At 65.6% G+C, this 50897-nt stretch carries 54 protein-coding genes, 3 pseudogenes and 1 riboswitch (1 of these 58 running past the window's edge); of the genes and pseudogenes, 26 read left to right on the top strand and 31 right to left on the bottom strand.

Features of this window, described 5'->3' with window-relative positions; all coding sequences use genetic code 11:
- Window positions 1-164, top strand: a pseudogene (locus QM806_RS33560) (alanine dehydrogenase); the annotation flags it as partial.
- A gap of 57 nt (window positions 165-221) precedes the next feature.
- Entirely contained in the window at window positions 222-1103 is an 882-nt protein-coding gene (locus QM806_RS33555; protein ID WP_133986008.1) for a 5-oxoprolinase subunit C family protein, read from the top strand.
- Window positions 1104-1107: 4 nt separating this feature from the next.
- Here QM806_RS33555 and QM806_RS33550 read toward each other — a convergent pair whose 3' ends face one another.
- The 6 genes from QM806_RS33550 to carD form a co-directional block, all read right to left on the bottom strand.
- Complete coding sequence (locus QM806_RS33550) at window positions 1108-2304, bottom strand: fatty acid desaturase family protein (protein WP_005262238.1); 1197 nt, start codon at window positions 2302-2304, stop codon at window positions 1108-1110.
- Between the two features lie 172 nt (window positions 2305-2476).
- Complete coding sequence (gene rlmB / locus QM806_RS33545; RefSeq protein WP_005262235.1) at window positions 2477-3445, bottom strand: 23S rRNA (guanosine(2251)-2'-O)-methyltransferase RlmB; 969 nt, start codon at window positions 3443-3445, stop codon at window positions 2477-2479.
- 2 nt (window positions 3446-3447) lie between these two features.
- The gene (cysS, locus tag QM806_RS33540; protein ID WP_005262233.1) at window positions 3448-4842 is read right to left on the bottom strand and encodes a cysteine--tRNA ligase; all 1395 of its coding nucleotides are present in this window, start codon (window positions 4840-4842) and stop codon (window positions 3448-3450) included.
- 11 nt (window positions 4843-4853) lie between these two features.
- The gene (gene ispF / locus QM806_RS33535) at window positions 4854-5330 is read right to left on the bottom strand and encodes a 2-C-methyl-D-erythritol 2,4-cyclodiphosphate synthase (RefSeq protein ID WP_005244898.1); all 477 of its coding nucleotides are present in this window, start codon (window positions 5328-5330) and stop codon (window positions 4854-4856) included.
- Complete coding sequence (gene ispD, locus QM806_RS33530) at window positions 5330-6010, bottom strand: 2-C-methyl-D-erythritol 4-phosphate cytidylyltransferase (protein WP_037206070.1); 681 nt, start codon at window positions 6008-6010, stop codon at window positions 5330-5332. Before ispD ends, ispF begins: the two co-directional genes overlap by 1 nt.
- Window positions 6011-6028: 18 nt before the next feature.
- On the bottom strand, window positions 6029-6517 hold the full coding sequence (gene carD / locus QM806_RS33525; protein ID WP_005262216.1) for an RNA polymerase-binding transcription factor CarD: 489 nt from the start codon (window positions 6515-6517) through the stop codon (window positions 6029-6031).
- Window positions 6518-6780: 263 nt separating this feature from the next.
- Between carD and QM806_RS33520 the strand changes: the two genes are divergently transcribed.
- Together QM806_RS33520 and radA are read left to right on the top strand one after the other, a co-directional pair.
- Window positions 6781-7413, top strand: a complete 633-nt coding sequence (locus QM806_RS33520) for a copper chaperone PCu(A)C domain-containing protein (protein ID WP_043794101.1) — start codon at window positions 6781-6783, stop codon at window positions 7411-7413.
- Window positions 7414-7459: 46 nt separating this feature from the next.
- Entirely contained in the window at window positions 7460-8842 is a 1383-nt protein-coding gene (radA, locus tag QM806_RS33515) for a DNA repair protein RadA (RefSeq protein ID WP_182623551.1), read from the top strand.
- 20 nt (window positions 8843-8862) lie between these two features.
- Here radA and QM806_RS33510 read toward each other — a convergent pair whose 3' ends face one another.
- Window positions 8863-9426, bottom strand: a complete 564-nt coding sequence (locus tag QM806_RS33510; RefSeq protein WP_037179973.1) for a PaaI family thioesterase — start codon at window positions 9424-9426, stop codon at window positions 8863-8865.
- Between the two features lie 85 nt (window positions 9427-9511).
- On the opposite strand from QM806_RS33510, the gene disA reads away from it, so the two are divergent.
- Window positions 9512-10597 carry a DNA integrity scanning diadenylate cyclase DisA gene (gene disA / locus QM806_RS33505; RefSeq protein ID WP_005572507.1) on the top strand — a complete coding sequence of 362 codons (1086 nt, stop codon included), beginning with the start codon at window positions 9512-9514 and terminating at the stop codon, window positions 10595-10597.
- 17 nt (window positions 10598-10614) lie between these two features.
- Here disA and QM806_RS33500 read toward each other — a convergent pair whose 3' ends face one another.
- Together QM806_RS33500 and QM806_RS33495 are read right to left on the bottom strand one after the other, a co-directional pair.
- Window positions 10615-11400, bottom strand: coding sequence for an HpcH/HpaI aldolase/citrate lyase family protein (locus tag QM806_RS33500; RefSeq protein WP_005572509.1), 786 nt, complete (start codon window positions 11398-11400; stop codon window positions 10615-10617).
- A gap of 56 nt (window positions 11401-11456) precedes the next feature.
- Window positions 11457-12176 (bottom strand): FadR/GntR family transcriptional regulator, encoded by a 720-nt coding sequence (locus QM806_RS33495; RefSeq protein ID WP_005262204.1) that lies wholly within the window; start codon window positions 12174-12176, stop codon window positions 11457-11459.
- Window positions 12177-12397: 221 nt separating this feature from the next.
- On the opposite strand from QM806_RS33495, the gene QM806_RS33490 reads away from it, so the two are divergent.
- From QM806_RS33490 to QM806_RS33480, 3 genes are read left to right on the top strand one after another with little or no spacing between them, the layout of a single operon-like run.
- Window positions 12398-13846 (top strand): aspartate ammonia-lyase, encoded by a 1449-nt coding sequence (locus tag QM806_RS33490; protein WP_283294157.1) that lies wholly within the window; start codon window positions 12398-12400, stop codon window positions 13844-13846.
- Window positions 13843-15288 carry an amino acid permease gene (locus QM806_RS33485; protein WP_005262200.1) on the top strand — a complete coding sequence of 482 codons (1446 nt, stop codon included), beginning with the start codon at window positions 13843-13845 and terminating at the stop codon, window positions 15286-15288. The genes QM806_RS33490 and QM806_RS33485 overlap by 4 nt, the downstream gene beginning before the upstream one ends.
- Before the next feature lie 15 nt (window positions 15289-15303).
- Entirely contained in the window at window positions 15304-16266 is a 963-nt protein-coding gene (locus QM806_RS33480; protein WP_054248269.1) for an asparaginase, read from the top strand.
- Here the strand turns inward: QM806_RS33480 and QM806_RS33475 are convergent.
- Both QM806_RS33475 and QM806_RS33470 read right to left on the bottom strand, forming a co-directional pair.
- Complete coding sequence (locus tag QM806_RS33475; protein WP_043793243.1) at window positions 16259-17023, bottom strand: hypothetical protein; 765 nt, start codon at window positions 17021-17023, stop codon at window positions 16259-16261. The two genes, QM806_RS33480 and QM806_RS33475, sit on opposite strands and share 8 nt — an antisense overlap.
- Before the next feature lie 59 nt (window positions 17024-17082).
- A complete protein-coding gene (locus QM806_RS33470) occupies window positions 17083-17709 on the bottom strand; it encodes a carbonic anhydrase (RefSeq protein WP_005262194.1) in 627 nt (208 codons plus the stop codon).
- A 100-nt stretch (window positions 17710-17809) separates the two neighbouring features.
- On the opposite strand from QM806_RS33470, the gene QM806_RS33465 reads away from it, so the two are divergent.
- Window positions 17810-18688 carry an HhH-GPD family protein gene (locus tag QM806_RS33465; protein WP_005262192.1) on the top strand — a complete coding sequence of 293 codons (879 nt, stop codon included), beginning with the start codon at window positions 17810-17812 and terminating at the stop codon, window positions 18686-18688.
- A 1-nt stretch (window position 18689) separates the two neighbouring features.
- On the opposite strand, the gene QM806_RS33460 is transcribed toward QM806_RS33465, so the two are convergent.
- The 3 genes and pseudogenes from QM806_RS33460 to QM806_RS33450 all read right to left on the bottom strand — a co-directional run bounded on the left by QM806_RS33460 (window position 18690) and on the right by QM806_RS33450 (window position 20944).
- Entirely contained in the window at window positions 18690-19391 is a 702-nt protein-coding gene (locus QM806_RS33460) for a methyltransferase (protein WP_240960454.1), read from the bottom strand.
- 102 nt (window positions 19392-19493) lie between these two features.
- Window positions 19494-19649: pseudogene (locus QM806_RS41900) on the bottom strand (methyltransferase family protein); the annotation flags it as partial.
- 38 nt (window positions 19650-19687) lie between these two features.
- Window positions 19688-20944 carry a tryptophan 2,3-dioxygenase gene (locus tag QM806_RS33450; RefSeq protein ID WP_054246588.1) on the bottom strand — a complete coding sequence of 419 codons (1257 nt, stop codon included), beginning with the start codon at window positions 20942-20944 and terminating at the stop codon, window positions 19688-19690.
- Window positions 20945-21161: 217 nt separating this feature from the next.
- Here QM806_RS33450 and QM806_RS33445 point away from each other — a divergent pair, with 217 nt between their 5' ends.
- The 6 genes and pseudogenes from QM806_RS33445 to QM806_RS33420 form a co-directional block, all read left to right on the top strand.
- Window positions 21162-22214, top strand: a complete 1053-nt coding sequence (locus QM806_RS33445; protein WP_054246589.1) for a cupin domain-containing protein — start codon at window positions 21162-21164, stop codon at window positions 22212-22214.
- Window positions 22208-25651, top strand: coding sequence for an ATP-binding cassette domain-containing protein (locus QM806_RS33440; RefSeq protein ID WP_283294153.1), 3444 nt, complete (start codon window positions 22208-22210; stop codon window positions 25649-25651). The genes QM806_RS33445 and QM806_RS33440 overlap by 7 nt, the downstream gene beginning before the upstream one ends.
- Complete coding sequence (locus QM806_RS33435; RefSeq protein ID WP_005572528.1) at window positions 25617-26543, top strand: hypothetical protein; 927 nt, start codon at window positions 25617-25619, stop codon at window positions 26541-26543. The genes QM806_RS33440 and QM806_RS33435 overlap by 35 nt, the downstream gene beginning before the upstream one ends.
- Before the next feature lie 37 nt (window positions 26544-26580).
- Window positions 26581-27399, top strand: a complete 819-nt coding sequence (locus tag QM806_RS33430; protein WP_005262186.1) for an aminotransferase class IV — start codon at window positions 26581-26583, stop codon at window positions 27397-27399.
- Window positions 27400-27524: 125 nt separating this feature from the next.
- The gene (locus QM806_RS33425; RefSeq protein WP_005572530.1) at window positions 27525-28784 is read left to right on the top strand and encodes an ATP-grasp domain-containing protein; all 1260 of its coding nucleotides are present in this window, start codon (window positions 27525-27527) and stop codon (window positions 28782-28784) included.
- A 97-nt stretch (window positions 28785-28881) separates the two neighbouring features.
- Window positions 28882-30059: pseudogene (locus QM806_RS33420) on the top strand (zinc ribbon domain-containing protein); the annotation flags it as partial.
- Here the strand turns inward: QM806_RS33420 and QM806_RS33415 are convergent.
- The 3 genes from QM806_RS33415 to QM806_RS33405 all read right to left on the bottom strand — a co-directional run bounded on the left by QM806_RS33415 (window position 30014) and on the right by QM806_RS33405 (window position 32680).
- Window positions 30014-31240 (bottom strand): ATP-grasp domain-containing protein, encoded by a 1227-nt coding sequence (locus QM806_RS33415; protein ID WP_005573483.1) that lies wholly within the window; start codon window positions 31238-31240, stop codon window positions 30014-30016. The pseudogene QM806_RS33420 and the gene QM806_RS33415 sit on opposite strands and share 46 nt — an antisense overlap.
- Window positions 31241-31298: 58 nt before the next feature.
- Window positions 31299-32318: a methyltransferase gene (locus QM806_RS33410; protein WP_005262179.1), complete on the bottom strand. Its 1020-nt coding sequence runs from the start codon at window positions 32316-32318 to the stop codon at window positions 31299-31301.
- A 143-nt stretch (window positions 32319-32461) separates the two neighbouring features.
- The gene (locus QM806_RS33405; protein WP_133986001.1) at window positions 32462-32680 is read right to left on the bottom strand and encodes a hypothetical protein; all 219 of its coding nucleotides are present in this window, start codon (window positions 32678-32680) and stop codon (window positions 32462-32464) included.
- 252 nt (window positions 32681-32932) lie between these two features.
- On the opposite strand from QM806_RS33405, the gene QM806_RS33400 reads away from it, so the two are divergent.
- A complete protein-coding gene (locus QM806_RS33400) occupies window positions 32933-33100 on the top strand; it encodes a hypothetical protein (RefSeq protein ID WP_155755962.1) in 168 nt (55 codons plus the stop codon).
- A gap of 1 nt (window position 33101) precedes the next feature.
- Here QM806_RS33400 and QM806_RS33395 read toward each other — a convergent pair whose 3' ends face one another.
- Together QM806_RS33395 and QM806_RS33390 are read right to left on the bottom strand one after the other, a co-directional pair.
- Window positions 33102-33560, bottom strand: coding sequence for a helix-turn-helix domain-containing protein (locus QM806_RS33395; RefSeq protein WP_054246591.1), 459 nt, complete (start codon window positions 33558-33560; stop codon window positions 33102-33104).
- A 60-nt stretch (window positions 33561-33620) separates the two neighbouring features.
- Entirely contained in the window at window positions 33621-34376 is a 756-nt protein-coding gene (locus QM806_RS33390) for an alpha/beta fold hydrolase (RefSeq protein WP_005573486.1), read from the bottom strand.
- 32 nt (window positions 34377-34408) lie between these two features.
- Here QM806_RS33390 and QM806_RS33385 point away from each other — a divergent pair, with 32 nt between their 5' ends.
- The 3 genes from QM806_RS33385 to QM806_RS33375 all read left to right on the top strand — a co-directional run bounded on the left by QM806_RS33385 (window position 34409) and on the right by QM806_RS33375 (window position 35910).
- Window positions 34409-34723, top strand: a complete 315-nt coding sequence (locus QM806_RS33385; protein ID WP_005262175.1) for an antibiotic biosynthesis monooxygenase family protein — start codon at window positions 34409-34411, stop codon at window positions 34721-34723.
- Window positions 34724-34774: 51 nt separating this feature from the next.
- Window positions 34775-34907, top strand: a riboswitch (cobalamin riboswitch).
- A gap of 23 nt (window positions 34908-34930) precedes the next feature.
- Entirely contained in the window at window positions 34931-35125 is a 195-nt protein-coding gene (locus QM806_RS33380; RefSeq protein WP_005244930.1) for a CbtB domain-containing protein, read from the top strand.
- On the top strand, window positions 35116-35910 hold the full coding sequence (locus tag QM806_RS33375; RefSeq protein WP_005262174.1) for a CbtA family protein: 795 nt from the start codon (window positions 35116-35118) through the stop codon (window positions 35908-35910). The genes QM806_RS33380 and QM806_RS33375 overlap by 10 nt, the downstream gene beginning before the upstream one ends.
- A gap of 16 nt (window positions 35911-35926) precedes the next feature.
- On the opposite strand, the gene QM806_RS33370 is transcribed toward QM806_RS33375, so the two are convergent.
- Entirely contained in the window at window positions 35927-36868 is a 942-nt protein-coding gene (locus tag QM806_RS33370; RefSeq protein ID WP_043793480.1) for a DUF5996 family protein, read from the bottom strand.
- A gap of 142 nt (window positions 36869-37010) precedes the next feature.
- Between QM806_RS33370 and QM806_RS33365 the strand changes: the two genes are divergently transcribed.
- Window positions 37011-37466 carry a hypothetical protein gene (locus QM806_RS33365; RefSeq protein ID WP_283294148.1) on the top strand — a complete coding sequence of 152 codons (456 nt, stop codon included), beginning with the start codon at window positions 37011-37013 and terminating at the stop codon, window positions 37464-37466.
- Here QM806_RS33365 and QM806_RS33360 read toward each other — a convergent pair.
- A complete protein-coding gene (locus QM806_RS33360) occupies window positions 37463-38128 on the bottom strand; it encodes a DsbA family oxidoreductase (protein WP_133985997.1) in 666 nt (221 codons plus the stop codon). The genes QM806_RS33365 and QM806_RS33360 overlap by 4 nt on opposite strands.
- 236 nt (window positions 38129-38364) lie before the next feature.
- Here QM806_RS33360 and QM806_RS33355 point away from each other — a divergent pair, with 236 nt between their 5' ends.
- Genes QM806_RS33355 through QM806_RS33335 form a run of 5 tightly spaced genes read left to right on the top strand, consistent with a single transcriptional unit; the run spans window position 38365 to window position 40343 of the window.
- On the top strand, window positions 38365-38559 hold the full coding sequence (locus QM806_RS33355; protein ID WP_005244942.1) for a CbtB domain-containing protein: 195 nt from the start codon (window positions 38365-38367) through the stop codon (window positions 38557-38559).
- Window positions 38560-38585: 26 nt separating this feature from the next.
- Window positions 38586-39029 carry an SH3-like domain-containing protein gene (locus QM806_RS33350; protein ID WP_133985996.1) on the top strand — a complete coding sequence of 148 codons (444 nt, stop codon included), beginning with the start codon at window positions 38586-38588 and terminating at the stop codon, window positions 39027-39029.
- Window positions 39026-39325 carry an SH3-like domain-containing protein gene (locus QM806_RS33345; RefSeq protein WP_005262167.1) on the top strand — a complete coding sequence of 100 codons (300 nt, stop codon included), beginning with the start codon at window positions 39026-39028 and terminating at the stop codon, window positions 39323-39325. The genes QM806_RS33350 and QM806_RS33345 overlap by 4 nt, the downstream gene beginning before the upstream one ends.
- Window positions 39322-40011, top strand: a complete 690-nt coding sequence (scnC, locus tag QM806_RS33340) for a thiocyanate hydrolase subunit gamma (RefSeq protein ID WP_133985995.1) — start codon at window positions 39322-39324, stop codon at window positions 40009-40011. The genes QM806_RS33345 and scnC overlap by 4 nt, the downstream gene beginning before the upstream one ends.
- The gene (locus tag QM806_RS33335; protein WP_005262166.1) at window positions 40008-40343 is read left to right on the top strand and encodes an SH3-like domain-containing protein; all 336 of its coding nucleotides are present in this window, start codon (window positions 40008-40010) and stop codon (window positions 40341-40343) included. The genes scnC and QM806_RS33335 overlap by 4 nt, the downstream gene beginning before the upstream one ends.
- Window positions 40344-40353: 10 nt before the next feature.
- On the opposite strand, the gene QM806_RS33330 is transcribed toward QM806_RS33335, so the two are convergent.
- Both QM806_RS33330 and QM806_RS33325 read right to left on the bottom strand, forming a co-directional pair.
- Complete coding sequence (locus QM806_RS33330) at window positions 40354-40791, bottom strand: OsmC family protein (protein ID WP_005244949.1); 438 nt, start codon at window positions 40789-40791, stop codon at window positions 40354-40356.
- A 39-nt stretch (window positions 40792-40830) separates the two neighbouring features.
- On the bottom strand, window positions 40831-41781 hold the full coding sequence (locus QM806_RS33325) for a helix-turn-helix transcriptional regulator (RefSeq protein WP_182623546.1): 951 nt from the start codon (window positions 41779-41781) through the stop codon (window positions 40831-40833).
- Window positions 41782-41842: 61 nt separating this feature from the next.
- Here QM806_RS33325 and QM806_RS33320 point away from each other — a divergent pair, with 61 nt between their 5' ends.
- Window positions 41843-42424, top strand: a complete 582-nt coding sequence (locus QM806_RS33320; RefSeq protein ID WP_182623545.1) for a TIGR03086 family metal-binding protein — start codon at window positions 41843-41845, stop codon at window positions 42422-42424.
- Between the two features lie 69 nt (window positions 42425-42493).
- Here QM806_RS33320 and QM806_RS33315 read toward each other — a convergent pair whose 3' ends face one another.
- The 8 genes from QM806_RS33315 to panD all read right to left on the bottom strand — a co-directional run.
- A complete protein-coding gene (locus QM806_RS33315; RefSeq protein ID WP_005244954.1) occupies window positions 42494-45031 on the bottom strand; it encodes an ATP-dependent Clp protease ATP-binding subunit in 2538 nt (845 codons plus the stop codon).
- Window positions 45032-45635: 604 nt separating this feature from the next.
- Window positions 45636-46571, bottom strand: coding sequence for an esterase/lipase family protein (locus QM806_RS33310; protein ID WP_043794042.1), 936 nt, complete (start codon window positions 46569-46571; stop codon window positions 45636-45638).
- Window positions 46572-46671: 100 nt separating this feature from the next.
- Window positions 46672-47022 carry a histone-like nucleoid-structuring protein Lsr2 gene (locus QM806_RS33305; protein WP_005262159.1) on the bottom strand — a complete coding sequence of 117 codons (351 nt, stop codon included), beginning with the start codon at window positions 47020-47022 and terminating at the stop codon, window positions 46672-46674.
- 138 nt (window positions 47023-47160) lie between these two features.
- The gene (lysS, locus tag QM806_RS33300; RefSeq protein WP_005262157.1) at window positions 47161-48672 is read right to left on the bottom strand and encodes a lysine--tRNA ligase; all 1512 of its coding nucleotides are present in this window, start codon (window positions 48670-48672) and stop codon (window positions 47161-47163) included.
- 61 nt (window positions 48673-48733) lie between these two features.
- Window positions 48734-49156, bottom strand: coding sequence for a rhodanese-like domain-containing protein (locus QM806_RS33295; protein ID WP_005244960.1), 423 nt, complete (start codon window positions 49154-49156; stop codon window positions 48734-48736).
- Entirely contained in the window at window positions 49153-49686 is a 534-nt protein-coding gene (locus QM806_RS33290; RefSeq protein WP_005574778.1) for a cupin domain-containing protein, read from the bottom strand. The genes QM806_RS33295 and QM806_RS33290 overlap by 4 nt, the downstream gene beginning before the upstream one ends.
- A 122-nt stretch (window positions 49687-49808) precedes the next feature.
- Window positions 49809-50624, bottom strand: a complete 816-nt coding sequence (locus tag QM806_RS33285; RefSeq protein WP_005244962.1) for a type III pantothenate kinase — start codon at window positions 50622-50624, stop codon at window positions 49809-49811.
- Window positions 50625-50627: 3 nt separating this feature from the next.
- On the bottom strand, window positions 50628-50897 hold the 3' portion of the coding sequence (gene panD, locus QM806_RS33280; protein WP_005262154.1) for an aspartate 1-decarboxylase. Its footprint extends 177 nt past the window's final position; the window shows 270 of its 447 coding nt (coding positions 178-447); its start codon lies beyond the right edge, outside the window — the gene reads right to left on this strand; the stop codon is at window positions 50628-50630.

Here is a 50897-nt window from a genome sequence, read left to right as displayed (position 1 = left end):
CCCTCACCAACGCCACCCTCCCCTACGTCGCCGCCCTCGCCGACAAGGGCTGGAAGGAGGCCACCGCGACCGTCCCCGGACTCGCCGAGGGCCTGTCCACCCACGACGGACAACTGCTGTCCGCCGAAGTCGCTGCCGCGCACAGCTACACCGCAGTCTCCTGAGCGATTGATCCGTCGAGAGCGTATCCAGCAGACCTGCGGTTGCGGGACAATCGAACGATGGCTTGGCTCGAGGTCGTGCGCACCGGACCCTTCACCACCGTGCAGGATCGGGGCCGACCCGGTTACGCGTCGATCGGGGTCGGCGAGTCGGGTGCCGCCGACCGCGACGCGCACGACAGCGCAAACCGGTTGGTGGGCAACCATTCCGGCGCAGCCACGTTGGAGGTCACGCTCGGTGGGCTCGCAGTACGTGCGGCCGGGACCGTCTCTGTCGCCGTCACGGGCGCCCGGAACCCCGTCACCGTCAATTCCGAACCCCGGCCCGCCTACACGATGCTGCACCTGAACACCGGCGACCTGCTGGAGATCGCGTTCGCATCGGAAGGACTCCGCAGCTATGTCGCGGTGCGCGGAGGTTTCGACGTGCCCGCGGTGATGGGGAGCAGGTCCACCGACACTCTGTCGGGGATCGGCCCCGATCCCGTCGCCGAGGGTGATCGGCTGCTGGTCGGTGCGGATGCCGGCGACTGGCCTGCGGACGAGATCATCCCCCCACCGGCCGCCCCCGAGGATCCGCTGATGATGCGCGTCCGGCTCGGACCGCGGGACGACTGGTTCACCCCCGCGTCCGTCGAAGCCCTTCTCCGCGAGACGTGGACGGTCAGCTCCGACACCAATCGTGTGGGGGCGCGACTCGCGGGTCCGGGACCGTTGCACCGCGCGGTGACGGAGGAGATGCCGAGCGAGGCCATGGTGGCGGGGGCGCTGCAGGTGCCGCCCAACGGTCAGCCCATCCTGTTCCTGGCCGATCATCCGGTGACCGGCGGCTATCCGGTGATCGCCGTGGTCGCCGAGGCCGATTTGCCGGTGGCTGCGCAGTTGCGGCCCGGGCACCGAGTCCGCTTCCACCGGATGGTGGCGCCGACCATTCCGCGGTGACGCCCTACCTCGCTGCCAGCGCTGTTCGGAGCCCGCGAAGCCGTCCGGTCACGGGATCGGCCCCGACCGCCGCCCGCCCACGGAACTTCACTTCCGAGGCCGTCTCCGGCGCGTCGTCCGACGTCGCCCGGAGGAATCGGTTGGGCAGCGCCAGTTTGTGAATGGTGCGCAGCGTCAGAAGGTATTGCCGCGCAAGCGAACCGGTGGTGTACGGCAGGTCGTACTTCTCGCACAGGCCGCGCACCGCGGTCGAGATCTCGGCGTACCGATTGCTGGGAATGTCAGGGAAGAGATGGTGCTCGATCTGATAGCACAGGTTGCCGCTCATGAAGGCCATGACGGCGCCGGCCCGGAAGTTCGCGGTGCCGAGCATCTGGCGGAGATACCACTCGGCCCGGCTTTCGTCCTCGAGTTCCGCAAGCGTGAACTTTTCGGCTCCGTCGGGGAAGTGCCCGCAGAAGATCACGACGTACGACCACACGTTCCGCAGCAGGTTGGCAACGAGATTCGCCTTCAACGTTCGTCGCCACCGCCGCCCGCTGAGAACGGGGAACAACACGTAGTCCTTGCCCATCTGCCGCGCGATCTTGCCGAGCAGATCTCGCACCGGTGGACGCAGACGCCGGCTCGCTTTGTCTTCGGCACTCGGCGGAAGCAGATCGTGGAGCGCGATGCCCCATTCGAACGACGCCGCGAGCAGAAGATTCTGAATCGGCTGTAGCAGGTGGATCGGACGCCATTCCTGATCACGAGTGACGCGCATGACGCCGAACCCGACGTCATCGTCCATCCCGAGCACGTTGGTGTACTTGTGGTGACGGAAGTTGTGCGCATACTTCCACTGCGACGACGGACCCACCTGATCCCACTCCCAGGTGCTCGAGTGGATCTCGGGATCGTTCATCCAGTCCCACTGCCCGTGCGAGACGTTGTGGCCGATCTCCATGTTCTCGACGCTCTTGGCCACACCCAGTGCCGTCGTCCCGAGGACCACGCCCGTGGACGACCGGCTGCCGTGGATCATCAGTCGGGCGAGTCCGTCGAGCACGCGCTGGAACGCGATGGTGCGGCGGATGTACGTCGCGTCCTTCGCCCCGAGGGACTCCGCGACGTCGCGGCGTAGTGCGTCGAGTTCGAATCCGAGCGCCTCGACGTCCTGCTGGGTGAGGTGCGCGTATTCCTTGATATCGGTGATTGCCATGACCGGCCTCCAACCTCGCGGTCACTGATGACCTCAGTGAACGCCGCTGGTAGCAGCCTGTCAACACTGTAGGTCTACGGTAGGTGCCGACAGTGTTGAAGCGGCACCCTCAGCCCGCTACCGACCGTGCGGGCTTGCCCGACGACGACCTGCTGTTCGCGGGTCGGGGAGCCTAGCCGCGGCGACGACGGGCGATGTCGGCGAGCACGACACCCGCGGCGACGGACGCGTTGAGCGATTCGACGGGGCCCGCCATCGGAATGCTGAGGATGGCGTCGCAGTTCTCGCGGACCAGGCGCGACAGTCCCTTGCCCTCCGAGCCGACCACGACCACCACGGGGCCGCTGCCGTCGAACTCGTCGAGGGTGGTATCGCCGCCCGCATCGAGACCAACCACCTGGACGCCCTTGGACGCCCAATCCTTCAGTGTGCGAGTGAGGTTGGTGGCGCGGGCGATCGGCAGGCGGGCTGCCGCGCCGGCGCTCGTCCGCCACGCGACCGCGGTGACCGACGCACTGCGGCGCTCCGGGATCACCACACCGTGACCACCGAACGCGGCCACCGAACGCACGACGGCACCGAGGTTGCGGGGATCGGTGATGTTGTCGAGGGCCACGAGCAGCGGCGCCTCCTGATGCTTGCGGGCTTCCGCGATCAGGTCGTCGGGGTGCGCGTAACGGTACGGGGGCACCTGCAACGCGATGCCCTGGTGCATGCCGTTGGCGCTGAGCCGGTCGAGATCGGTCCGGGGAACCTCGAGGATGGAGATGCCCGCGTCGGCAGCCCGCTGAACGGATTCCTTCAGGCGATCGTCGCTCTCGGTCCCGACCGCGACGTACAGCGCGGTCGCGGGGACGCCGGCGCGCAGGCACTCGACGACGGGGTTGCGGCCCAGCACGTTCTCGGGGCCGTCGAGCACCTTGCGTCCGGCGGTCTGACGACCGCGGCCGGGCTGCTTGTCGGCTTCCCTGGCCGCGCGGGCGGCGCGCTTGGCGGCGGGGTGCTTGGTGCGGGATTCCGCGGGCGGGGTGGCGCCGCGGCCTTCCAGTCCCTTGCGGCGCTGGCCACCGGAACCGGCGACCTGCCCCTTCTTGGTACCGGCCTTGCGGATGGCTCCGCGCCTACTCGAATTTCCAGCCATTACTACTGTCCTGCCTTGAGAGACCACTCGGGCCCGTTGGGGGTATCGGTGACCTCGATGCCCGCCCGGATGAGACGGTCACGCACCTCGTCGGCCACAGCCCAGTTCTTCTCGGCGCGGGCACTCTGCCTGCGCTCGAGTTCGGCCCGGACCAGAACGTCCAGGGCATCGGTTGCCGCGGACGCATCCGCGGTCTCCTGAGTCCAGTGCTCGTCCAGCGGGTCGACGCCGAGGATTCCGAGCATGGCCCGGACCTGCGACGCGATCTCGCGCGCACCCTCGAGATCTCCGCCGTCGAGGGCGATGTTGCCCTCGCGGACCTTGCCGTGCACCTCGGCGAGCGCGGCGGGGACGGCGAGGTCGTCGTCGAGCGCGCGAGCGAATGCCTCCGTCCACCGACCGACCGGCACCTCACCGGCACGCTCCTGCGTGCGCATGACGAACGACTCGATCCGGCGGAACGCCGCGGCCCCCTCGTCGAGCGCGGTGTCGGAGTACTCGAGCATCGACCGGTAGTGGGCACTGCCCAGGTAGTAGCGAAGCTCTTGCGGCCGAACCTTTTTCAACACGTTCGGCACCGAGAGAACGTTGCCGAGCGACTTCGACATCTTCTCGCCACCCATGGTGACCCAGCCGTTGTGCAGCCAGTACTGCGCGAAGTCGTCGCCGGAGCACTTGGCCTGCGCGATCTCGTTCTCGTGGTGCGGGAACACCAGGTCCAGGCCACCGCAGTGGATGTCGAACGCCGCCCCGAGATAGAACTCGGCCATCGCCGAGCACTCGAGGTGCCAGCCAGGCCGGCCCCGGCCCCACGGCGTCGGCCACGACGGCTCGCCCGGCTTCTCCGCCTTCCACAGCGTGAAGTCGCGGGGATCACGCTTGCATTCGCCGGCGCTCTCGCCCTGGTGCACGTCGTCGAGCTTGTGCCCGGACAGGCTGCCGTACCGGGGGTAGCTGCGGACGTCGAAGTAGACGTCCCCGCCCGCGGCGTACGCGTGGCCGTTGTCGATGAGGCGCTGCATCATCTCGACCATCTGCGTGATGTGACCGGTGGCTCGCGGCTCGACGGACGGCGGCAGCACACCCAGCTGCTGATAGGCCCACGTGAAGGACCGCTCGAACGTGGCGGCCCACTCCCACCACGGCCTGCCCGCCTCCGCGGCCTTGTTCAGGATCTTGTCTTCGATGTCCGTGACGTTGCGGACGAACGCCACGTCGTAGTCGTGGGCGAGCAGCCAGCGTCGCAGCACGTCGAATGCGACGCCGCTGCGTACGTGGCCGATATGGGGGTCGCCCTGCACCGTGGCGCCACACAGGTACACCGATGCGTGTCCAGGGGCCAGCGGAACGAAGTCACGCATGGCCCGCGTCTCGGTGTCGAATAGGCGCAGGGTCACGACCAGCGATCCTACCTGGCGCTTCGATCGGGAATGACCAACGCGGTGGCCATGGCGGCGATCCCCTCGCCGCGCCCGGTGAGGCCGAGCCCGTCCGTGGTGGTCGCGGACACCGAAACCGGCGCGCCCAAAATGTCGCTGAGCACCTTCTGCGCCTCGTTTCGGCGCGGGCCGATCTTCGGCCGGTTCCCGATTACCTGGACCGCGGCGTTGGCGACACCGAAGTCGTCTTCTTCGAGGAGGCGGCGTACCTCGGCGAGCATCGCGGCACCGCTCACCCCGGACCATTCGGGCCTGCCGGTTCCGAAGACGGAGCCGAGATCGCCGAGTCCGGCGGCGGAGAGGAGGGCGTCGCAGAGTGCGTGAACGGCCACGTCGCCGTCGGAATGGCCCGCGCAGCCGTTCTCGTCCTCGAAGAGCAGGCCGGCCATCCAGCACGGCCGTCCCTGCTCGATCGGGTGGACGTCCGTCCCGATTCCGACTCGCACTAGTGCGCTCCCTCTTCCACCAGCGCGCGGGCCAGCACGAGGTCCAGCGGCGTGGTGATCTTGAATGCTGTGGGTTCTCCGACGATGCTGCGGACCCGTTCCCCGAGGCGCTCCACCAGTCCGGCGTCGTCCGTGGCGATGCCGTCGGCGGCGTCGTAGGCGCGCCGGAGCAGTTCCGCGGTGAAACCCTGCGGCGTCTGCACGGCCCGCAGTTCGGACCGCTCGGGGGTGCCGGTGACCGCACCGAGAACGTCTACGGTCTTGATGGTGTCCGCCACCGGGAGGACTGGGATGACGGCGCTGCGGCCGCAGCGCAACTCCGCGACCACCCGCGCGATGAGCGACGGTGGTGTGAGCGCTCGGGCGGCGTCGTGCACTAGCACGTATTCGGCGTCGTCCGCGACGGCGAGTCCGGCGCGAACCGAATCGGTCCGCTCGCTTCCGCCGGCCACGACGGTGACTTCACCGGGGAGGAGGGTTCGCGTCGACTCGACGAGCTCCTCCGGAACGATCACGACGACGCGGTCGACAGCCCCCGACTGCAGGAGCCCGTCGACCGCGCGTGTAAGCATGGTCGTCCCACCCAGATCAACGAATGCCTTGGGCTTGTTCTCGCCCAAACGCACTCCCTGACCTGCGGCGGGAACCAGTGCGACTACAGGACCCTTTCCCTCGGCCACTGTGGGTATCGCGACTGTCTAGGACGCGGCCGCGAGGACCTCGTCGAGGATGGTCTCGGCCTTGTCGCTGTCGGTGCCTTCGGCCAGTGCGAGTTCGCCGACAAGAATCTGCCGCGCCTTCGCGAGCATGCGCTTCTCTCCTGCGGACAGGCCGCGATCCTGCTCACGACGCCACAGGTCCCGAACGACCTCGGCGACCTTGTTGACGTCACCTGACGCGAGCTTTTCGAGATTCGCCTTGTAACGGCGCGACCAGTTGGTGGGTTCTTCGGTGTGCGGTGCCCGCAGTACCTGGAAGACCTTGTCGAGACCTTCCTGGCCGACGACGTCGCGTACGCCCACGTACTCTGCGTTGTCTGCGGGAACCCGTACGGTGAGATCGCCCTGAGCAACCTTGAGAACGAGATATTCCTTCTGCTCACCCTTGATGGTGCGGGTTTCAATAGCTTCGATCAGCGCCGCACCGTGATGGGGGTATACGACGGTGTCTCCGACCTTAAAAATCATCTGTCCCGTGCCCCTTTCGATCATTCGAGTTTAACACGTGTCCGGAACCTGGTCTCATCAACGGTGCAGGTCAGGGGCATCATGGCCTGACCGTAGGGGTTGACAGGGTCCCCGATACGTGCATTCCGGACACCCCGATCGGGCGGTTCTCCAGCGCCGAAACCGCACGCAGACAACCATTGTGAGTACCCAGCGAGCAGGCCACGCGGACGAACTACTACTCTGCCTAGTTGAAGTGCGAACCTGACACCGGAGGACAACTCGTGACTGCTCTCGACAAGTCGACTCGCCGAGTCGCTACCGCCGTCGCTCTCGCTGCCGGCGCAGCACTCGTGCTGTCCGCCTGCAGCGCGGGCCAGATCACTCAGACGTCGAGTCAGGTCGCCGCGGTCAACGGCAACAGCGCGGACGTCGGGTCGATCGCCCTGCGCAACGTGCACGTGGTCTACCCCAACTCCGCCGAGTACAGCCTCGAGCCGGGCGGCACCGCCGTCCTCGCGTTCACCGCGATCAACAACAACGAGGACACCCCGGACAAGCTGACCCGGATCAGCACCGACTTCGCGCAGTCCGTCACCCTCGGCGACAAGGCGGGCGGCCTCGAGATCGCGCCGCAGACCGCGCTCGTCGCCGGACTTCCGGGCGAGGAAGCCGCTGAGGGCGCGGAGGCCGCGGGCCAGAAGGACGCCAGTGCCGACGCACCGGCCGACGTCGTCCTCGTCACCCTGGACGGCCTGAAGGAAGGCGTCCGCCCGGGCCTCACCTTCCCCGTCACGTTCGCGTTCGAGAAGGCCGGCGACGTCACCGTGTCCGTTCCCGTCGACGCGGGCCACGAGACCGAGCGCCACGTCTCCGACACGTCCCCCGGAGCCGAAGCCGAGGGCGGCGGACACTAGCAGCCGGACCGGGTCCGCTGTCGGACCCGATACCTAGGCTGGCCCGGTGGCCAAACTCAAAACCAGCTTCCGCTGCTCGTCGTGCCAGTGCACCGTTCCCAAATGGGTCGGCCGGTGCCCCGAGTGCGGTAGCTGGGGATCGATGGACGAGGCCCCGATCGTTGCGTCCGTCGCCAGCCGCCCCGGCGCCTCGCTCGCAAAAGCCGGGGCCGGAGCGGTACTTCCGTCCACCCCGGCCACTCCGATCACGCGGATCGACAGCACCTCCACCCGTGCCAAGCCCACGGGCATCGACGAACTGGACCGTGTCCTCGGCGGCGGGGTGGTGCCCGGTTCCGTCGTTCTCCTCGCCGGCGAACCCGGCGTCGGCAAGTCCACCCTCCTCCTCGAGGTGGTCCACCAGTGGGCCCGCCGCGGCCCGGACGACCGGTCCCTCTACGTCACCGGTGAGGAATCCGCCGGACAGGTGCGACTGCGGGCCGACCGCACCGGCGCCGTTCACGAGCGGGTCTATCTCGCCGCCGAATCCGACCTCGCGACCATCCTCGGCCACGTGGAGCAGGTGCGTCCCACCCTGCTGATCGTCGACTCCGTGCAGACCATGCTGGCCGCGGACGTCGACGGCGTGGTCGGCGGAGTCACCCAGGTGAAGGCCGTCACCAGCGCCCTCACCTCCCTCGCCAAGGCCAGCGGCGTGCCAGTGCTCCTCATCGGCCACGTCACCAAGGACGGCGCGGTCGCCGGACCGCGGTCGCTCGAGCATCTCGTCGACGTGGTGCTGCACTTCGAGGGCGACAAGCACTCCACGCTGCGGATGGTGCGCGGCGTCAAGAACCGTTTCGGCGCCGCCGACGAGGTCGGTTGCTTCGAACTGCGGGAAGACGGCATCGCCGGCATCAGCGACCCGTCCGGACTGTTCCTCCACCACCGCGCCGAGGCCGTTCCCGGAACCGCCGTCACCGTCATGATGGACGGCAAACGTCCCCTCCTCGGCGAGGTGCAGGCCCTCGTGGCCGCCACGTCCATGCCCGCCCCCCGGCGCGCCGTGAGCGGACTCGACAGCGCCCGCGTGGCCATGGTCCTGGCCGTGCTCGACCGCCGGTGCGGGGTGCCGATCGCGAAGAACGACGTCTACGCGGCCACCGTCGGCGGAATGCGGATGACCGAGCCCTCCGCCGATCTCGCGCTGGCCCTCGCCGTCGCGTCCGCGGTGAAGGACAAGCCCGTTCCGGACGGACTGGTGATCCTCGGCGAAGTGGGACTGGCCGGCGAGGTCCGCCGGGTACCCGGCGTCGGGCGCAGGCTCGCGGAGGCATTCCGCCTCGGATTCACCCGCGCCATCGTTCCCCTCGACTCCGGGGCGTCCCCGAAGGGCATGAAGGTCACCGAGGTCGGGAACCTGGGGGCAGCCATCGCGTCACTGCGGTGACGGTCGGATCGAAGTGTCGCTCAGATCGACGAGGTGCCGAACGGGCGCTCCGGCACACCGTCGACGAAGTCCTTGGTCTTCTCGAAGTGCTCGGCCGTCACGGTGAGGAACAGCCCCCGCGACGTCGCCACGACCACGTCGGGATCGGCCGTCGGCCCCTCGACGATGCGCGCCTCGGCGCTCGCGTACACCTTGCGGCGGATCGACCCGTCGATGCGCGCGTGGAATTCGAGGACGGAACCCAGCGGGATGGGCTTGGCGAAGTCGATCTCCAGATGACCCGTCACCACCGGTCCGTCGACGATCGATCGGCACACCATCCCCAGCGCCTCGTCGAACGCGGTCGAGAGGATGCCGCCGTGGATCACTCCCGGACCGCCCTGGTAGCGAGGAGCCACCTCGAGCCGGCCCCACACGTCGAGCCCTTCCCCGGCCGTGAAGCTCATCGACATCCCGGCAGGCGACTGGTCGCCGCACCCGAAGCACCGTGACCAGTGCTGCGGCACGGGCTGACCTGCAGCGGGGAAGCTGCCGACCGGTGCGGGCAGGGTCAGGTCGTCGGGCAAAGTCCAGGTACTACTCATGGATAGGTAATCTAAACGCGGGTCCGGACGTGTTTCCGCGGCGGGCCCCGACAAGTGACGTCTACCTCAGCGGGAGTATTGCGCGATGAACGATGCCGAGTCGTCGTCTGCGCTGCGCGAAACGATAGCCCGGCTGGCTCCCGGAACGGCACTCCGCGACGGCCTGGAGCGCATTCTGCGCGGACGCACGGGCGCCCTGATCGTCCTCGGCTACGACGAGCAGATGGAAGAGATCTGCGACGGCGGCTTCGAGCTCGACGTGGAGTTCGCGCCGACCCGCCTGCGTGAGCTGTCGAAGATGGACGGCGCCGTGGTTCTGTCCACCGACGGGTCCCGCATCGTGCGCGCCAACGTCCAGCTGGTCCCCGACCACAAGATCCCGACCGTCGAGTCCGGCACGCGTCACCGCGCCGCCGAGCGGACGGCCATGCAGACCGGGTACCCCGTGGTGTCGGTCAGCCAGTCGATGAGCATCGTCAGCGTGTACGTCGGCGGCATCCGGCACGTCATCGACGGGTCCGCCACGATCCTGTCGCGTGCCAATCAGGCGGTGGCCACCCTCGAGCGGTACAAGGCGCGGCTCGACGAGGTGACCCGCCAGCTGTCGGTGGTCGAGATCGAGGATTTCGTCACGCTCCGCGACGCCCTGACCGTGGTGCAGCGACTGGAGATGGTGCGGCGCGTGTCCGTCGAGATCGAGCAGGACGTGCTCGAGCTCGGCACGGACGGACGTCAGCTCGCACTGCAACTCGAGGAACTCGTCGGCGACAACGACGTGGCGAGGGAACTCATCGTGCGCGACTACCTGGCCGGCACCGGCCCGGCGCCCGCGGAGGACGTCGAGAAGTCGCTCGCCGCGCTCGACAGGATCACGGACGCAGACCTCCTCGACCTCACGACGTTGGCCCGGGCATTCGGGTACCCGGGCACCATCGAAGCGCTCGAGGCGCCGATGAGTCCTCGCGGCTACCGCGTCCTCACCCGCGTTCCCCGACTGCAGTTCAACCAGATTCACCGGCTCGTCGGCTCGTTCGGGACGCTGCAGTCACTGCTGGCCGCGACGGCCGCCGATCTGCAGTCGGTGGAGGGGATCGGCGGGCTGTGGGCCCGGCACATCCGCGAGGGCCTGTCCCGGCTCGCCGAGACATCGATCTCGGGCCCGTACGACTAGATCTCCGGTCCGGACGACTAGTAGGACAGCCGCAGCGCGTCCAGGCGGGTGCGGATGGTCAGTGCACGCGCGAGTTGCGGGCGGTCGCTGCCACTCCGGACACCCGAACCGTCGACGCCGAGACGGTCGATCACCTCGGCCGCCCAGGCCGCGTCCGCGGCGGAGGGGCTCAGCTCGCGGTTGACGTCGCCCGTGTGCGCGGCCTTCATGCACAGTTTTCCGGACATTCCCATCGACCGCGTGACGCCCAGATCCGCGATCCGGGTGCGCTGGTCGTCGACCAGAGTCGGTCCGTCGACGGGTGCCGCGATACCGGCGGCGCCGCTCGCGACGACGAGGCGTCCCCGGGCGTAGGCAAGCGCGTCCGGCTCTGCGCTCGCGCCGGTGTCCCGCCGGAAATCGCCACTGCCGAACGCCAATCGCAGTGTTGCCGGCTCGCAGGCGATCTCGAACGCGAACTCGATTCCCCGCGCGGACTCGACGAGGGCGAGCACCGGAACCGCACCGCCGAGCCGGGCAGCGGTGTCCCGGACCTGTTGCCCCGATTCACTTTTCGCCAGCATGACACCCTGCAACCCGGGGAGGCCGCGGAGCGCGTCCACGTCGGCCCACCAGTCTTCGGTGGTCGCGGCGTTGATCCGGACCCAGGCGGCGCCGCCACCGGACAGCCACGCGGCGACCGACCGCCGGGCATCGGAGCGTTCCGCGGTGACCACACCGTCCTCCAGATCGAGGATGACGGCGTCGGCGCCGCTGCGTTCGGCGAGGTCGAAATCCTCGGTCCGCGAGGCAGATACCAGCAACCATGACCTCGCGTGCCGAGCGTCGAGGGGAGTCGTTGTGAGAATGGTTCTCGTCCTTACTGTCGGTGGTCCGGGCCGGCTTCTCCGACCACGGTTTCCAGTGCGATCCGGACGGCATCCAGGTGTTCGGCCATGGCGCGGGCGGCCTTGTCGTAACTCTTGGAGGCGATGCCCTCCACGATCCGGTCGTGCTCGTCGTTCGACTTCTGCTGCCGCCCCGCAACGAGATTCAGCGTCTCGGACTGCCGGGTGAGGGCCTCGCGAATATCGACGATCACGGATTCGAACACGCGGTTGCGGCTCGTCCTGGCGATGAACGCGTGGAACTGCGCATCCAGGGACACCCACACGAGGGGATCGTCCTCGTCCCGCATCTGGTCCACGAGGCCGCGCAGGGCGGCCAGGTCTTCGGCGGTGTGCCGCTGCGCCGCCCATCCGGCGGCGGGAATCTCCACGTGCGGACGCGCCTCCACGAGCTCGTTGGCCGCGTAGTTCCCGAAGTCGAGGTCGCGAGCGATCGAATCGCTGACGACGAACGTTCCGAGGCCCGACTTCGTCTCCGTGAGCCCGAGCGCATGGCAGGACCGCAGGGCCTCCCGGATCACCGACCGGCTGACCCCGTGCCGCGCGGCGAGGGACGCTTCGGAGGGAAGTCGTTCGCCGACCGTCAGCTCACCCGACGTGATCGCGGCACGAAGGTCCGCGAGGACCGCCTCCGCGGCGCTGACCCGCGCCGTGACCGGGCGCCTGGCTGCCCAGCTGTCTGACAGGTTCATGTGGATATTCTGCTCACGCACCGGCGACAACGTCAATACGAGGCACTGCCGGGGGTTGACGCCTGCGAGTGAGCGCGGTAACAATTGCACCTGTCTGACAGCCTGGCAGGTGGATAGCCGGGTGGCTCGACCGAGAAATCTACTCTCTTCGAGCAGCAGACTCCATCCGCCGCATCCGTGCAGAGCAACGGCTCGCGCGAATCCCCGTGAGGAATGATCAAGTGCTCGAAACGCGAACAGAACACGATCTGCTCGGCGACCGCCAAGTGCCCGCGGATTCCTACTGGGGAATCCACACGCTGCGGGCCGTGGAGAACTTCCCCATCACCGGCCGGCCGATCTCCACCAACCCGTATCTGATTCGCGGGCTCGCCTACGTCAAATGGGCCGCGGCAACCGCCAACGAGAAACTCGGGATCCTCGATCACCGCCGAGCCGACGCTATCGGGCAGGCGTGCCGGGAGATCGTCGACGGCCGCTGGCACGAGCAGTTCGTCGTCGACGTCATCCAGGGCGGCGCCGGGACGTCGACCAACATGAACGCCAACGAGGTGATCGCCAACCGGGCACTCGAGATCCTCGGACACGGGCGCGGGGAGTACGCGGAGCTCCACCCCAACGAGCACGCGAACCTCAGCCAGTCGACCAACGACGTCTACCCCAGCGCGGTCAACATCGCGACGATCTTCGCGATCGACGACCTGCTGGACGCGATGCGCGTCCTGCAGGAGGCCTTCGCGACGAAGGCGGTCGAGTTCGCCGACACCGTGAAGATGGGGCGCACCCAACTCCAGGACGCGGTACCGATGACGCTCGGCCAGGAATTCGCCACGTACTCCGTGATGATCGACGAGGACCGCACCCGCCTCGACGAGGCCGCTCTCCTCGTCCACGAGATCAATCTCGGCGCCACCGCGATCGGCACGGGCCTGAACGCACCCGCCGGCTACGCCGAGGCAGCGTGCGACACGCTGCGGGAACTCACCGGATTCCCCCTCGTCCTGGCCACGGACCTGGTCGAGGCAACACAGGACGTCGGTCAGTTCGTCCACCTCTCGGGCGTGCTCAAGCGGATCGCGGTCAAGTTGTCGAAGGTGTGCAACGACCTCCGCCTGCTGTCGTCGGGACCGCGCGCGGGCCTGAACGAGATCAATCTCCCACCGGTACAAGCTGGTTCGTCGATCATGCCCGGCAAGGTCAATCCGGTGATCCCGGAAGTCCTCAACCAGGTGGCCTACGAGGTCATCGGCAACGACGTCACCATCACGATGGCCGCCGAATCCGGCCAGCTCCAGCTCAATGCGTTCGAACCGATCATCGTGCACTCCCTGTCCGAGGGGATGCGCCACCTCGGCGCCGCCTGCCGGATCCTGGCCGACCGCTGCGTACTCGGCATCACGGCCAACACCGATCTGCTGCGTGCCCGGGTCGAGGACTCCATCGGACTCGTCACCGCGCTCAACCCGTACATCGGTTACACCGCCTCGACCCGGATCGCGCAGGAAGCGCTGGTCTCCGGCCGCCGGGTCGCCGACCTCGTGATCGAGGCCGGTCTGCTCGACCGTGAAGAACTCGACCGCCTCCTCAGCCCCGAGCATCTCGCCAACTTGAGAGCGTCCGGTTCGCCACGGCAGACACCCGTCGCCGCTGCCGCGGAGGTGGTCTCGTGACGATCGAGAAGGACGACACCTCCGGCGTCGACATCTTCGTCGAGGAAGACCTCGGCTACCGGAAAGCGCTCGGCCCCAGACAGATCCAGATGATTGCGATCGGCGGAGCGATCGGCACCGGCCTGTTCATGGGCGCGGGCGGACGCCTCCACCAAGCAGGCCCCGCACTCGTCCTCGTCTACGCTCTCTGCGGGTTCTTCGCCTTCCTGATCCTGCGGGCCCTGGGCGAACTCGTGATGCACCGACCCACCTCCGGGTCGTTCGTGTCGTACTCGCGGGAATTCTTCGGCGAGAAGATGGCCTTCGCCGCGGGCTGGCTGTACTGGATGAACTGGGCGATGACCGCCGTCGTCGACGTCACCGCAGTCGCGCTGTACATGAACTTCTTCAAGAAGTACTGGGCACCGCTCGGGAACGTCGACCAATGGGTCTTCGCCCTCGCCGCGGTCGTACTGGTCCTCGGCCTGAATCTCGTCTCCGTCAAGGTGTTCGGTGAACTGGAGTTCTGGTTCGCCCTCATCAAGGTCGTCGCCCTCGCCGCGTTCCTCGGCTTCGGCATCTACTTCGTGCTGTTCGGAACGCCGATCGAAGGACATTCGTCGGGCTTCAGCATGATCACCGACAACGGCGGACTCTTCCCCAACGGAATCCTGCCCGCCGTCGTGGTGATCCAGGGCGTCGTCTTCGCCTACGCCTCGATCGAACTCGTGGGAACCACTGCGGGCGAGACGAAGAACCCACAGAAGGTCATCCCCAAGGCGATCAACACTGTCATCATCCGGATCCTCGTCTTCTACGTCGGATCCGTCCTGCTGCTGTCGCTGCTGCTCCCCTACACCGAGTACCACGCCGGCGAGAGCCCATTCGTCACGTTCTTCGGCTCCATCAATGTGCAGGGCGCCGACGCGATCATGAACCTCGTGGTGCTCACGGCCGCGCTGTCCTCACTCAACGCGGGCCTGTACTCCACCGGCCGAATACTGCACTCGATGGCCATGGCCGGATCGGCGCCCTCGTTCGCCGCCCGGATGAACAAGGCAGGAGTGCCCTACGGCGGCATCGCCCTCACCGGATTCGTCATCCTGCTCGGCGTCGGACTCAACGCCGTCGTTCCCGCGCAAGCGTTCGAGATCGTCCTGAACCTCGCTGCGCTCGGGATCATCAGCGCCTGGGCCGTGATCGTGCTGTGCCAGCTGAAACTGTGGAAATTCGCCAAGGAAGGGAAACTCGCCCGGCCCGGTTTCCGGATGTTCGGCGCCCCCTACACCGGGCTCCTGACCCTGGCCTTCCTCGCGTGCGTCGTCATATTGATGGCGTTCGATCACCCCGTGGGAACCTGGACCGTCGGGTCCATCGCGATCATCGCCCCGCTGTTGGTGATCGGCTGGTTCGCCGCGCGGAACCGCATCCGCACCCTGGCCTCGGACCGCCCGACCGTTTAGCGAGAAAGGACAACAGTGCCGAAAGTCGCCGTCGTCACCACCGGAGGCACCATCGCCAGCAGGCGGGACGGGCAGGGTGTCAGCAGACCGGTGGTCGCAGGCCCGGATCTACTGGGCAGTGCGTGGACCGGGACGGAACTCCGTGTCGTCGACGTGATGTCGAAGGACAGTTCGAGCATGACGTTCGCCGATATGGACCGGGTCCGCGACGCCGTCACCGCGGAACTGCGCGATCCCGATCTCGACGCGGTGGTCGTGCTCCACGGAACCGACACCATGGAGGAGACCGCGTACCTGGTCGACCTCCACCACGCCGACCCGCGGCCGGTGGTGTTCACGGGTGCGCAGCGCACGTTCGACCACCCGGAATCCGATGCCCAGGCCAATCTGGCCGACGCGGTCGCCGCGGGATCGGACCCCGCTCTGCGCGGAGCGGGTGTCCTCATCGCGTTCGGAGGCGCCCTGCACCGGGCGGCAGGAACGCGGAAGGTCGACACGACGTCACTCGCCGCGTTCCGATCCGTCCACCCCGCCGGTGTCACCCCGCGGCGAAGTCTCGATCCGCTGCCGTGGCATCCGATCTCCGGAACCCGCGTCGACATCGTCGCCGCCTATCCGGGGGCCGACCGCGTCCAGATCGACGCGTGCCGGGCCGCCGGGGCCCAGGGACTGGTGCTCGACGGACTCGGATCCGGGAACGCGAACCCGGCGATCGTCGAGGCGGTCCGGGACTGCGCGACCGCCGGGATCCCGGTCGTGGTCACCACCCGGGTGCCGCAGGGCCCCACCTCCGCCACGTACGGCGGTGGGGGCGGCGGGCACGACCTCGTCTCGGCGGGTGCACTGTTCTCCACCGACCTCAGAGCAGGTCAGGCCCGCATCCTCCTCGCGGCGCTGCTCGCCGACCCCGAGCACACCGACCTCGACAAGGAATTCGATCGACGCTCACGCATCGACCCCGCACCGAGGATCAGCTGAGGTTGAACGGCTCCGGCGCGCTGCGGAGCTGACCGAGCTGGCCGACCACGGTGTACGCACCGGGCCCCACCGGATCACGCTGGGGTTCCGGTTGCGTCAGGCAGTCGGGGGCGGACGTCTTGGCCGACCACTTCACGGTGAACTGAGCCTGCTCGCCGGGCGCGAGGGTGCGGACGTCGGCCGCGGACTGCGGGAAGCAGTCGATGTTGGACCACAGCCGCACGGCACCGTCGATCGTGTAGACGAGCACCTGCTGGAGGCTGCTGCCCAGATCACGTTCGCACGGTGTGGTGCCGATGTTGGTGACGACCGTCGTGAAGCTCGGCTCCTCACCCGCCAGGTACGTCGGCTTGTCGGCGGCCACCTTGATGGCCAGCGACTGGTCCGGGCACTGTCCCGCGGCGACCGGCTGGCCGCTGGGAGCCGCGCTGCTCGAGGTACCGCTGCTCGACGCCCCGGACGAACCGGACGCGCCCGAGGAGGCCTCGCCGCCGGCGGCAGCGGCGCCACCGCCGCCGCCACCGGAACCGCCCGAACTGCCGCTGGACGTGGACGAACCCGAGGCTGTCGGGGAAATCGACACAGGAGTGGTCAACGAGGAACTCGCTGCCGCCGGATCCGTCTCGGAGTCACCGCCACCACGTAGCGAGTTGATCAACCACACCACGAGCAGCAACACGACGATGGCGCCGCCGATCGCCAGCGCCCTGCGGCGCCAGTAAATCTCGGGGGGCAACGGTCCATTCGGTTCCAGCACGACGTCAACGGTAGTTCGGCGTCGCGCGGCAGCGGCTCAGCGGGTGCGGCGTGTCGCGGTCAGTCCGTGAGCTCACCGATGTCCCCGACGGCGCCCTGCAGGTGAGTCCGGCCGTCGGACAGCTTGTACGTGACACCCGCGATGGCGCACGCGCCGCTCTCCACCTTCTCCGCGATGATGCGCGACCGCTGCATGAGCAGCGCCCCGGTCTCCACCACGTGGCGGCCCTCGAGTTCGTCGACGGTAGTGAGGCCCTCGCGGCGTCCCATGAGGATCGACGGCGCGACACGTTCCACGATGCTGCGGATGAATCCGGGCGGCACGTTGCCGTCGTCGAGAGCGTCGAGCGTCGCCTTGACGGCACCGCAGCTGTCGTGTCCGAGCACGACGATGAGCGGCACGTTCAACACGCCGACGGCGTACTCGATGGACCCGAGCACGGCGTCGTCGATCACGTGACCGGCGGTGCGGACGACGAACATGTCGCCCAGACCCTGGTCGAAGATGATCTCGGCGGCGACGCGGGAGTCTCCGCATCCGAACAGGACGGCCGTGGGGTGCTGGCCGCCGACGAGCTTCGCGCGATCGGCGATGCCCTGGCTGGGATGGAGCGAGGTACCGCTCACGAATCTGTCGTTACCCTGACGCAGGGCCTTCCACGCGGACACGGGGTTGGAATTAGGCATGGGACCATTGTGCACCGGGCGTGTCGCACCGTCGCGACGGGAATGTGACAACCGCGGAAAATCCGTTTCCCCCGTGAACGAAGGGACTTGTGAGGACGAAGTGGCCGTTGACTCCTCCGCGCTGATCAACTGGTACGACGTACAGGCCCGGGATCTGCCGTGGCGCCGCGACGGCGTCACCGCCTGGCACATCCTGATGAGCGAGATCATGCTGCAGCAGACGCCCGTCGTCCGGGTGGCCCCGATCTGGGAGGAATGGGTGCAGCGCTGGCCCGTCCCCTCCCGCATGGCCGCGTCGAGTCAGGCCGACGTACTGCGCGCGTGGGGCAAGCTCGGCTACCCGCGCCGCGCGCTGCGACTCCACGAGTGCGCCGCAGTACTGGCCGCCGAGCACGGCGACGTGGTTCCGAACGACGTCGACACCCTCCTCGGCCTGCCCGGCATCGGTGCCTACACCGCGCGGGCCGTCGCCTGCTTCGCCTACGGACAGCGCGTCCCCGTCGTCGACACGAACGTCCGGCGGGTGGTCGCCAGGGCCGTGCACGGACGCGCCGAGCCGGGAAATCCCTCGACCACGCGTGACCTCGCCGACGTGTCCGCGCTGCTCCCCCGCACCCGGGCGCGGGCCGCCACGTTCTCCGCGGCCATCATGGAACTGGGGGCCACCGTGTGCACCGCCCGCTCCCCCGAATGCGCTGACTGCCCGCTGCCCAGCTGCGCCTGGGTGGATGCCGGACGTCCCGCGCACACCGGTGAGCGCCGGAAGGTCCAGAAGTTCGCCGGCACCGACCGTCAGGTGCGCGGCAAGCTTATGGCCGTACTCCGTGAAAGCTCCGCCCCGGTCGAACGCGTGCGGCTCGACCAGGTGTGGCCTGGCGATCCGGGCCAACGCGACCGCGCCCTCCACTCCCTGCTGATCGACGGCCTCGTCGAACAGACCGACGACGGACTCTTCGCCCTCGCGGGCGAGGGCGGCTAGCTCACACCGGAACCGCTTCGATGACGGATGACCGGGGACCTTGCGTGATCGAATCCAGCGTGAATCCGTGGTCGGTCAACAGTCGGCGCCATTCGGTGATCGTGCGCTCGCGACCTCCCAGGAGAACCAGCATGTGGAGATCCAGCAGAGCCATGGGGTGGGTTGTCGCCGATTCCGGCAGGACCTGCTCGACAATCATCAATCGTCCACCTGGCGGGATCGCTTGCCGGCAACTGCTGAGGATCTTGCCGGCGGACGCGTCATCCCAGTCGTGGAGAATCTGAGACAGCACGTACACGTCACCATTGCCTGGGACGTCGTCGAAGAAACTTCCGCCCACGACTGTCGTTCGTTCACCGATGCCCGCCGAACCAAACGTCGACGGCGCTTCCGCGACCACATGAGGCAGATCGAACAAAATTCCGCGTAGATGCGCGTGCCGATCGAGCAACCGGGTGATCAGCGCGCCGGTCCCGCCACCGACGTCGACGACCGTTCCCACGTCAGACCAGTCGTGGTCGAGCAAAGGCAGCAAACGCAACTCGACCAGCCCTGCTTGGCCCCGTGCGAACTCATCGGCTGCCGACGGATTCTCGGACAACCATTCGAAGTACGGCTTTCCGAACGCCGCTGAAAACGATTCCTTCCCCGTCCGGATCGAATGCGCTGCGTGCCCCCACACGAGGTAGGCCTCGTTCGACATCAAGCCGACCAAGTGACGAAGCGAGCCCGGAGCGTCTGCCCGCAGAAGCTCACCGGCCTCCGTCAACGCAAATCGCCCTCCACCGACTTCCGCAAACAAGCCTTCCGCGACGAGGACCCGCAGGAATCGACCGAGTGCGTCGGCGTCGGCGCCCACGCTCGCCGCGAGATCGCCGAGCAAGCACGCACCGTCCGCCAATCGGTCGGGCACACCCAGTTCGCAGACAGCTGAAATAGATTGGGACACGATGTATCCCATGATTTGCTTTCTCACTCGGTGGTTGACATCGCTCATGTTCACGCCACCTCGGACAGCCGCGGGAAGAGTGACACCATCGCAGCATTTTTCAAATACGACGCGCCTGCCGTACCGCCGGTGCCAGGTACCGTTCCGATGACTTTCAGGGTGATGCCCCAGTGGCCGCGCTTCATCGCAACCCACGCACGGTCCAGGCGCCGCATCGCCTCCTCGAGAACGTGTGCATCCGGATGCGTCTTCCGCATCGAGAGATACACGTCCTGCAACGTAGTGTCCCCGACATCGATCTTCCCACTATGCTCGAAGTCACGGGGATCGATTGGAGCGCAGGCGAACTCGACCTCACGAAACGCGCGCGACTGCACCGCGCTCCGCCCATGGGTGAAGCCGCGAATAATCGAGAAGGCGTCAACCGGCATCGTCGTGAGAACCCGGAAGAGCGCAGGCACCGCTTCGAGGCGGATCGATGCCCGGTCGAGGCGACTCTTTGCCGCTGCGGCCAGACCGTGGCGCAGGTCACGGATCGCCATCGAAATCGCTGTCGCGACTTGCCGATACAGACCTTCGAAGATCTGGATGCAGCGGATGAACATCTGCTCGTCGTGCAGGCGCGTCGTCGGCAACAACGTCAGCCGAACTGCACTTCCGATCTCTTCGGGGACGCCGTTCAGCGCCGGCGCGGCATGTGAAGCAAACGAACTGTAGTCGGCGCCCGGCTGAGCCAGCGCCGCAAGACCGGCCGCAGCGACGGAAGGATCGAGCGAGAAATCGGGTGCGAGCCTGTCGAGTTGGGTCACGACCCGTGTCACTGCACGCGTCCGGACCACCTGGGGGGCGTGTGCCGACCTCCCGAGTGCTCGCGCCTCCAGCAACGCGAGGTCCATGGCCGCGGCAGCAACGAATGCGTCCACGCGCTGCGCGTCATCGGACCGGACGACCTGGTCGAAATAGTCGAGCCCGACATATGACAGATAGTCGCCATCCTGAGCATCGAACGTCATCGGTAGCCAGGCACCGAGAACATGATGCGCACGGTTGTTGTTATGGAAGTTTTGCAGCATGGCGACCAGGTGGGGCCGGACCCCGTTACGCCCGACCGTCTGATAATGGGCCGCGACAGCCGCATGGGGAAACTCCGCGTGTCCCGCCTCCCATTGTCGGAGCGCATTCTCGATATTGCGTCCAGACAATTCATCGGTCGTCGCTTCAGCAGCCTGAAGGCACGTGCCTCCGACGCCGATCACGCCGGAACGAACAAATTTCTGCTCGGCTTCGAGCAGTGTTTCGGAAATCAATGCGAAACTCGCCTCTCATCCGTACTGCGGTGTTCAGCTATCTTCGACGACGCGCGGCGAATGCGGATAGACACCCTAGGGAGACTTCTCGACACCCTTTCCGCTGGGGGGGTGACGTTTTCAACCCTGGGGTGCCTGTTCCGCCCGTAGGCACGTGCCCAGGATTGGGAGCGATACAGAACTCGAGGCAGGTCGATCCCACAGAAGGAAGAAATCTATGCACATAATCGCCAGAAGCGCACTCGAGACGATCAACGAAGCCGTTGTCGGCGCGAGCGCCCACAACCTGGGTGTCGTCAAGATATTCAGCCAACACCCTCAGTTGGCGCAATTCATTCCTGCTTCCAGCAATTTGGCGATCAGCTGGGTCAGGTTGGAGTGCGGTGAGGTGCTGGCGGTGCACAAGCACCCGGAGCCCAGTCTGATCCTGATCTGCGAGGGTTCCGGACGAACGATGGGCGGTGCGGAGCAGGAGGTCGGCGCCGGAGACATGATCCTCGTCCCCGGCGACTCCTGGCACGGCTTCGAAGGAACCCGGGACGGTTTCTGGGCGCTCTCGATCCAGTTCAACGGCAAGGCACTCTACGAGGACGCCGAGAAGCCCAACGCGGTGTTTGCAGGCGAGGTACCGAATCGGGCGGCTGTGCTCCTGGCGGACAACGAGAAGTACCTGCAGCAATTTGGTACCAGCAGCCTGTTGCGGCTGATCGATGCCCCCTCGTTCGACGACCCCCACGTTCGGGAACGGCTGCTCGACTGCCAGCAGACCTGGTCGGACGTGTTTCAGGACCTGCTGCACCTGCGTGTCGCGATGACTACCGATACGGCGCACAAGCAGGTGGCGCTCGACCATCTGGTCGAGGAACTGGGCCATAACGACAACCTGCGCAACCAACGGGGATCAGCGCACGCGCCGGTCACCGATGAGACGTTCGTATCGACAATGGAGTGGTTCAGGCATCAAATGCTGTACCGGAGCGACATGGTGCGCACTCTGCTGATGCATGTGGTGCTTGAAGGTAGTGGCGAAATCTGGCACCGGGAAGCGGCGCGAGCGTTTCCGGCAATTCCGCACTTCCAAGAACACGGAGAAGACGACGGCCAGCACGTGAGTATGGGGATCGATCTGCTCGATCGCGCAACGCCGGCCGAGATTCGAGAACTCCGCGAAGCACTCGCCGAGGGATGGAAGATGATCACGCAATTGTGTGACAGAATCGCGTCGCTCGCCCTGGCCGACACGGCGGTCCCCACGTACTCCACATGCTGAGCGTCCTCAGGAAAGTCGTCTGGTTCGAGGTGCCCAAACCCCGAACTCGACTCGACCCTGTGCCCACCGCCTCGCACCTTGCCAGATGGCAGCGGTGGTGTGACGCGGCGCAGCGGGACAGCGTGAACGCGCTCCAAGGCGAGCGACTGAGCAGATCCGTCTTCGGCGGACTTCGTCGTGACATCATGCTCGGGCTCGTGGCCATCGCGGTCAATGCAGGATGCGCCTTTGGTGCTGCGATCACGCTGAAATCGCTGATCCAGCACCTCGTCACCGGCGATCCAGCACTCACGACGAACCTCACGCTTGGTATCACCTGCATCGTGCTGACCTACTTGGCGTGGCTTGCATTGAATCACACCTTCATGCAAGCCGACGTGGTAGGCATCGGAGCCCGGACATACATCGAACAAAGGCTGCTGCACAAGAAGCGCAGCATTGCCCCTTCCGACCAACCGGCCGACCTGGTCACGCTCCTGGACCGGGAGGCAGCACGCGTCGAAAATGCTTGGTCGGGACTCATTTTCATCATTCTGGCACTCGCAACTATCACCTTTACCTCCGCGTACTTCTTCGTCGCGTTGGGACTGAGCGCTCTGGCGGCACTGTCGGTGATTCTCGTCAGTTCCGCGGTGATCTACTGGAACGCCAAACAATTGAATGCCGCGCACGCTGCACTGTCGGTGACGGCGGCAGATCGCATCGAAGTCGGCCTGTTCTCGCTGAACAATCGCCTGCTCGCGTGGCTCAAGAACTGGAACGACGAACTATTTCGGCGCTATGCCGAGAAGCGAGATGGCGAGGAGCGCGCGCTCCTGAAAGCGGCGCGTCTCATCGCGCGGATCAACCTCATATCGACACTCACTCCGATCGTTGCCATGCTTGCCGCGGTGTTTACCCAGCTGGCCCATGTTGGTTACGTCGATCCAGCAGGCCTGTTGTCCACAATGGCGCTGGTCGGAGGCTTGAAATCCGTCGCCAACAATATCCCCTTCATTGTTCAGAGTCTGTCCCAGGGCATTGTCGGGCACTCCAACGTTGCGAAGTATCTATCCAGTCCGCACTCGCTGGACACCGATGCGACCGCAACGCGCCTACCGGCAACAACGGCGAAGCACATCGCCGTCGTCGGCGCCGCAGGCAGTGGCAAGACATCCGTTCTGAAAATCGGTGCACGCCACAGCAGCCAGGTGAACAGCAAAACGTTCTTCGTACCGGATGAACCGTGGATATTCCCTGGCGGGCTCTACGAGAATTTGTGTCTCTATCGAAGCGAATTTACCGACGACGAGGCCCGTCGAGCCTTGACACTGTCCCGACTTCCCGGAACCTTCTACGGCGATTACCTCTCGAGCAAGTCACGCGACCGGACCGAGGGCTGGAACGTGTCCCGCGGGCAGGGGAAGCGGCTGGAACTGGCACGGGCAATATTGGCCGAACCGAAGTTCGTTTACCTGGATCAGCCCACAGCAGGGCTGGACGACGACCTGGCGAATGGGCTGTTGGCCTCCCTTCTGCGCGGGCCGTGGCACGACACCACGGTCATATATGCAACGGACAAGCCCGATGAAAAAGATGCTGCAGACGAGATATGGGTAATGGCCGGAGGCGAAGTCGTGGAGGTGATGCGAAACCTCACACCACGTGCGGCGAATCCTGCTCGAGAACGCAAAGGGCATCTCGCTCGAGAGGATCGGTCGGTCGCTCGCTGTCCCCAGGGCCTGGACCGAGCGGAATTCTCGACTTCGTCACGCCGCAGTCTGATGAGCCTGGGCGTCGCGAAGGTCGCGGTTGTCGCATGCGTCCTGTTTGCGTGCCGCGACGTTCTGACGATTGTCGGTGACTACACGGCTGCCAGCGGCATTTCGACCACGAATGCGCGGACAGCAGCGACAACCCTCATCGCCGCACTGTCCGCCGGGGCCCTCCTGTCGATTTTCACCTCCCTGTTCATAGTCAAACGCAGCATCGTGGCGGCATCCCGAAAATGTCGGAACTACTTCTCGACCGTCATGAGTCCAAAGCCCTCCAGGCCGGCCTTCGACGAGGTCGATCAGGACTATCAGAGCAAACTGACTTGGGATCAACGACGTATCGACGAACTTCTGCCAGAAGTACTTCTGAATACGCTGGGTGCGGTTACATTGCTGCTCACGACCGCCGCGTTCGTATTGAGCAAGAACATTTTCGTCCTGCTGCCCCTTGTCGGGATGTGCTTCGCCTACTGGCACAGTTCGAAGCGGTCGGGAAGGCGACTGCAGGACTTCAACGATAGAGAGATCGGTACGACGTCGACCGTGTTGGAGCGGGTCGAGGCCATTACCTGGAGCTCAGCGAGATTCGACTTGGCACGCGACAACTCGGCCCTCGTCAATTGGCTGAACAAGAGTTTGATGAATCGCGCCTTCGCTTCGATGGACAATGCGGGCGCACGCCGCTGGTTCAACTACAAGCTCGATTTGATGGGTGTGCTCTTCCTGTCGATCGTCGTCGGTTCAACCGTGCTTGTCCAGGCCGGCGGCGGACCCGGCCTCAGCGGTGTTCTCGCGCTCAGTCTCTCGTACAGCCTCATCGCTGTTTTCGCCCGAGTGGGCCGTTGTCTGGTGGACCTCAGACAGGTTCTCGACAGCGCGGATCGTCTCCTCACGCCTCCGACCGGCCCGGCGCCGCGCTGGACCGGCTCAGCAGTTGAAGACGCAGCGCTCGTATCCTTTTCGGAGGTAACGTACGTCGCGCCGCAGACCGGGGCGGTGCTGCTGGAAGAGCTTTCCGAGTCCTTTGCCAGCCGAGACGTCGTGGTCATCATGGGCCCGAGCGGGGTCGGTAAGTCGACATTTGCGAAGCTGGTTGTGGGCAGTCTGCAGCCGACAACAGGCGTCCTCTCGACATTGGGCCGGACGACGGGATACGTCTCGAATTCCCACGCCGAAGACATCCTCCTCCTGACGTCGAGTCCGATCTTCAAGCCAGGCAGATTGATCGAACACTTCAACAGCCCGTTACCGCTCGAATTGGCTCGCGTCGTCGACTATCTCGACGTGGCAGACGTCGTCGGGCGACTACCGTCCGGATTCGACGAGCCCGTCCCTGCCACGGGTCAGTTGAATCTGAGCAAGACGGAACTGCAGCGGCTGGCGCTCCTCGACCTGTTGATCAATCGCCCGGCGGTCGCAATTCTCGACGAAGCGACTTCCGAGTTGAGTACAACAGCAGAGCTCTCGATATTGCAGGCCGTGATCTCTGCCTTGCCGGACACGCTCTTCTTCATCATCACGCACAATCCCGGGCTGACCGAACTTGCCAACCGAGTCTTCCACTTCAACGGCGAGCGACGCCTCCTCGAGAATTCTGGCCAGTCGCACACGACAGCCGATCGGAACTGGAATGGAAAGGAGGAAGACCATGGAATGGCTGCCCCAACGCGATGCGTTCTGTAACAGTCACAACGTTCCACGGCCACAACTTCCGCTGAGGAACATCGCGCACTGGAACGCGGTACTCCAGGGCAGCGTGAGCAGCAATGACGCCCTGCATCACGAGCGAGCGTACGTCGCACCCGGATACTTCTACATGCCCGTGTGCGACGAGCCCGACGATCGGACATTGGCGGAGTTGTCGAGCCTGGCGTCAACCGCCGACTGGTTGTTGGTCCCTTCCCTTCGCAGATCCGATCGCCGTCGGCGCGCCGACGTCATTGCAGTTCCATTCATGAAGGCGGCATTCTTCCGGTCTTCGCGAAGTGTGGACCTCGCCTTGCGAACCGCGGTAGGACCCAGCCAATACAAATCAATCGTCAGGCTCACGAGGAAGGCCGAAGCGGCGTGCACAACCGAGATACACCGTCTCTCGGACGTGGCAGAAGACAATCGGGTCCTGCGCGATTTCGCCTGCCTTCAGGCCTTGAATGTGGCCAAGTACGGACACGCCAAGAACCTCTATACGAGCGATGTGCTGCGTATGCTGGCACGCTCGTCCGAAGGTGAGAAATATTTCGTGAAGCTGGACTACGACAAGTATTCGAATACTCCGTTGGCCGGATCACTGAGCTACGCCGACGATCACCGTGGCGTGTTTACGAAACTCGTTCGGGGACTGGACCACGACCGAATTCCGCGTGGGTTGAATCTGTATATCGCCGACTACTACCAAATGTATCATTTCGCGGATCGGCTGGGTTTCGCGGACGTCTGCCTCGGCCGAGGCGCCATCGACGCGAAGGTCCGGGTGGGCGCAATTCACATTGTCAACCTGGACAACTGGCTGATTCCGGTCAACACACAGCGTACACAGGCGATGCAGGACTACGCGAGATCGCGACATGGAGACTGAGATGATCAGCGAAATAGCCTGGGCAGATGGAAGATGCGTGCGATTCGACGAGGTGATCCTGTCACCTGCCACCCATGGGTTGTCGTATGCCACGTCGGTGTTCGACGGTATCCGCACGTACGGCGGCAGCATCTTCAAATGCGACGACCACATAGCGAGGTTGCGGCGGTCCGCCGAGTTGTTCGGGCACACCGTGCACTATTCGAATGCGGACTTGGCCGACGCTTGCCACGAATTGGTGAGGGCCAACGATCTGGCCGATGCGTACATCAAGTGCTTGGTCTTCTATGACGACACCGATGTGAGTTTCAAGGCGCAGGGCTCTTCCAGCAAGGTGGTCCTGTTTGCCCTGCCCTTTCCTTCGAATTCGGCCGCGGAGCAATATCGGCTGTCGACGGCAACGTGGCGGCGTGCACCCGCCTCCTGTCACCCGTATCAGGCGAAGACGTCGTCTACCTACGCGTTGAGCTACTTGAGCCACCGCGGGCGGGCCGACGGCTACGATGACGTGCTCTTCCTCTCGACAGCCGACGCTGTGTGCGAGTCGAGCGGCTCGAACGTGTTCTTCGTCAAGGGGAACGCATTGTTCACGCCGACTGCCGAATTGGCCCTCGACGGGATTACCCGAAGGGTGATAATCGATGAGCTGTGTCCGCGACTGAAGCTCTCGGTAACGGAACGCGACATCGCCTACGGCGAGATCGGATCGTTCGACGCCGCATTTCTGTGCGGGACTGCGATCGAAATCATGGAGGTTTCCGGCATCGACGAGATCCGGTATGCGAAGTCCGCAGTGGTCGATGCGATTGCAACCGAGTATCGACACTTGACCAACGGCCGGTCCGCGATCCGATGACAAACAAGCAAGGTGGGTAAACCTTCCCCCCAGGGTTCCTAGCTTCACGGCCGTCGGACCGGGATAGTACTGGAAGGTGAAAGTCCATTTCGCCGAACGATATTCCATCCAGCGGGGTCTTCTGAATGAAACTGCTCATTCTCCATCGCGTTCCGTATTCCTTCATCGAATACCATCGTGTAATCGATCATGGAATTCACGATGTCGTCTACGTGGGCTCGAGCGCGCAACTTGCGACCGTGCCGCCCGACCTTCCTTGCACGAGGGTTGAACGCCCGGGTCGAGCAGGTCTGGCCGAGGAAGTTCGCACCCTGTTCTCCCCCGACGATGCCTTCGACCGAGTCATCAGCGTCTCCCAATACGAGATGATGGAGGCAGCGCAGATAAGACGGAGCCTCGGAATAGAAGGAGTATCACCGGAGCAGGTCCACATCGTGAACGACAAGATAGCGATGAAAGCCGCAGTCGCAGGATGCGGACTTCGCGTGCCCAGATTTGTTCGCTGCGATGAGGCGCTCACCGCTTCGTCCGCCGATGTCACTCCGTGGGCTGGGAAGACGGTGCTCAAACCACTCGATGGAACCGCCAGCAAGGATGTTGTCGTCTTCGCCACCTACGCTGACGCCGGCAGTGCGATCCTCAACCACCCTACGGGTCTGGAGGACTGGGATCCGGAACGCTTCCAGCTCGAAGAATATGTGGAGGGGCCGATCTTCCACTTCGATGGCGTGATGCTTGCCGGTGCGCCGGTGGCGATCATCGCCAGCAGATATCTGGGCACTTGCCTCGAGTTTGCCCAGGGAGTTCCGCAGGGATCGATTCAAGTCGACGACGACGGTGGGCGTTGCAAGGTAGCGGTCGAGTACCTTCGGGCCGTGGGTATCGACAATGGCCCATTCCATCTCGAAATGATCGAGGCCGCAGATGGAATGGTTTTCCTGGAGGTCGGCGCCCGCCCTGGCGGCGGACATATCAAGGAGACATTCCGGCTTGCCACAGGCATCGACTTGGTCGCGGCCGGTTTGGCCTGCAACCTCGATTGGTCACCTCTCGAAATCAATCCACTGAAACGGTGGTTCGAAAGTACGGCGAGCAGTACGGTCTACGGGGATTTCATGTTCCCGGGTCACCTGCTTCCGTCGCGGTACTGCGCGATATCGGGTGGAGAACGGTTTCAGGCCCACCCAGACGTTGTTCGATGGAAGGAGCTGGATGCGGGCGCTTCTCTTCCGGAGACCGTGAGCTATTTCGATTTCGAATTGCCCGTCAGCGGTATCGTCGCCGGCCGGTCGAGCTCTGAAGTGACCTCACTCATTCGCGAAATCCTGACGACCGTGCAAGTCGTACCGATTGAGCAACCCACGCAATGCCCCACACCTGGCTGACCGGACAGAACGTAAATCTGCTCGGTAAATACGTGGGTTGTCGGTCATTGGGGTGCGCAAGGTCGCCGCCGGAAGGCCGGTTGCCTTCTCTGCGTATCGGTTGGTGTTGACGGTTAAGCTGCCGACCTGCTCGGCCCCGGCGGGGGCGGGCGCAGTGGCGGCGGGTCCGGCTGACCGCCGCCATCCCCGCACACCTGCACGGCCGGGCGATCACCGACTGGCATCTGCCGACCCTCGTCCTCGACCGCCGGGGTCTGTTGTTGCGGTGCGCCGCGACCGAACTCGTCCCCGCCGCCGATCTGATGGCCAGCACGGTCGCGGTCGGGGTCGACTGGTCCCCGTCCACACTCGGCGCCGCCGCCATCACCGCTGACGGCCCGGCCGGGTTGTCGTCGGATTACCGGGGCTGGACGTACGACGACCGCGGCCTCGGAATCACACTGGCCCGCCTACAGACCGAAGGCCAGATGCTGCACCGCAAGGCGGCCCGGTTGACGCGGCTGGCCGTCGCCGAACCCGAGGTCCGCGCCCAACTCGAGGGGAAGATCGCCGTCCTCAACGTGCATCGGACTGCGGTGGGCGTCAAACGGGGCAAGATCAACCGGGAACTGGGATTCCACTTCGCCCGCCAGGTCACCGACTACGCCGCCACCGCGGGTGCGCAGGTGATCGCGGTCGAGGACCTCACCACCCTCGAGACCCGCGGACACGGACGAGTCAACAACAACCGGGCCCGCGCAGTCCGCCCGCCGTAATGCGACCGCCGCCCTCACGCACACCGCCGCGGGTGTGGGTGTCGCGGTGGTCACGGTGCCCGCCCGCGGATCCTCGGCACAGTGTCCGGGGTGCGACGAACCGCTCACCCGCCCCGGCGGCTGTCACATCGCATGGTGTCCCCGCTGCCTGGTCGGCGGCAACCGCGACCAGATTGCCGGGGTGAACCTGGCCACACGCGCGCTGCTCGGTAAGAACAAAGTGACCCGGCGGCGGGGGCAGCTGCCCGCGGTCCGGGTCGCCGAGCACGCGCCGGTCCGAAAGTCCCGGGACAAGACCAGTCCGACACCGCGTCGGCCGCGGCATCGCCGGGTTCGCCGCAGCCTCCGCACCGTCACACCGCGGGCGGGGGTGACTCCGAAACAGCATGTTCCTGCACCCGAAGCGTCGGTGTGGGACACGGTCCAACCCACACCACCACACGGTGATGCGGGTAGCCGTGACACACGTACATCTCAACCATCAGCCACACCAGTGGCAGATAGTACGAGATCTACGTAGACGCTCGTCTCCACCCGAATCCGAGCCTGCGCCTCAGCCAACCGGCGCTCGGCGTCCACGAGATCAGTGCCGACCGCGACTATGACACCTTGACGATCCGCAGAGGACCGGAGCGGACCGAGGTGTTGCCCTGGTTCGAGAGAACACTGCAACCGGATGACCCCCTCGGCCTGACGCGCGGCTTCGATGCCCTGCACGCGTTCGATCACCACATTCTCGTAACCAAAGAATGCGACGCAGCCTGCACCGCGCCCGGGTGCTCGCGATTGCGGCGGCAGCCCGGCAAGATGACAGATCGACTCCCGGACCAGATCGCGACCCATCGCACGGTGCACCAGCTCCCAAATGAAATCGCCTCCAGGACGGGTATTGCCCTCGATGATCCGTGGCCCGGCCGAACCGATACGCACTTCGGTATGGGCCGGCCCAAAGGAATGACCGATCGAACTGAGGAAATCGGTGACGAGACCGCGGAGCTCGGCAAGGGCCGATGCCGCGAGCACGGCCGGCATCAGATGACCGGTTTCGATATACCGTGGCGGGCCGGTGGTGGTTTTTGCGGTCACCGCGATGATGTCGTGCCGGCCATCCGTGGTGAAGGATTCGACGCTGTATTCGGGGCCGTCGATGAACTCTTCGACGAGGGTCGGCCCGGGGTACTCGCCGCGAGAGCAGGCGAATGCGGATTCGACCTGGTCAAGGCTGGAGACGCGAAGAACACCGGAGCTGCCGGCGCCTTCAGCCGGCTTGACGATGATCGGGCCGCCCACTGACTGAAGAAAGCTCCGTACCTCGGAGGCCGAATCGCAGCTTCGGGTCAGCACAGCTCCGAGATCACGGCCGGCCAGGTGCTCGCGCATGGCGATCTTGTCGCGGGTCAACCGGACGGCTTTCCGCGCATTGCCCTTGATGCCCAATGCCTCTTTGATCACGGCGGCCGGCATGAGGCCATGCTCGGTGAATGACACGACGGCATCGACGGGTTTAACCTCGTGCAGCTCCTGCGCCATGCTGAGCGCCTCTGCCTGGTTGCGGTAGTCGAATACGCACAGCCGGTGGGCGCGTCTGGCCTGCCGCGCGGTGACCGATTCGGAATTCTGAAACACAGACAGCTCGACCGGTAGATCTTCGATCATTCGGAAAGTCTCGTCATGTCCGCCGACGATCAAAATGTGAGCCATGCCGACCCACCTCCTCGAGGTCCGCTGATTCCCGGAGGTCGCGCTCGTCCGGCCGGTCTCACTTCCGGCCCTCGATTGCGCTGAAGCCGCAGGGCAGGAGCGTACTGCCGGTGAGTTCGAGGCCTGCGCGCTCGTATAGGCGCGCGTAGTCCTGAATCGTTCGCTCCCGGCCGCCCGTCATGACCAGCATGGCGACGTCCACCACATTTCCCCAGACGTATCCGCCATCCTCGCTGATCACCCGCTCCAGGACCAGGATCCTGCCGCCGGGCGCGAGTGCGTTCGCGCAATTGATGAGGACGCGTACCGAGTCGTCGTCGTTCATCGTGTGGAGAACGCTCTTGAGCAGGTGGACGTCGCCCCCGCCAGGCACCTCTGTGAAACCGTCGCCGGGCACAATGCCACACCGCTCATCGACGCCATATTCCCGCAAGGTGTGACCGGCCCTGGCCAGCGAGAACTCCAGGTCGTAAATCGTGCCCCGCAGATGATCGTATTTGCGCAACAGCTGGGCGGTCACGATGCCGTAGCCACCGCCGACATCGACGACGTGCCGATTGTCCGTAAAATCGATCGCTTCCGCGGTCTCGAGACCGGCGCGGATCGAGATCTCGTGCCAGCCCAGATGGAAGCGCTGGGCGGAGTCGGGGTGCTCGGCCAGGTAGTCGAAGAGGGATTTGCCGAAGAACTGGCCGAATCCTGTCTGTCCCGTACGTGCGCATTGGAGCAGCTCGCTCCAGGCCAGGTACGTTTCTGCGCCGGCAAAGAGCTCCACCTCGCTTGCGATCGATTCCGGATTATCCCTGCGCAAGAATTCGGCTCGCGGCGTGAGTGCGCATCTGTCATGCTCGTCCACGGAGAAGATCCCCGCGCTCATGAGTAGGCGGAGGATCCGCTTCAGCGCATCGGGATCAGTGCCGCTTCGTTGGGCGAGGTCGGCAAGCGCCATTGGGCCCCCCGCCAGCAGATCGGCGAGCTCCAGCTCGACGGCTACGAACAAGCAGCTGGATATGTTGTAGCCATGAACCATTTCTTTGACACAGAGACGGTCGGGCTTGTCACGGAAGTCGAAATACATGTGCGCCTTCGAAAGGTCGTGGAGTACAGCAATACGTGGAACTCCCGGACTCCCGGGCGTTCAACCAGCGTGAGGTTTCAGCGCGTCGCGCGATAGATACCCAGGGGCTGGCAACCATCCACCCCCGCCCGCACCACGTAGGTTCAGGTGGTAATCGCAGGGTCCGATTCCGACCCCAGATTTCGCACCAGCCAACGCCCGTCGACGAGATGCATGAGGACCGGGCACACGTACCGGGGATCGTTCGGCTGCCACAGACCGCCCTCCAGCGCCGAGGCGTCGAGTACGTAGAGCGCCTCGACCCCCGGGGCGACCATCCTGGTGGCTGAACCGATTCCCCACGTCGCCGGATCTGGCAGCATCGCCCCGAACGACCGCACATGCACGCGCTCGAAATGCACCCACAGCGGATGATCCGGCGGCCCGGCAAGGGCCGCCTCAACCGCCTCACCATCCCACCGTCAACAGTCATCTGATAGTGGTTGCACACACCCACTTCTGCGCCAGTACCGCCCGGAAGTCGGGATCCACGTTCGGCCATATCGACCGGTTGAGTTCGCCCCGTCCACACACACCGGCATCAGGAATGCCCACGCCGCATTCACCAGATCTGTATGCCCGAGAAACCGCACCAGTTCGGCCGGATCCACCGCACGAAGCTGCCGGTACGTCTGCCGCACCTCGAGCGGCAACGAGTCGATCTGCTCGTCGGTCAGCTGAAGAAGCCGGACGCACGCGTCGAGAACTACCCGACAGGCAGCCACCGGTTGCCCTGCCCCTAGATCAACGGGTCGAGACGAAGCCGTCAGCGGCGTCGCCGGGGTCTGGGGTTTCCTCGTGCGCCATCTCCTCGAACACTTGACCGCGTCGCGCGCGCTCGTGTTGTCGAAAGGCCCGCACGTCCGCCAACTCCACCCGCCGGTGCCTGCCCGGCGACGAGTACGGAATCTTCCCGGCCTCCAGCAACCGCACCAACGTCGGCCGGGAAATGCCCAGCAGTTCCGCGGCCTCCTGCGTCGTCAACACCGTCCGATGCGGCTCCACCGTCACCGCCTGCCCCCGATCCAGAGCCGTGACCGCGTCGACGAGCAGCCTCCGGACACTGTCCGGCAACGGCGCCGAACCCTCCGGAGTCGAGATCGTCACATCATCCTGACCAGCGATAACATACTTCAACGCGGTGAGAAGGTCCCGATCGTCGGCGCCCGGCGGCAACACCGTGTGGTTCATCAGAGCGGCCATACCTCAACCATAAAGCGAAAAAAACGAACACAATCTCCTGCGCAGAGGACGAGGTAGCTCTCAGCCCAGCCCGTCGAGGAATGCCTCGACCACTTTCCGGTACTGCTCCGGTTGGTCGTCGTGGACGAGGTGCCCGGCCCGCTCGATGCGGACGTACTCGGCGCCGGGATGCCGCTCCGCCATGGTCCGCATCTGACCGTCGGGGGTGATCGTGAACTCCCCCTCGATCAGCAGGGCCGGAATCGTGATCGACGCCCACTGGTCCCAGAAGTGCCTGCCGCCCCACTCCTCGGAGATGTCGCGGAACGTGTCGACGTCCCCGTGCAGGTACCAGCCGTCGGCGCGCTTCTCGAAAGAATCCAGGAAGTACTGTCCGGCAACCGGACCGAAGAACTCGAACAGGTCTTCCCGGGTCGCGAACGGCTGCGGCCAGTTCGAGATCATCGCCGCCCAGTCCGCGGCGGTCCGGCCCCGGAAGTCGGGGGCCATGTCTTCGAGCACGAGCGCCGACACCTTCTCGGGGTGTTCGGCCGCCAGGCACCACGCGTGCAGGGCGCCCATCGAATGACCGATCACCACCCACGGCTCGGCGAAAGGCGCGAGTACGGCGGCCAGATCTTCCACGAACGCTTCCGTCGTCAACCGCGACGGTGCGGGCCTGCCGTGACCTGCGGCGTCGAACGTGAAGACGTGGCCGTGCTCGCGCAACCACGGCACGTGCCGACCCCAGGTCCGCGCGCTGCCCATCAGCCCGTGCAACAGCAGAATCGGCTGCCCCGTCCCACCCTCGTCGTGCAACGCACTCTCACCTGCCACCCCTCCGACGCTAGCGGAGTAATCTCGCCCGCATGGCAGTGGTGAAGATCAACGCAATCGAAATCCCCGAGGGCGCAGGCCCCGAACTCGAGAAGCGCTTCGCAGCGCGCGCGCACGCCGTGGAGAACTCCCCCGGCTTCCTCGGATTCCAGCTTCTGCGCCCCGTCAAGGGCGAGAACCGCTACTTCGTCGTCACCCAGTGGGAGAGCGAAGAGGCATTCGCGGCGTGGCGCGACGGTCCGGCCCGGGAAGCACACGCGGGTGAGCAGAAGAAGCCGGTGGCGTCCGGAGCTTCGCTGCTCGAGTTCGAGGTCGTTCTCGACGTCGCGGCAGCGAACAAGGGCTGAGAGACGGGGCCGAGCGGGAGGATTGACACGACGGCCCGCCGGGTGCAAAAGTTCGCAGGACAAAGCGATGGTTCGGCAGGAATCCGGTGCAATCCCGGAGCGGTCGCGCCACTGTAAATCGGAGTAGTCCTTCACGGGAGCCACCTCGACAGCCAGATACTGCGGCCATCGCCTGGACCTAGGGGACGCGAAATCCCAGGAGGAACTATGGCACTCGCCTACGCACCCGGCTCGTCGGTCGACACGACCCGTCTCGCCGTCATCTCTTTCGCGATCGTTCTGTTCGCGATGCTCGCTCTCTACCTCGTTGGCTTCGACCAGGGCGCGATTTCGCGCAGTGGCATGTACATGCATGAACTGATGCACGACGGCCGCCACCTCCTGGGTCTGCCATGCCACTGACCGATTCCTTCGCGAAACTCCTCATCCGCGGCCTGCTGGCCGGCCTGATCGCAGGCATCCTGGCCGGTGGCGTCGCGTTCGTCCTCGGTGAGTCGCACATCGATGCGGCCATCGCGATCGAAGAGTCGAACAGCGCCGCCGAAGCCGAAGTCCACTCGCACGATGCCACTCAGGCGGCCGAGCCGGCCGGGCACTCGCACGACGAGGAAGAGGCACTGGTCAGCCGTGACGGACAGCGCTTCGGGCTGTTCCTCGCCACGTCCCTCGCGGGCCTGGCTCTGGGAGCGATCTTCGCCGTCGTCGCGAATTACGCACGTCGAGTGACGACGCTGTCGGGACCATTGCTCGGTCTGACATTGGCCACATTGGGCTGGTTGGCAATCGAGGCTGTGCCGTTCTTCAAGTACCCCGCCAACCCACCGGCTGTCGGAGACCCCGAAACGATCACTCAGCGCACCTGGCTGTGGCTCGCCGCAGTCGTGCTGGGTCTGCTCGCGGTGGTGGCCTCCGTCTTCGCGGCGAAGGCCGTCGCAGCGCAGGAATTCCTGTCGCTGCGAATCGCGGCGCCGGTTCTCGCCTTCCTCGTGGTGGTGACCATCGGCTACCTCGTGCTGCCCACCGTCAATGAAGTGGGCGACGACTTCCCCGCAGAGCTGCTGTGGCAGTTCCGCCTGTCGTCACTCGCGACGCAGGCCACGTTGTGGCTGGTTCTCGGACTGGCATTCGCGTTCCTCACGGAGCGTGCCACCCGGGCCACGACGCCCGCGTCGGCGAACGTCGCCTGACCCACCTGTCAGGGCGTCAGCGGGACTCGTCCCATCGGGCCGGGTCCGCCTCCAGGGCGGCCCGGTCCCAGCCACCCCGCTCGGCCGCCGCGTCGTACGTGCTGTGCAGGAACTTCAGCAGTGCGGCATCGGGATCGTCTGCGGTTCGGACGGTCTCGTACGGCAGCAGGAACTGTCCGTTCTCCTTGCTGTAGAAGGCTCCGTCGGGCCCGACCGGGTAGTCGGCGAAACCGTCCGGTTCCGGGTAGGCGTACGCGTAGAACGCGCCTTCGACGCCACCACCGGGCCAGAAACCGCAGCTGCTCAGCTCGTGCGAGTAGCCCTCGACCATCACCCAGTCTCCGCAGTTCGGTGCTCCCCCAGGATGAGTCGGTGCGGTTCGCCCGGAGAACCGGGTGCAGGCCAGGTCGAGCGCACCCCAGAAGAAGTGCACGGGACTGACCTTCCCGATGAAATGGGAACGGAACTCGTGCAGGACGCGGTCCGCCTGCACGAGCTGCCGCCAGAACTGGTGCACCGACTCACCGTCGTACGAACAGTGCTGGTTGTCCTCCGCGAACGGGACGGCGGGGTCCACCTCGTTGGGCCGGGCCAGAATCGTCGTCGCCACACCCAGTTCGGCCAGCGTGGCCATCGTCTCCGCATAGAAATCGGCCACCGACTTCGGTTCGAGGGCAACCGTCCCGGTGCCGCCCGTACTCGTGCGGATCACCAGTCGATGGTCGGCGAAGTCGAATTCGATGTCGAAGCAGTCGGTGCCGTACGGGACTGTCGACGTCGTGAGACCGCGGGGGCTCACGTACAGCGGAACCTGCCACCAGTGGTTGATCAACGGTGCGTGGGCCAAGCGGATCTTCCCGACTATCTGCGTCCACATGTGCAGGGTGTCCCGCGTCGACGTCCAGTCGTCCACCTTCAACGCCGGCCATGCATCTCCGGGTCGTGTCTGCTCGCGCACAGTGCCTCCCTGCCGACGACGTGCCTTTCAATGTGCCCCTCGTCCGGGGTGATGGCAAGCACGTCGCATCGATACCCGGGTAGGGGTGAACTCCACTCCGTGGGGTGATGTGCCGCGACGTCGCCGATACCAGCATGGGGACATGACCACTCGTACTGCACCCTCGGTCCCGCAGGCGATCGAGCGCGCGTACTGGCTGCTCGGACTCGCCCTGTTCGCCGGCGTGGTCGAGGCCATCGCGCACACATCGACGGCATTGGAGGGCCCGGACGCCGACGTCGGCAGCCTCGCCGGACAACTCGCGGTCCGCGTCGTCGTCTACGGCGCGGTGCTGTTCGTCATGACCCGATTCCGCAGTGGCAGGGCGTGGGCGCGGAACACTCTCGCGATCGGTCTCGGCGTCTTCGGCGTCGCTTCGCTCGTGATGGAGCCGCTCGCCTGGCTGTCGGCCGGCAACGACCCGATGTCCGCCGTCGCGGGTCTGACGCTCGACGCCGCGGTGATCGCGACCGCCCGGCTCACCCATCTCGTGGCGGTGATCGCGGCGGTGGCACTCATGTTCCGGCCCGAAGCCAACCGGTACTTCACGCGCCGCTAGTTCACCTGGGCCGCGCCCGCCTGCGTCAGAAGCTGCAGGAACACGTCCTTCGGCTGCGCGCCGGACACGGCGACGCGGCGGTTGGCGACGAAGAACGGCACCGCCGATACCTGCAGTCGACGGGCGGTCTCGAGGTCGGCGCGGACCGCGTCCGCACCGGCATCGGATTCGAGTTCGGCGCGGACGGTGTCGGCGTCGAGCCCGGCCCGCGACGCGATGTCGACGAGCACCTCGCGATCGTCGATCACGGCTCCCGCACCGAAGTGGGCGCGGAACAGTTCCTCTACCATGGCATCTCGCTCGTCGCCCGCCAGGTGGATCAACCGGTGGGCGTCGAAGGTGTTGGCGGCGATCACGGTGTCGAAGTCGACACTCAGCCCCTCGCCGGCCGCCGTGCGCGCAACGTGTCCGAACATCTGACGGACCTGCTCGGCAGGCATGCCCTTGCTCTCCGCCAGGGCGTCGAGTTCGCTGCGCCGCTCCCCCACCGGCGTCTCCGGCGACAGCTGATACGACCGCCACACCACGTTCACCCGGTCGCGCCCCTCGAACTCCGCGAGGGCCGACAGGAAACGGTGCTTGCCGATGTAGCACCAGGGGCAGGCGACGTCGGACCAGATCTCGATCTCGATGTCGCCGTCGGTGTTCTGCTGTGTCGTCACAGTTCAGTGGAACGAATCGCCGGTGCATTCTGTTCCGCCGGGTTCGACACGGTGTTTGTCTTGGTTCGCCGCGCTGCATTTCCGCACGCCGGATTCGACCGAACGGTACGGTGATGGAATCGACACGGCGAGAGTAACGTCGTATCGATCGTGCCGCTGAGCAAGGGGCGCTCGTCGCGATGCCCGGACAATCGACGGCCGACAGTTGCGGAACCCGAACTCCTCCAGGAGTAGCCATGGTTTACGTCTCTTCACCGAGCAAGTCCGTCGAGTCACTCGGAATCGTGCTGATCGCCGTCGGAGTCGTCCTGCTCGCCCTGCTCACCCTCTACCTGGTCGGATTCGACCAGGGTGCGATCTCCCGAAGTGGCATGTACCTGCACGAATTGATGCACGACGGCCGCCATCTCCTGGGAGTTCCCTGTCACTAGTTCCACCACCACCACTGGAGCACGCGATGAACTCTCCAGCAGATTTCGAAGCACAGGCGAACAGGGTCGCGGAGTACGGCCCGATCCATCACGCAGAGATGGATTCGCCGTATTACCTGTCCAATTCCGCGTTCGACGCGTTGCGACACGTTCTCCACGACGTCGGCGGCCAGGCCGCCCTTCCCGTCAAGTACGAGGAGAAGGTCGAAGAGGACTGGGAGATGAGTACGTACGTGACGTGCGAATGCCTCGGATGGCGCGGTGTGTGGAACTCCGAGGAGCGCCGCCGCGCCGAGAACGACCTGGGCGCAACGCTGTACTTCGGGTTGCCGTACTACGCGCGGTGGATCACGGTGGCCGCCAAGACACTCATCAACAAGGGCCTGATCACGCCCGACGAACTCTCCGCCAAGATCGACGAGGTCCGGACCCGGTCGGGTGGCGGAAACGCGACCGGAGGCCAGTCATGACGAAGTTCGAGATCGGCGACCGGGTCACCGTCAAGGACGCGACCTCGATGTTCCACACCCGAACCCAGGCATTCATCCGCGGGCGCACCGGAGTCGTCGTCGAGCACCGCCCGGAGTGGGTGATTCCCGAGGACGAGGCGTGGGGTCGCGTGGAAGACGGCCGGACCGAGCCGTTCTACGTCGTCCGCTTCCGGCAGACCGACCTCTGGCCCCGCTACACCGGATTCGAGATCGACACGTTGGAAACCGAGTGCTCCGAGCGGTGGCTCGAGCCGGCAGGAGAGGCGGACACATGACGCATTCGCACGACGATCACGCCCCGATCCAGGCCTCGGAGGAGGTCAGCGAGTTCGAGATCCTGGAGACCGCCATTCGGGAACTGTCCATCGAACACGGACTGTTCTCCCGGGAGGATCACCGCCGCTTCTCCGAATGGGCCGAATCGGTAGGGCCCTCGGGTGGTTCGAAATTGGTCGCGAAAGCGTGGGTCGACCCGGAATTCAAGAAGCGGCTGCTGGCCGACGGCACCGAAACCTGCAAAGAAGTGGGGATCGACTGGCGCGACCCGACCGGAACGGGCACGCCGAGCGACTACACGTACTTCTACGTGCTGGAGAACACCCCGAAGGTCCACAACGTCATCGTCTGCACGTTGTGTTCGTGCTATCCGCGGCCCGTTCTCGGTATGTCTCCGGACTGGTACCGCACCCCCAACTATCGCCGCCGGTTGGTGCGCTGGCCCCGCGAGGTAATCGCGGAGTTCGGCTTGCACTTCCCGTCGGATGTCGAAGTGCGCGTGCATGATTCGAACCAGAAATCACGGTTCATGGTGATGCCGATGCGCCCCGAGGGCACCGAGGGGTGGAGCGAGGAACAACTGGCGTCGATCGTCACCCGCGACACCATGATCGGTGTTGCCGTCCCACAGGTCGATTGGACTGCGACCACACCACCCTCGGACAACGGAGGAACCGCGCGATGATGACGGACAAGGCATACGACGTCATCCTGAACACGCTGACGCCGGAGACGACCCGCGACGACGTGACGCTGCCGGACCTCGACCGCAAGCCCGACCCGTGGGAATCGAGCATGCAGGCCACCGCGGAATGCCTGTCCTGGCGTGGCGCCTGGGACAATCTCGACAGGCGCCACACCGAGGACCAGCTGGGCGAAACCGTGTACCGCGACTTCCCCGTCCGCTCCCGGTCCGTCGTCGCCACCGCTCACGCGTTGATGGACAAGGGCGTCATCAGCCCGGACGAACTCCAGGCGAAGATGGAGGAAGTGCGGGCACGGTTCAACCGTCAGTAGCCGGCCGCACTCAGGACTCGAGTGCCGCGTCCAGCGTGATCTCGACTCCGGTGAGCGCCTTGCTCACGGGGCACGACTCCTTGGCGGCCTGAGCGGCCTTCGCGAAGCCGTCGGCGTCGAGACCGTCCACCTCGCCGCGGACCGTCAGCTTGATGCCGGTGAGCTTGAAACCCGGGTTGTCCGGTCCGAGTGAGACATCCGCCTTCACCTCGAGGCTCTGCGGGGTGCCGCCTGCCTCTGCGATGAGTGCGGACAGCTGCATCGCGTAGCAGGAGGAATGCGCCGCGGCGATCAGCTCCTCCGGGCTGGTGGTTCCCCCCGCCTCTTCGGCCGCCCGCTTGGGGAACGAGACGTCGAACGTCGCGACACCGGAACTGGTGAGTTCCACCTGGCCGCTTCCCTGTTCGAGCGATCCGTTCCAAGCGGTCCGTGCGGTACGTGTCGGCATGCCACATCCTCTCGTGGTTCTTCGGTTTACGTGTCGAACCTACTCGTACCGGGCGGCCATCCGCAGCGCGCGGGAACGCAGGGCGGCCCGCAGAGCGTCCGGTGCCAGCACTTCCGCGTCCTCACCGAACGCCCACAGAACCCCGCGTGCGTGGGAGTCGTCGCCGAACACCACTTCCAGGCGCACCCGGTCGCCGTCGACCGACTGCTCGGATCGGACGGCATAGGCACGCTCCACCAGGTCGTCGCGACGCTCACGGTGCACGAGAACATCGGCGACCACCGGTGTCCCGCGCGCCCGGAACGCCGAACGGCGACGCTCCCAGATCGCGGCGAGGTCGATGTCGGCCGATCTCTGCGCCGGCTCGTCGAGTTCACGGACGTCCTCGATCCGCTCGAGCCGGTACGTCCGGTCGCGGCCGGCGTCCGTCGCCACCAGATACCACCGTCCCGCCGCATGGATGAGGCCCTGCGGGTCGATGACGCGCCACACCGCATCGTTGCCCCGCGACGGGTAGAGGATGCTCAGCCGCCGGCCCACGAAAACCGCCTGCTGGATCAGCCCGAGGTGATCGTCGACCGGTTCCGGATCGGTCAGCCACGTTCCCTGGGTGACGAACACCCGCTCCGCCACCTTCGTCGCCGCGGCCCGGTGCGCGTCCGGCATCGCCGCCACCACCTTGCGCATCGCCGACGCGAACGCCGGCGCCATGCCCAGTGATTCCGACGTCACCGCCGAGCCGGCCGCCAGCAGGGCCTTGGCCTCGTCGACAGTCAGGCCTGTGAGGTCGGTGGTGAATCCCGGCAGCAACCCGAAGCCGCCGTCACGGCCGCGTTCGGCGTACACAGGTATCCCCGCCGTCGACAATGCGTCGATGTCCCGCAGCACGGTGCGCGGGGACACCTCGAGTTCGCGGGCCAGCGCCGACGCCGACATTCGCCCGCGGTTGCGGAGCAGGAGGACGAGCGAGAGCAGGCGGTCGGCGCGCATGGGAAAAGTCTGTCAGAAATACATGACAGAAGATGTCATGTTTTGCGGCGATAGTTGCCTCATGACGAACACGACAGATCCCCGGCCCCTGTACCTCGAAGCCCTCACCTGGACGGCCGGCCTCATCGAGAAAGTCCGCGAGGACCAGCTGACGGCATCCACTCCGTGCGCCGACTTCGACGTCCGCACCCTGCTCGGCCACCTGGTCGCCACCGTGGAGCGTGCGCGCGTGATCGGTGAGGGCGGTGACCCGAGCACCGTTCCGCTCGTCGTCACCGACTACCCCGGCGACGGCTACGCGGACGCCTACCGGTCCGCCACGGACCGCGTGTGGTCCGTCTGGACCGACGACAGCCGGCTCGACGCGACGGTGACGGCGCCGTGGGGCACGGTCCCCGGCCGTGCCGCTATCTGGGGCTACATCAACGAGACCCTCGTGCACGGATGGGACCTGGCCGTCGCCACCAGCCAACCCTCCGAAACCCGCCCGGAGCTCGCCGAGGCCATGCTCGCCGTCGCACGGCACGCGATCCCGGCGGATACGCGCGGCGGGCACGTGCCGTTCGCGGACGTGGTCGAGCCGCACCCCACCGCCGGTCCCACCGAGCGCCTCGCCAACTGGTCGGGACGCAAGAGCATCTGACCCCGCACACACGAACGGGCCGCCGGTGGAAACCACCGGCGGCCCGTTGTCGTTCGACTACTGCCTTGTCTACTCCGAGTCTGCTGCGCCCGACTTGGCCAGGTCGACCGGAACCTCGTCGGGGACCGTGACCGGCTTCGTCTCGCCGCGGAACGTGAACTTCGCGTCCTCGCCCGCGCCTTCGCCGTCCCAGTTCTCGACGTCGACGTACACGATCTGACCGGGGCCGACCTCGCCGAAGAGAATCTTCTCCGACAGCTGGTCCTCGATCTCGCGCTGGATGGTGCGACGCAGCGGCCGCGCACCCAGGACCGGATCGAAGCCACGCTTGGCCAGCAGCGACTTGGCCTTGTCGGTGACCTCCATCGTCATGTCCTTGTTCTTCAAGGCCACCTCGACGCGTGCCACCATCAGGTCCACCATCTGAACGATCTGCTCGGTGGTGAGCTGGTGGAACACGACGATGTCGTCGATGCGGTTGAGGAACTCGGGACGGAAGTGCTTCTTCAGCTCGTCGTGGACCTTGAGCTTCATCCGCTCGTAGTTCGACTCGTCGCCCTTACCGGACGTGAAGCCGAGACCCACAGCCTTGGAGATGTCCGAGGTACCGAGGTTCGAGGTGAAGATGAGCACCGTGTTCTTGAAGTCCACGGTCCGGCCCTGACCGTCGGTGAGACGGCCGTCTTCGAGCACCTGCAGGAGCGTGTTGTAGATCTCCTGGTGTGCCTTCTCGATCTCGTCGAACAGCACCACGCTGAACGGCTTGCGGCGCACCTTCTCGGTGAGCTGGCCGCCCTCTTCGTAGCCGACGTAGCCGGGAGGGGCACCGAACAGCCGCGACGCGGTGAAGCGGTCGTGGAACTCACCCATGTCGATCTGGATGAGAGCGTCGTCCTCACCGAACAGGAAGTTGGCGAGCGACTTGGCCAGCTCGGTCTTACCGACACCGGACGGGCCGGCGAAGATGAACGAACCGGACGGACGCTTCGGGTCCTTCAGGCCGGCACGGGTACGACGGATGGCCTTGGCGACAGCCTTGACCGCGTCTTCCTGACCGATGATCCGCTTGTGCAGCTCCTCCTCCATGCGGAGCAGACGCGTGGTCTCCTCCTCGGTGAGCTTGAACACGGGGATGCCGGTCCAGTTACCCAGGACCTCGGCGATCTGCTCGTCGTCGACCTCGGCGATGACGTCCAGGTCACCGGAACGCCACTGCTTCTCCCGCTCCGCACGCTGAGCGACGAGGGTCTTCTCCTTGTCGCGCAGGTTCGCGGCCTTCTCGAAGTCCTGCGCGTCGATCGCGGACTCCTTCTCGCGGCGGGCGTCGGCGATCTTGTCGTCGAACTCGCGGAGGTCCGGCGGTGCGGTCATCCGGCGGATGCGCATCCGGGCTCCGGCCTCGTCGATGAGGTCGATGGCCTTGTCCGGCAGGAAGCGGTCGTTGATGTAGCGATCGGCCAGGGTGGCCGCGGCGACGAGTGCACCGTCCGTGATGGACACGCGGTGGTGCGCCTCGTAACGGTCGCGAAGACCCTTGAGGATCTCGATGGTGTGTTCCACCGTCGGCTCGCCGACCTGCACCGGCTGGAAGCGGCGCTCGAGTGCGGCGTCCTTCTCGATGTACTTGCGGTACTCGTCGAGGGTGGTGGCACCGATGGTCTGCAGCTCACCGCGGGCGAGCTTCGGCTTGAGGATCGAGGCCGCGTCGATGGCGCCCTCGGCCGCGCCTGCACCCACGAGGGTGTGCAGCTCGTCGATGAACAGGATGATGTCGCCGCGGGTGTTGATCTCCTTGAGGACCTTCTTCAGGCGCTCTTCGAAGTCACCGCGGTAACGGCTGCCGGCCACGAGCGACCCGAGGTCGAGCGTGTACAGCTGCTTGTCCTTGAGCGTCTCGGGGACCTCGCCGTTGACGATGGCCTGAGCGAGACCCTCGACGACGGCGGTCTTACCGACACCGGGCTCGCCGATCAGCACCGGGTTGTTCTTGGTACGGCGCGACAGCACCTGCATGACGCGCTCGATTTCCTTCGAGCGGCCGATGACGGGGTCGAGCTTGCCTTCGAGGGCGGCCTGGGTGAGGTTGCGACCGAACTGGTCGAGCACCAGCGACGTGGACGGGGTGCCCGCCTCGCCGCGAGTGCCGCCGGCCTCGGCCGGCTCCTTGCCCTGGTAGCCGGAGAGCAGCTGGATCACCTGCTGACGCACCCGGTTGAGGTCGGCACCGAGCTTGACGAGCACCTGCGCTGCGACGCCTTCACCCTCGCGGATGAGGCCGAGCAGGATGTGCTCCGTACCGATGTAGTTGTGTCCGAGCTGCAGTGCCTCGCGCAGGCTGAGCTCCAGGACTTTTTTGGCACGCGGGGTGAAGGGGATGTGGCCGGACGGGGCCTGCTGGCCCTGGCCGATGATCTCCTCGACCTGGCTGCGCACTCCTTCGAGGGAGATGCCCAACGACTCCAGCGACTTGGCAGCGACACCTTCGCCCTCGTGAATGAGGCCGAGCAGGATGTGCTCCGTACCGATGTAGTTGTGGTTGAGCATCCTGGCTTCTTCTTGAGCCAGGACAACAACGCGCCGTGCGCGATCGGTGAACCTCTCGAACATCGCTCTCCCTCACACTTTCCGACGTGCAGTCACGAGACCGGGTGTCTCGTCCCTGTTCGCCGCGTTTCGCTCCGGCACTACAAGCAGATCGCCAGCGCCTGCTCCGAGGGCCGAAGCCCCGAACCGACGAAGGTTCCACGACCCCATCTATTACTCTAGTTGGCTGCCGATCGACCTGCTGCCCCTCCACCCCTTTAGATGGACGAGCAGGCCTGCTTACCCGTATTTAACGCCCCAGCTCCGGCAATAGTTTCCCGTTCGCTGTACGCCTGGAGCGAACAGGCTCCGCGATGCCGATGTGGACCACCATTTCGTAGCCGCCGGGACTGGCTCGAATGGACACTTCTTTCCAGTTGTTCACCATCCAGACGTACCTGGACGGGACCCTGCGGGTACGTCGTGACCGTGGTGTCGCAGAAATGCGACAACCTCTTGCCCGCGAAGTTCGCGACCCGTTCCCCGAAGGAAGCGAGACCTGCGTGTCCGGACAGGGTATGTCGATGAGCTGTGAGTTCGCCACCCATACCTTTCCGCCGGCGTCGGCCGCGATACCCAGCGGGTTGCTCAAGACTCCCCCGGTAACCGGCTAGGAGGCGAGAAAGGGCTACCCCGCGACGGGGGCGACGAAACGGCACGGCACGTCGCGCGGGTGGGCGGGATCGAGCGCGTTGAGCACGAATCCGGCGGCCCGTGCCGAACCGGCGACGGCGACGTGGTCGGAGTAGTCCTGCTCGCAATCGTCCTGGACGACGATGTTCGTGGTGTTCGGACCCGGCTCGATGCCGCTCGTGTACGGGACGACCAGTTCGTCGTAGCGGGTGGCGATATTCGTGTACTCGATGCCGGGAACGTAGACCCCGTCCGCCCGCATGCGGTCGATGAACGCGGACCCCTGGAACATCTCGGGGCAGGCCCCACAGACGGGGAAACCTGCCGCCACCTCGTCGTCGATGCCGAGCGCCCGCATGGACCGCCCGACGCTGATCTGATCGTTGCCGTACGTTCCGTGCCACGGCGGTGCCAGTGACACGATCTTCGAGACCTTGTCTGCGCCGCCGAAGAACTTCACGTAGTTGTTCGCCTGCAGGGTGCCCTGGGAATGTCCGACGAGATCGACTTTCGAGGCCCCCGTGCTCGACAGCACCTGATCGACGAACGTGGCGATCTGAGCGGTGCCGGTGTCGATGGGAGTCATCCCGCCGATCGCATCGAGCGGCCACGGCAGTTCGGGGAAGTTGCCGTAGGTGAGGGAATACACGCAGTAGCCCTCGTTGGCGAGAAGCGGCGCGTATACCGCCCAGTTGGTCTGGCGTGCGCCTCCCGTCCCGTGGACGAGGACCACCGGTTCGGGATGCGCGTCACTCGGCACGCAGGACCAGTCGTTCGAACCCGGGGCCGAACCGCCCGGATTTCCCAATTCGAGGGGCACTCCGGCGAGGAAGGAATCCGGCACCGGATAGGTAGGCGCTGCGGACGCCACCCCGGACCACATCACGAACGCCAGGAACAGAATCACTGAAACGGTCACGCAGCGCCGCACAGCTACCCCCCGAACTTCCCGATTAACGGATCAGTGCGGGACGGTAACAGTCCAGGTCACGTCGCGGAGCGAATCAGCGAATTCGGTCCCCAGCTAACTTTCAGTTCGCCTTGTTGTAGGCGTCGATAATTTCCGCGGAGATACGCCCGCGCGCAGAAACCTTTTTGTTGTTCTTGCGCGCCCATTCCCGGATAGCGGCGCTCTGTTCCCGATCGACCGAAACTCGGGACTTGGTGGCGGCCGGAGCCGCCACGGTCTTGCCGCGCTTGCGCGAGCTCACCTTGCGCGCGTGGGAAACCCACACGTCGAGCTGCTCGCGCAATTTCGCCGCATTCTCCGAGGAAAGGTCGATCTCGTACTGAACACCGTCGAGTCCGAACTCGACCGTCTCGTCGGCAGACGCCTCTTGATCGACATCGTCGATCAGGGTGACAGTGACCTTCTTAGCCATGGGATGAAATTCCTCTCGAATGAAGCGACGTCTCATCGTCAACGTGAGCTACGACCCGGAGATAACCATACCCCTGTTCTTCCGATTCGGAATACGAGGAATGGATCGAATTTATCCGCGCGAATTCACCCTGGTGAATCAGCGAGTGGAAGGACGAACAATGGGAAAGAGGATTGTTTCGCGGATTCCCAATCCCGTCAAAGCCATGAGCAGACGGTCGATTCCCATTCCGGTACCGGTAGTCGGCGGCATTCCCTGCTCCATTGCGGCGAGGAATTCTTCGTCGAGGGCCATCGCCTCGTCGTCGCCGGCCGACGCGAGACGCGCCTGATCGACGAACCGCTCACGCTGGATGACCGGATCGACCAATTCCGAATAGCCCGTGGCCAACTCGAACCCGCGGATGTAGAGGTCCCACTTCTCGGTCACCCCGGCCTTGCTGCGGTGGTCACGAGTCAGCGGCGACGTCTCGACCGGGAAATCACGGACGAACGTCGGCTCGAACAACTGGTCGCCGCACTGGTGCTCCCACAGTTCCTCGACGAGCTTTCCGTGCCCGTACCCCTTGTCCTTGGGGACCTCCAGGCCTACCTTCTCGGCGAGCGCCAGTAATTCCTCGACGGTGCTATACGGAGTGACCTCGACACCGATCGCCTGCGACAGCGACGGGTACATCTCGAGGGTCTTCCATTCACCACTGAAGTCGTATTCGGTGCCGTCGGCGAGAGTGACGACCTGCGAACCGAAAGCGGCCTGCGCCACTTCCTGGACGAGTTCGCGGATCATGACGGCGGAATCGTCGTACGTGCCGTACGCCTCGTACGTCTCGAGCATCGCGAATTCCGGCGAGTGCGTCGAGTCGACACCCTCGTTGCGGAAATTCCGGTTGATCTCGAAGACCTTCTCGATACCGCCGACGACGCACCGCTTCAGGAACAGTTCGGGCGCGATACGGAGGTAGAGATCGATATCGAGGGCATTGGAACGCGTGATGAAGGGACGGGCCGCCGCGCCACCCGCCACCGTCTGCAGCATCGGCGTCTCGACCTCGAGGAACCCGCGACGCTCGAGCGCGTTCCGGAGCTCACGGACGACAGCCACCCGCTTACGCGCATTCTCCCGCGCCTCGGAGCGCACGATCAGATCGGCGTAGCGCTGCCGGACCCGCGACTCCTCGTTCATCTCCTTGTGCGCAACCGGCAGCGGCCGGAGCGACTTGGACGCGATCTGCCACGAATCGGCCATGACGCTCAGCTCACCGCGACGCGAACTGATCACCTCACCGTGCACGAACACGAAGTCACCGAGGTCGACATCGGCCTTCCACGAGGCCAGAGCGTCCTCCCCGACCGCGGCGAGACTGATCATCGCCTGCAGCTGGGTTCCGTCGCCTTCCTGCAGCGTCGCGAAGCACAACTTGCCCGTGTTGCGCACGAAGATCACCCGGCCGACGACGCCGACCTGGTCACCGGTGGCCGTGTCGGGCTCGAGTTCCGGGTACTTGGCCCGGATCTCCGCCAGCGAGTGGGTGCGCGCCACCGACACCGGGTACGCCTCGCGTCCCTCCGCGAGGATGCGCTCACGCTTCTCCTGGCGGATCCGAAGCTGCTCGGGGGTGTCGTCGACTGGCTGGGCTGCTACTTCACTCACGGGTCACCAGCCTAATCGACGCCCGCGCGTGCCCCTATTCAGAGGTCAGTGAGTTCAGAGGTCAGTGAGCCGAGACGGTGGCCAGCTCCCGCACGCAGTGCTGCGTGGCGATGAGGGAGCCCAGCAGTCCCGCCGCCTTGATCGCCTTGTACCCGCCGACGAGATCGGTCGCCTTGTGCAGACCCAGCTGCTGCAGCGCCGCCGCGGCGAGACTCGACGTGTAGCCCTCGGAGCAGACGATGATCCACTCGACGTCGTGGTCCACTGCCAGCGCCAGGTGCGCCGAGCTGGTGGGATCGCAACGCCACTCGAGAACGTTGCGTTCGATCGCGAGCGCACCGGGAAGCGTTCCCTCGATCGCTCGCTGCGCCTGCGGGCGGATGTCCACCACGATCGCGCCGCGAGCCACGGCCTCGGGCAGCTCGAATGCGTACATGCGGTCGATCTGGGTGCGGGCCTCTTCGAGCATCTGGTCGATGTTCACTTCGAACCACCCTCGGGGAGATCGGTGAGCTCGGTCCGGGTACGGCGCAGCGTGCCGTGGTCGGTGACCTCGTAATAGGACATGGCCGACAGCGGCGGCGAGTAGGCGTGCACGCTCAGCGTCGGCGTCACCACCTCCGCCCCCGGTGCGTCCGGCGCCCGCACGACGTCGTGAACCCAGCCGAGCGGGAACGAGGCCTGATCGCCTGCCTCGAGAGTGCGGTGACGCAGACGGTCACCCGCCCAACGGAACTCGGACAACGCGCCGCTGAGAACGGTGAGCGCGCCGAAAGAGCCTGCGTGGTCGTGCAATTCGGTGTTCAGGTCGGGAACCCAGCTGATCAGCCAGACGTCGACGTCGTCGTCCGAGTAGAGCCGGGTCGACCAGCGCTCGTGGGTGGGCCAGCTCTGCGGGAGCAGGACGTCGTGGCGGCCGTCGAGGACCTCGGAAGCACCCTGGTCGGTGATGCGCAGCAGGTCAGCCGGGCGAAGACGGGTGGGTACAGATGCAGAAGAATACGTTGCGAGCACGAGAGAGACTCCCAGAAGTGTGAATTGGTCAAGGCAGCGTTCAGCCTCGACAACACTCCTGAGCACTCGTGCAGAGATTCACGGGGACCATTCTGACATAACTTCCGCGAAGAGGGAACCCGTCACTCGAGCGGGCTGCGACGCGCCCCCCGGCGAGCCTGATTCCGCTCGTAGACCAGGCGCAGCCCTTCGAGCGTGAGATCCGGTTCGTGCTCGTCGACGGTTTCCGTCTCGGGCATGATCAGCGGCGCGCGGTCACCGGTCGCGATCACCACCACGTCGGAACCGGAGAAGGCGGGCAGTTCCTTGCGTACGCGGCGGACCAGCCCGTCGACGAGCCCGGCGAAACCGAACACCGCACCCGACTGCATGCACTCGACGGTGTTCTTGCCGACGACGGAGCGGGGACGCACCAGTTCGACCTTGCGCAGAGCCGCCGACTGCGACGCGAGTGCGTCCGAGGAGATCTCGAGGCCCGGCGCGATGGCGCCGCCGAGGAACTCCCCCTTGGCGGACACGACGTCGACGCACGTGGACGTCCCGAAGTCGACCACGATGCACGGTGCGTCGTAGAGGTGATGCGCCGCAAGACTGTTCACGATCCGGTCGGCGCCCACCTCCTTGGGGTTGTCGACGAGCAGCGGAACACCGGTTCGCACCCCGGGTTCCACCAGCACGTGCGGGACGTGCCCCCAGTACCGCGTCAGCATCACGCGGATCTCCCGCAGCACCGACGGCACCGTCGACAGCGCGGACACACCGGTGATCTGATCAGTGTGCGCGCCAAGGAGCCCCCGGAAGATGAGGGCCAGCTCGTCGGCCGTCATCCTCGCGTCGGTGCGCATCCGCCAGTCCTGCACCAACTTCGAGTGTTCACCGGTACCGGTGAACAGACCGAGAACGATGTTCGTGTTCCGGACGTCGACGGTGAGGAGCATGGGTTACACCAAACTGGATTCGCGCTCGGCGTCGAGCGTCGACAGCATGCGCGGGGTGATGAGACCGGAGCCCTCCGGCGCGTGCGCCGGGTCGGCACCGAGCTCGATCGGCGAGTTGGCGGCATCGACGAACACGACGCGCGGCTCGTAGTCGCGCACCTCCTGCTCGTTCATGACGCCGTAGGCGATGAGGATGACGAGGTCGCCGGGCTTGACCAGATGCGCTGCCGCACCGTTGATCCCGATGACGCCACTTCCCCGCTCGCCGGCGAT

The organism is Rhodococcus sp. IEGM 1351, from assembly GCF_030056875.1.
Classification (GTDB): domain Bacteria; phylum Actinomycetota; class Actinomycetes; order Mycobacteriales; family Mycobacteriaceae; genus Rhodococcus_F; species Rhodococcus_F opacus.
The sequence above is the reverse complement of the archived record's forward strand: the minus strand, read 5'-3'. Positions and strand labels throughout refer to the sequence as shown.

What these genes read in the sequence shown, in the direction of transcription:
- QM806_RS33495 (WP_005262204.1), bottom strand. Translation starts at nt 12,176, where the DNA reads ATGAACCTGTCAGACAGCTGGGCAGCCAGGCGCCCGGTCACGGCGCGG.
- QM806_RS33385 (WP_005262175.1), top strand. Translation starts at nt 34,409, where the DNA reads ATGGCAGTGGTGAAGATCAACGCAATCGAAATCCCCGAGGGCGCAGGC.
- QM806_RS33350 (WP_133985996.1), top strand. Translation starts at nt 38,586, where the DNA reads ATGAACTCTCCAGCAGATTTCGAAGCACAGGCGAACAGGGTCGCGGAG.
- QM806_RS33440 (WP_283294153.1), top strand. Translation starts at nt 22,208, where the DNA reads ATGCTGAGCGTCCTCAGGAAAGTCGTCTGGTTCGAGGTGCCCAAACCC.
- rlmB (WP_005262235.1), bottom strand. Translation starts at nt 3,445, where the DNA reads ATGGCTGGAAATTCGAGTAGGCGCGGAGCCATCCGCAAGGCCGGTACC.
- QM806_RS33410 (WP_005262179.1), bottom strand. Translation starts at nt 32,318, where the DNA reads ATGTATTTCGACTTCCGTGACAAGCCCGACCGTCTCTGTGTCAAAGAA.
- QM806_RS33435 (WP_005572528.1), top strand. Translation starts at nt 25,617, where the DNA reads ATGGAATGGCTGCCCCAACGCGATGCGTTCTGTAACAGTCACAACGTT.
- QM806_RS33320 (WP_182623545.1), top strand. Translation starts at nt 41,843, where the DNA reads ATGACGAACACGACAGATCCCCGGCCCCTGTACCTCGAAGCCCTCACC.
- QM806_RS33380 (WP_005244930.1), top strand. Translation starts at nt 34,931, where the DNA reads ATGGCACTCGCCTACGCACCCGGCTCGTCGGTCGACACGACCCGTCTC.
- QM806_RS33400 (WP_155755962.1), top strand. Translation starts at nt 32,933, where the DNA reads ATGCCCGAGAAACCGCACCAGTTCGGCCGGATCCACCGCACGAAGCTG.
- disA (WP_005572507.1), top strand. Translation starts at nt 9,512, where the DNA reads ATGAACGATGCCGAGTCGTCGTCTGCGCTGCGCGAAACGATAGCCCGG.
- scnC (WP_133985995.1), top strand. Translation starts at nt 39,322, where the DNA reads ATGACGCATTCGCACGACGATCACGCCCCGATCCAGGCCTCGGAGGAG.
- QM806_RS33335 (WP_005262166.1), top strand. Translation starts at nt 40,008, where the DNA reads ATGATGACGGACAAGGCATACGACGTCATCCTGAACACGCTGACGCCG.
- QM806_RS33405 (WP_133986001.1), bottom strand. Translation starts at nt 32,680, where the DNA reads ATGCTGCCAGATCCGGCGACGTGGGGAATCGGTTCAGCCACCAGGATG.
- QM806_RS33415 (WP_005573483.1), bottom strand. Translation starts at nt 31,240, where the DNA reads ATGGCTCACATTTTGATCGTCGGCGGACATGACGAGACTTTCCGAATG.
- QM806_RS33305 (WP_005262159.1), bottom strand. Translation starts at nt 47,022, where the DNA reads ATGGCTAAGAAGGTCACTGTCACCCTGATCGACGATGTCGATCAAGAG.
- QM806_RS33550 (WP_005262238.1), bottom strand. Translation starts at nt 2,304, where the DNA reads ATGGCAATCACCGATATCAAGGAATACGCGCACCTCACCCAGCAGGAC.
- QM806_RS33285 (WP_005244962.1), bottom strand. Translation starts at nt 50,624, where the DNA reads ATGCTCCTCACCGTCGACGTCCGGAACACGAACATCGTTCTCGGTCTG.
- QM806_RS33555 (WP_133986008.1), top strand. Translation starts at nt 222, where the DNA reads ATGGCTTGGCTCGAGGTCGTGCGCACCGGACCCTTCACCACCGTGCAG.
- QM806_RS33345 (WP_005262167.1), top strand. Translation starts at nt 39,026, where the DNA reads ATGACGAAGTTCGAGATCGGCGACCGGGTCACCGTCAAGGACGCGACC.
- QM806_RS33445 (WP_054246589.1), top strand. Translation starts at nt 21,162, where the DNA reads ATGCACATAATCGCCAGAAGCGCACTCGAGACGATCAACGAAGCCGTT.
- QM806_RS33330 (WP_005244949.1), bottom strand. Translation starts at nt 40,791, where the DNA reads ATGCCGACACGTACCGCACGGACCGCTTGGAACGGATCGCTCGAACAG.
- QM806_RS33395 (WP_054246591.1), bottom strand. Translation starts at nt 33,560, where the DNA reads ATGGCCGCTCTGATGAACCACACGGTGTTGCCGCCGGGCGCCGACGAT.
- QM806_RS33355 (WP_005244942.1), top strand. Translation starts at nt 38,365, where the DNA reads ATGGTTTACGTCTCTTCACCGAGCAAGTCCGTCGAGTCACTCGGAATC.
- carD (WP_005262216.1), bottom strand. Translation starts at nt 6,517, where the DNA reads ATGATTTTTAAGGTCGGAGACACCGTCGTATACCCCCATCACGGTGCG.
- QM806_RS33425 (WP_005572530.1), top strand. Translation starts at nt 27,525, where the DNA reads ATGAAACTGCTCATTCTCCATCGCGTTCCGTATTCCTTCATCGAATAC.
- QM806_RS33460 (WP_240960454.1), bottom strand. Translation starts at nt 19,391, where the DNA reads ATGTCGAACGAGGCCTACCTCGTGTGGGGGCACGCAGCGCATTCGATC.
- QM806_RS33375 (WP_005262174.1), top strand. Translation starts at nt 35,116, where the DNA reads ATGCCACTGACCGATTCCTTCGCGAAACTCCTCATCCGCGGCCTGCTG.
- QM806_RS33510 (WP_037179973.1), bottom strand. Translation starts at nt 9,426, where the DNA reads ATGAGTAGTACCTGGACTTTGCCCGACGACCTGACCCTGCCCGCACCG.
- QM806_RS33470 (WP_005262194.1), bottom strand. Translation starts at nt 17,709, where the DNA reads ATGCCTAATTCCAACCCCGTGTCCGCGTGGAAGGCCCTGCGTCAGGGT.
- QM806_RS33325 (WP_182623546.1), bottom strand. Translation starts at nt 41,781, where the DNA reads ATGCGCGCCGACCGCCTGCTCTCGCTCGTCCTCCTGCTCCGCAACCGC.
- QM806_RS33365 (WP_283294148.1), top strand. Translation starts at nt 37,011, where the DNA reads ATGACCACTCGTACTGCACCCTCGGTCCCGCAGGCGATCGAGCGCGCG.
- QM806_RS33315 (WP_005244954.1), bottom strand. Translation starts at nt 45,031, where the DNA reads ATGTTCGAGAGGTTCACCGATCGCGCACGGCGCGTTGTTGTCCTGGCT.